The organism is Ruegeria sp. TM1040, from assembly GCF_000014065.1.
Lineage (GTDB): Bacteria > Pseudomonadota > Alphaproteobacteria > Rhodobacterales > Rhodobacteraceae > Epibacterium.
Genome location: NC_008043.1, coordinates 625,001 through 682,671 on the forward strand (window position 1 = coordinate 625,001; position 57,671 = coordinate 682,671).

The following is a 57,671-nucleotide window of genomic DNA, read 5'->3' on the forward strand; positions in this document are numbered from 1 at the left end:
AAGTAGGGCGGGACACGTGAAATCCTGTCTGAAGATCGGAGGACCACCTCCGAAGGCTAAGTACTCCTTACTGACCGATAGCGAACCAGTACCGTGAGGGAAAGGTGAAAAGCACCCCGACGAGGGGAGTGAAACAGTACCTGAAACCGAACGCCTACAATCAGTTGGAGGCTCCTTGCGAGCTGACAGCGTACCTTTTGTATAATGGGTCATCGACTTGGTCTTACGAGCAAGCTTAAGCCGTTAGGTGTAGGCGCAGCGAAAGCGAGTCTTAATAGGGCGCATGAGTTCGTGGGATCAGACCCGAAACCGAGTGATCTAGGCATGACCAGGATGAAGGTGCGGTAACACGCACTGGAGGTCCGAACCCACACCTGTTGAAAAAGGTCGGGATGAGTTGTGCCTAGGGGTGAAAGGCCAATCAAACTCGGAGATAGCTGGTTCTCTGCGAAATCTATTTAGGTAGAGCGTCATCCGAATACCCCGGGGGGTAGAGCACTGGATGGGTAATGGGGCCCCACAGGCTTACTGATCCTAACCAAACTCCGAATACCCGGGAGTACTAGATGGCAGACACACTGCGGATGCTAACGTCCGTAGTGGAGAGGGAAACAACCCTGACCTCCGGCTAAGGCCCCTAATTCATGGCTAAGTGGGAAAGCAGGTGGGATGTCCAAAACAACCAGGAGGTTGGCTTAGAAGCAGCCATCCTTTAAAGATAGCGTAACAGCTCACTGGTCTAAATAAGACGTCCTGCGGCGAAGATGTAACGGGGCTCAAGCCATGAGCCGAAGCCGAGGATGCACATAGTGCATGGTAGCAGAGCGTAGTGTGACATAGAACAGCTCCTCCTTAGACCCCTCGGGGTCATTGGAGGAACAGTTCTTTCGATGAAGCGGGCGCGTGAGCGATCCCGTGGAGAGATCACTAGCGAGAATGATGACATGAGTAGCGACAAAGAGTGTGAGAGACACTCTCGCCGAAAGTCCAAGGGTTCCTGCTTAAAGCTAATCTGAGCAGGGTAAGCCGGCCCCTAAGCCGAGGCCGAAAGGCGTAGGCGATGGGAACCAGGTTAATATTCCTGGGCCAGGAGGATGTGACGGATCATGAAGGTTGTTCGCCCTTATCGGATTGGGCGGGCCGCTGATTGGTCCCTGGAAATAGCCCTCCATCAGACCGTACCCTAAACCGACACAGGTGGACTGGTAGAGAATACCAAGGCGCTTGAGAGAACGATGTTGAAGGAACTCGGCAAAATACCTCCGTAAGTTCGCGAGAAGGAGGCCCGGGTCCTACGCAAGTGGAATCCGGGGGCACAAACCAGGGGGTGGCGACTGTTTATTAAAAACACAGGGCTCTGCGAAGTCGCAAGACGACGTATAGGGTCTGACGCCTGCCCGGTGCCTGAAGGTTAAAAGGAGGGGTGAGAGCTCCGAATTGAAGCCCAGGTAAACGGCGGCCGTAACTATAACGGTCCTAAGGTAGCGAAATTCCTTGTCGGGTAAGTTCCGACCTGCACGAATGGCGTAACGACTTCCCCGCTGTCTCCAACATCGACTCAGCGAAATTGAATTGCCTGTCAAGATGCAGGCTTCCCGCGGTTAGACGGAAAGACCCCGTGCACCTTTACTACAGCTTCGCACTGGCATCAGGATTGTGATGTGCAGGATAGGTGGTAGGCATCGAAGCAGGAACGCTAGTTCCTGTGGAGCCATCCTTGAGATACCACCCTTCGCACTCTTGATGTCTAACCGCGGTCCCTTACCGGGATCCGGGACCCTGCGTGGCGGGTAGTTTGACTGGGGCGGTCGCCTCCTAAAGCGTAACGGAGGCGCGCGAAGGTGGGCTCAGAGCGGTCGGAAATCGCTCGTTGAGTGCAATGGCAAAAGCCTGCCTGACTGCGAGACTGACAAGTCGAGCAGAGACGAAAGTCGGCCATAGTGATCCGGTGGTCCCGAGTGGAAGGGCCATCGCTCAACGGATAAAAGGTACGCCGGGGATAACAGGCTGATACTGCCCAAGAGTCCATATCGACGGCAGTGTTTGGCACCTCGATGTCGGCTCATCTCATCCTGGGGCTGGAGCAGGTCCCAAGGGTACGGCTGTTCGCCGTTTAAAGAGGTACGTGAGCTGGGTTTAGAACGTCGTGAGACAGTTCGGTCCCTATCTGCCGTGGGTGTAGGATACTTGAGAGGAGTTGCCCCTAGTACGAGAGGACCGGGGTGAACGATCCACTGGTGGACCTGTTATCGTGCCAACGGTAGTGCAGGGTAGCTATGATCGGAAAGGATAACCGCTGAAGGCATCTAAGCGGGAAGCCCCCCTCAAAACAAGGTATCCCTGAGGGCCGTGGAAGACCACCACGTCAATAGGCCGGAGATGTAAGCGCAGCAATGCGTTCAGTTGACCGGTACTAATCGCCCGATTGGCTTGATCTGATCCAGTAAAAGACAGCCAAAAACCAAAAAGCAAAAACAAAACTTGGACAACTCGTTGACCCTCATAAAGGGGTCAACACGTTGATGATGAAAATCATCAACACGTTGATAAAACTGAAATGAAGCAGAACATACATGTTCTGTGACATAACTCAGGTGTGGCCACGCGATTTGCCTCCGGCATATCGCTTCCGGCCACCGTCTGAACTCGCTTCGCGAGTGCAGCTTTGGGTTCTTATTCGGTTTGGTGGCCAAAGCACAAGCGAAACACCCGGTCCCTTCCCGAACCCGGAAGTTAAGCGCTGTTGCGCCGATGGTACTGCATCTTAAGGTGTGGGAGAGTAGGGCACCGCCAAACCTAATAAGAACCCAAATAAATCCTCTCTAAACAAAAAAACAAAACAAACAACGCGGGATGGAGCAGCCAGGTAGCTCGTCAGGCTCATAACCTGAAGGTCGTAGGTTCAAATCCTACTCCCGCAACCAAAATTATCATGCCAAAACATCAGATTAAACCTCGCCTCGGCGGGGCCGCTTGCGTTGCGCCAAACACGCTGGAAGCACTACGGAAGCAAACGAGGCGTGTTAGATCTGTGGCGTAACGGCAACGGCTCCGCATGTCCGGTGGACGCTCTGTGCAATGCATAACTGCGTTGAATATTGGTAGTGGAGCGCCTGTGTCCGTGGCCGGAAGGTCTCCCCATCTCCCATCGTCCTTCCAGAAATTTTCATAATATTTGCTGTGAGCCCTGACCCTAGGACCGCAAAGTTTTAGGTGCAGCTAGGAACCATAATAACTTCTCTAAGTGCTCTAGGAAAAGGTGCTCCCAATAATCTGTATTTGTAAATCTTGTGTACTGCTCTTTTGCTAGATCGTTCTTGAGGAAGTGATCGACTATGGTAGATCCGATTCCTGGAATCTTAAGACTATGAAGGTCTTCCAATTTTATTTTGGTATTTTTACATATCCACTCTAGCACGCTTCTATTCTTAATGTTCGTCCTCTCTTTATCTAAAAGCCTTTTTCCGTCAATGCCCTTTTTTATATCAAAGTAAAGCCAAAGGCAGTCTGCTGAACTTTTTGCGACTTCTTGGTCAACTAAATCATCTAGACAAGTTGGGCAGCTGAATGCATCAAGATATTTCACAGAACTAAGTGGTATATAATTTTCGAGTTCATGACCAACAGTTTCTATTGCGGTGCCAACATAAGGAGTCGCAGGGTCATATTGTTGCAAGTTCCTTTTAGAATGACGATTCAATACCTTTCTTGCGGTGGTGCCGAGCTTGTCACAGGGTGAAATCTTATCTGTGTCGACAACACATACCGTAATTCGCTTCTTAGCGATTTCCCCCTCGAAAGCAGTAACAGTTGTATTCCCACCGCCTAGAATAAATTCCACTGCCCAACCGGGAACCTTTGTTTTTGTTATGGATTTCTCAAAAATAAACTCATAAAGCTTGCTGTCAGAGTTAAGGTTTTCGACAATGAGCATTGTCTTGGAGGAGGCATACTCCCCCTGTAAAAATTCCTTGTGACCCATCATAAAGCAATTATCTACTATAGAGATAGGTTGATTGCCCAAGACTACTTTCAAAAAACAGGTGGCGTAAGAAGATATATTACCGCGCGTGGCGAAAGCTTCTTTGATATCTATTAAGTGACTGAGATTTCTGCCGGATAGCTTTGTGTTTTGTTTGCCCCACTCACAGATTCGTCGGTTCATCACGACGATATGCCGTCCCATTCGATCTGCATCTAGCAACCGAGAAAACAAGTCTTCAGCTTCATCGTCGGTGAGAGAGGAAAGTTCATCGTTCGACGCCTCAAGTGTTATAATCATTAATTTATCTCAAGAGTAATTGAAGAATCCAAAGGGCCAATTTTCCAACGCCCCGTTGCTGTCAAAGTTGGCCACAGACATTCTGGTAGGTGAATTTATGTCGTCTTCTGCAGCGAAGACAATAACTTGAACGTCATCACTGGATATGCTGCCCAGCTCGATTAGTTCTCCCAGTCTGTTGATGAGTGCCTCACTGTGCGTTTCAATTAGGATATTTACTATGTTAATATTGGTCTCAGACTGCCCAAGTTTAATACCCTTCACAAAAACGTCCGCTAGCTTCGCCTGATGTGCCGGGTGCAGGTGTAGCTCTGGTTGTTCGATAGCTATAGTTCTTATCGCTTGTCGCCGCCCATAAGGTATACCCCAGCGTTCCGTGGTTCGCCTACTTGACCACCAGACCGTCGCCAGAACAGGCAAGATCTGTGATACTCCATAACCAGTATCGGTAACGTTGACTGACTTTTCGCCTGCTTTTAGATGGATGCTAATGTGTCCCTCATGTGATTTGAGCTCAACGCCGTAACCAAAAATACTCTCGACCCAATCTGAAAAGCTCCTCTTTTGACCAGTCGATAGTGAATCAAGAAACATTGGGAAATTCGAGCCATTTGGAAGTATTTCGGAAACCTCCAGCTCTTGTTTCCGATAGAATCGTTCCCCTGCCGCTCTTGCTGGTCCTAAATAACTGACGCCAGAGAAAAAGTACTGTAAGTCATCATTTATCACATCTAGAACCTGAAGAGCACGGAAGGTGCGTTGAATCGTAAGGATGCTATCTTTGGATTTTCCAGATGTTCCCTTTTGAATATTTTCGTAGTATTTTCGAAACGAAGCTGTGTTGGCGGTTTCGGATAAGCGTTTCCATTTTTCTTCCAAATGGGGTGTTCCAGAAAGTATATTTGCGACTTCATTTCTAAAGGTGTCCGAGCTTGATATTCTAGGTATCTCGCGCCTTAGAAACCTCTCTAGCTCCTTTACTGCTATATCTTGATAAGAATGTCTTCTTCGTACGTTAGAGTTTGCGTCCTTGGTTTTTGAAATTAGGGATGGCGCGCTGAATAGGTCATTGGAGGAGTTTACAATTTCAAAATTTTGCAATATGTAAGGCAGCTCTTCTCCGTTAACAGTAAGTGATCCGCTGGTGCCCAACCTTCCCCGATATGAAATATCACAAATTAGGTCTTCGCTCGGGATCTCAAGGGATATTTTTTTTAGTGCGGTTTTTCCAGATTCTGCACCAACGTAGTATTTTACTATGGCTTCATCGATTTTAACTGTTTGTGTGCGATATCTCAGGAGATAATTGGTATGATGGCTGACTGTCGATCGATGACGTTTTTCTAAGTCTCTTACTTTAAATGAGAACACAGCATAGCCGTCTTTGGCCTCAGAAGATACGGCAGTTTGAAAATCTCCAAAGTCAACGAAGTCGCCGTACCATAGAATTGGTGCACTACTCCTTGTCTCTAACGACTGTCGAATCAGCGGAAGGGATCTTAAAAAAGTGCTTTTGCCAGCGCTATTTCTTCCGACCAGCACCGTTATGGGTCTGATTTCGATAGGTTCAACGCTTGAGAGTCTTCTAATGTTTTCAACAGAATATGATATTCTCAAAGGGGGAATCCTCCAGTTAGCCTACTGAATACACGCCGGATCAATCATCGTAACCAGATAACTTTATCTGAAGCTCAAGTGTCCAAAAATCTTCGAAAATTGGAGGCTAGATATGGCGGTAAAGCTTCTCAACGGAGGATAATCTAAAAGCTAACCGGTTGGAAGACCTATGCTCACGACGCTGTGTGCACTATTATGGGGATTGAATCTGATTATGAGCAGCGTGTCTGTGGGGTAGTCGCTTCGTGCTGCTACTTGTGGATGCAGCGTTGATGCAATTTTCTAGTTTCCATTGCTCCTATTTGAATCGATACCGCTCTGTCGCCTTCCTAATCCGTTCCGCCAGTGGTGTTGCGTGTTCTTCCGACATCCGTTCAATCGCTTCTATATGCGTATCTAGAAACTCCGCGAACTCATGCGGCTGAACCTCTGACGCTGCTGCACGGGACACCAGAAGGCCAAGGATTTGCCGGTCCAGCATGCGCATGTGTTCGGCCCGGTTGGTCTCGATCACCTCGCTTGGCAACACGCCAGAGCAATTCTCATATAGGTCATTCGCGATCACGCTCGCGACCTCGCGCCAAAGGTCATGTGTTGGCCAGCGGGCGCGGTTGCTGTCGGTGGTGGGGCAGGTGTAGCGGATCTTTTCGCAGAACTCGGCGTAGGCGTCTCCGACCATATCGCGTAGGTCTTGCCATGACCGCATTTCCCAGCGGTTGCGCAGTTGCTTGGATCCCATGCGCAGCTCAAAGCGCCAGACTTGGCTGGTCATCCGGTCTGTGAGGTCGAGGGGCGGACGGTTCAACTGGGCGCGGGCGTCGTTCCAGATGGTGAGCCAGCCCAGCTTGCCCTTTTGCATAACCTCTTGTCGCTTGTCGTAGATCACCAACTGCCGGTTGGCGACGGCTCCGGCGCGCAGGCCGGTGACGCGCGCACCGGTGGCATGGGTTTCTGTTTCATCAATACCGGTGTGTTCCTGAACACGTGTGCCGGGTGGCACCACCAGAGCCTCGCGGTCTGGTTCAAACCAAGGGGCCAGAAAGTCGATGGCATAATCCACACGGCTCACGCGCAAGAGATGATCGGCATAACGAATGCCGAAGGCGTCCATGCAGGTGCGAAAGTGTTTCTCTGCGGCGTCCAGCCCGCCAGTTGCTAGAAGGAAGGCGCGAAAGTCCACGGTAATGCCGGGATTGTTTGCAGGGCGGTTTTCCGGGTCGAGAAAGTACCACTCGGCCCCATACTCCCCAGTATGGGCAGAAAAGGCCGAACCGCCTGTACGGCGCACTGAGAGAGCCACAGAGCCAAATTCCATAACGGTCTCGGCATTGGTCTGGATTGCCTGCGCCTTGGCCTCAGCCAGTGCCGTGCGCAGCTCGGGCGGGATATCGGTCTCGACAGTGAATTTAAGCCCATCAAAGCCCGAATGCAGGATATCCGCTTCCATTTGTGCTGGCCTTCGCTTTCGTATTCGTGGAGGGGGGTGTTACAAGACCCCCCTCCCGCGCGGCCCATCTTGCCGCCGTGTCTGTCGAGATGTTGGGAAAAGGGGCGGGGGTCTTTGACCCCCTTACTGCCTCCGGCGGGGCAGCATATGTTTTGGGGCCGGGCATGGCCCGGCGCTGGATCACTTTGCAGATATTTGACGGCCAATCCAGATCTCGGCGCGTTCCGCGCATTTGGCTAGATTGAGAAGGTCAGAATGGTGGAAACTGCCGGTATTGCGCCACTCGCCGGTATCGGTCTTGTAGCTGCGCGACAGGTCAACGGAATAGAACCCGTCGTTCTGCCAGACGGTGGCCGTGATAAGGCCGATCTTGAATTTATGTGCTGGCTGATTTGCCATGGTGTTTTGTCCTGTATCTGAATGAAGAAAGGGCGCGAGACCGTTTCGCCCGCGCCCCCTGAGAGCCATCCGGCCCCAAAATCCCGCGCGGCGCTGCCAACCCCGACGCGGGCAAAACTCATACGGCGCTATAGCTGCTGGTGCTGCTGTGGCTACGCTGTTCAATCCACTCGGAGAGATCCCGGCGACGATAGCGAACGGAACGGCCAGACTTATAGAATTTCGGGCCGTAGCCGGTGACGCGCCATTTCTGGATCGTGCGGACACTCTGGCACAGATAGTCTGCTGCCTCGGTTTCGGTGATCAACCCATCCCAATAGTCCGTCGCAGGATGAGAAGGTGTTGAATTGGTCGTTGTGTGTATCGCGGTCATGTTCGCCCCTGTGTTGCTGTGGTCTCTGGGCACGAACTAACCGCCTATTCCTGCGATGCGCTACGAAATGCGTAGGAAGAATTCGGGCATAACTCTGCCCGTATTTCTACCTTTCCTGTGCGCGGTGCCGCGTAATGTGATCTTTCATAGCAAGCATCACCCGTGATGTTGGTGTTTGGTGGTACAGGCGTTCAAAAGCGATGGCGCAGAAGCGTGCAGCAGGACTGACAGGTTCGTTTTGGTCGGTAACAGAGCGCGAGAAAGGGAGGGTGGAAAACTCTTTCCATATCGCCGCGACATTGCTCATCCAAAGATCTAGCGCCGGGTTTAAGCGCCGACCGCTTTTTTGCGGGGATTGGCGCTCGATGCCACTCTTGGCGGCACGCTCTATACCTCGCAGTACATTGACGATGTCACCTTGTTCCAGAGTCCATGCGATGGTGTCAGTGTCTTGAAACTCATTTGATAAAACCAATGATGCTGTACTTGGCACGCCATCAATGTGCGCCGTTTCATCTTCAATGTTTTGCTGCTCAAATGTCAGGCTGGCCTCATAGCTCATGTCCTCAATTTGCTGCGCGAGTTGCGCGGCACGTTTCGCGATTGATGACAGCTCTCGGTTGGTTTCTTTCGTGCTGGGATGAGGGGCCGAATTTTCAGTCGTGCGTCGGTAAATTGCTGCGATGTCTTCAAGGGCCAACTTCATACTTGCCCGAGAGTCCTGCGGCGCGCCTGCGATATTGCAAAGAATCTTCATGTCACATTCGCTGTAGGTCTCGCGCTGGTATTGAGGCAGAAGGGCCAAATTATGCTCCATCAGATCTAATGTAATGTAAGGCGATTAATCCTATTGGCGCGCTCAAGGGCCTACGTAATGTAACGTAACGCACATCAGCCGGGTCAATGCCTACGTATACGTAACATAGCCCTACGTAACGTAGGGGGCCGGGCGCGGGCCAAGCTCCGTACGTATCGTTACGTGCCGTTACACGGCCCGCAACCTCGGACGCCCGATATCACCGACCATAGACCCCAAACGCGCGGCGTTTTCTTCTGCGGCTTGTCGGACTGGATCATCTGCCAGATGCGCATACCGCATTGTGGTTTGGATCTGGGTATGGCCCAGCAAGCGCCCGACCATCTGGATCGGCATTCCAGCAGAGACCGCATTCGATGCATAGGTATGGCGCAGGTCATGAATGCGTACGCCACAGAGGCCCGCCCGGTCTCGGATGCGCCGCCATGGGTGTTGCAGGTCAGTGGCATATTGGCCGGGGAGTTTCCCTTCGATCACGTAAGGATGGCCGGGGGTGCGCGGCAGGCGCGCCAGTACGTCCCGCGCCGGTTGGGGCAGGGGGATGCGCCGCGCCCCGGTCTTGCTGTCCGGTAGCTCCATTCCGTTTGCGGTGATGTAGCCCCATTTCAAAGTTTGGATTTCACCCAACCGACAGCCGGTCAGGATCAGCAGCCGGAATGCCGCGACCATATGCGGCGTTTCGCTGCCTTCGCGCTCCACTTCGGTCAGAACCTGCCCCAACCGTTGCAGCTCCGATTGGCTCAAGAAGCGTTCCCGCTTCACTTCGCGGTACTTCGGGACATGGCGGCAGGGATTAGAGCCATCCGGGCGCAGGCCCCAGATCTCGGCTAGATTGAACATCTTCGACAGAACGCCCAGCGTCCGATTGGCCTGATGCGGCTTGTCGCGGAATTTGTGGTGTAACTCGGCAATGTCCCGGCGCTCGACGTCTACGACCTTAAAGCTCCCCAGTGCGGGTACGATAAACAGATCGATGGCGCGTCGATATTCCTTTTGGGTGGAAGGCTTGCAGCGTTCTTTAGCGTGGGCCTCAAAGAAGCGCTCACAGAGCGCAGCCACGGTGGGGGCTTTGCGGTGCTGCGAGATCTCTTCGGCGGGGTTCTCGCCCTTGGCGACCTGCCCCATGATCTCCTTGGCCAGCTTACGAGCTTCATCAACTGTGATTTTGCCATGCCGCCCAACGGATACGCGCCGGGTTCTGCCCCCCTTGCGATACTGCGCCTGATAGGTCTTCGCACCAGAGGGCATGACCCGGACGCCGAAACCCGCGATTTGGCTGTCCCAGAGGAAGTAATCTTTGGCCTCTGGCATGAGGGCTTCGACGGTTCGTTTCGTCAGTTTTGGCAATTTGGTCTCCTCTCTGCTGCGCTTCCGTGGAAGCACTGTGGAAGCAAATGAACGCATGTCTTGGCGTAAGAGGTAGAAGCCGGTGAAGTTTGACGTCAATGAAAAATGAGCGAAACCAATAAGATAGAGTAGGTGGGCGCAAATCGGGGCAGACCGTGCAGAGTGCCCTAAGCGCTCTCATAACCTGAAGGTCGTAGGTTCAAATCCTACTCCCGCAACCAAATCAAATACATGATTACAACAAACTAAACCTCGCATCCGCGGGGAAAATCGCGTTCGAGAAAACGAAAAACAACGCACAAGGGTCACGAGAACTCGGAAACAAGTTGGTCCAGCATATCTCGTCCCAAGGGCTTCGACAGAAACTGACCTGCCCCCCGCGAAATCCCTCACTTTAATGTAGAGTCTGCGCCAACTTTGAAGGAGCAGACACATGAGAAAGAGCCGTTTCACCGAGGCGCAGATAATCGGGATGATCAAGGAACAGGAGGCGGGAATGCCGACGGCCGAGGCGTGCCGTAGGCACGGCCTGAGCACGGCGACGTTCTACAAATTGAAGGCCAAGTATGGCGGCATGGAGGTGTCCGAGGCTGCGAGGTCAAAGGCCCTTGAGGACGAGAATGCCAAGCTGAAGCGCCTGCTGGCGGACACCATGCTGGACAACGTCGTGTTGAAAGACCTGCTGGGAATAGAGGCCGCCAGCCCGCCATCGGTTCGAGGGCAAGGCCGACCCTGACGACATTGATCAAGCGGCGAGATGCGGCGCTTCGGGTTATGCGGGATCATGACATCTCGCAGCGCCGGGCCTGCAGGCTTGTCGGTGTCGATCCCAAAACAGTCCGGCGTGAACGCCCACCGGACTGTGTCGAGATCCGCAAGGAAATGCATGAGATTGCTGCCAAGTGGCGTCGGTTCGGCTATCGCCGGATCGGCGTTCTGTTGGAGCGCAAAGGCATGATCATGAACCACATCGGAGCCCGTAAAGCAAAAGGTCCGGGGGACCTTTTGTAGGGCGTAGCGCTGTATCGCACCTACCGCGAGGAAGGGTTGTCAGTGAAACGACGACGTGGCCGGAAGCGGGTACACGGACGCCGATGCCGGTTGCCGAGTGGCCCAACGCGCGCTGGTCCTTGGACTTCGTGTCTGACAGCTTCGGCGCCTCGCGGAAGTTCCGGATCTTGGCCGTGATCGATGATTGCACTCGGGAATGCTTGTGCCTCTTGGCGGACACCGGCCTGTCCGGCGCACGGGTTGCCCGTGAGCTTAGCGCCCTGATCCGGATCTACGGCAAGCCCGGTTGCGTTGTCAGCGACAATGGCACCGAGTTCATCAGTCGGGTTAGCCTGAAATGGACCGACGCGCACGAGGTGCCGTGGCACTACATCGATCCGGGTCAGCCCCAGCAGAATGCGTTCATCGAAAGCTTCAACGGCAGCTTGCGCGACGAGCTGTTAAACGAGGAGATCTTCGACAGCCTGGATGACGCGCGGCGCAAGCTGGCCCTGTGGCGCCACGACTAGAACACGGTCAGGCCACACTCGTCCTTGGGCAGCCAAACGCCGCAGCAAGCGCGCCGGACGCTTGAGAAATTTGAGGGCTCCGCGCCCGGCGTGATTGCGCCAAACGGGGAACCCGAATACCCAGGTCCAACCTGCAGACTCTCGTTATGAACGAGCGACCAGCGGGGGGCAGTTCACTACTATTGCGGCCTATCGCGAACACGCGGATGGATTAGCCTTGCTGATTTTTGAGCTTGCTCTTGGCACGGGGCAACGCGCATCAGACCTCACGAGAATGGAGTGGGGCCATATCGAAGTTGGGCGTATTTGGGTCACTCAAGGTAAAACGAATGTTCGGTTCTGGATCCCCTTCACAAAGCGGCTCTCTAGTGTTCTCGCTGGGGTCGATACCTCAAAGTCACGCTTCATCTTGACAGATGAGTCGGGCCATCAGCTGAATTATGATCAGTTACAAAAACAGGTTATTCGTGTGCGCAGAGCTGCTGGTCTGATGGACTACTCTCTCCACGGTCTCCGGGATAGTGCTGCGGGTGAGCTTGCAGAAGCGGGCTGCACTGACCATCAGATCGCGGCAATCACAGGTCACAAGAGCCTCTCGATGGTGCAGAAATATTCCAAGGGCGCGAGCCAAAAACGCCTCGCGATAGAGGCTCAAAACCTGCGAGAACAAATATGGGGCAAAACGTGAAAGTGGGAAATTTTGGGGAAACCGGCAAATTTCGGCGATTTCCTAAGTCTGTATGCAAGACCGTAACCCATTGATTTTGTGGCGGGGAGACAGGGATTCGAACCCTGGGAACGCTCTCACGTTCAACGGTTTTCAAGACCGCCGCATTCGACCACTCTGCCACCTCCCCGGTCCTGCAGATCGAATTGTTGTGGGGTTTAGGATGTGGGCGCGCTGGTGGCAAGGAGAAATGCTGCCCGCGCCGCAAATCATGCAGGCGCGACGCGCAATCCATCGCCCATCGTTCCGGATTGCGGAAACGTCAGGGTTTCCATACCAAAACACTGCGTTTATGCTCTGAGCAAAGACGTAGAAGACCGAAAAATCGGCACCCTTTGTGAGAAGCAATTTCACAAGAGGGCTGCGTCGAGGCGAATACAGGTGATGATGGACCATGAGCAGGCAGGACACGCGCATGAAAGACAAGGTTTCTGGCCCGGCGAGACTTCAGAGATTGGTTCCCAGTGGCGCGATCCTTGCGCTAACTGGCGCATTGGTTCTTGCGGGCTGCGAAGAGGGCGCCAATCTGCCGTTCCTTCAGCCCAAGGACAATGCTGAACAAGGCCTGCCCAGCAATTCCACTAAGCTTGTAGAGCGCGATGTCGAAGCCCCGGATGTCTTTCAGGTGACCGAAGCTGGCCTGTGGGACGGTCGCCCCTCAATCGGTGGGGTCTGGGTGGCGCATCCAGACGTGAAAGATCCCGAGCGGGTGATCATTCGCAACAATGCCAACGGCAAATTCGTCATTGGGGCCCTGTTCCGGCGCGAGCGGGCGATTCCGGGACCGCGCCTGCAGGTATCTTCGGATGCGGCGGCAGCCCTGTCCATGCTGGCGGGCGCGCCTGTGGAACTGAATGTCACGGCCCTGCGCCGCGAGGCCGTCGAGGACATCCCGCCTGAGGCTGAGATCCCTGAAATTGAGGGGCTTGAAGAGCAGCCACAGGTTGCAGAAACGGCGGCGGTGGAGACACAAGCGCTGGATCCAATTGCCGGTGGTGCAGCCGCTGCCATCGAGGCCGCGGCACCCGCACCCGAGCCTGCCCCTGCGGCGCCAACGCCATCTGCTCGATCTGCCTTGGCAAAGCCATACATTCAGATTGGTATTTTTAGCGTCGAGGCCAACGCCAAACGCACCGCCGACCAGATGCGCAATGCGGGGATCATCCCAACAGTCTATGAGCAGTCTTCCAACGGCAAGGCGTTCTGGCGCGTGGTGGTCGGGCCCGCTCAGTCCAAAGGAGAGCGGACTCAGCTCCTGAAGGCGGTCAAGGCCGCTGGTTTTGCCGACGCCTATGCCGTGACAAACTGATCTGGGCCGTCCGGCCCGGACCCGCACATCAGATAAGCGCTCCAAGGGAGGATCTCCCCCGTGACTATTCGCTGTATTTCGTTGACCTGCATCGGTGTTCTGGCTGGGCTGTGGATTGCGAGTTCCACAACCGCGGTTCAGGCCTTCGAGACCAAAGCCCGCGCCGCCTATGTGGTGGATCAGGGGACCAATACGGTTCTCCTGAGCAAGAATGCGGATGTGCCGATGCCGCCCGCATCCATGTCCAAGTTGATGACGCTCTATGTCGCTTTCGAGGCCGTCAGGGACGGGCGACTTACCATGGATGAGCGCCTTCCAGTGAGCGAGCACGCCATGAGCTACAAGGGCTCGACGATGTTCCTCGACACCACTGATCGGGTGCGCGTCGAGGATCTGCTGCGTGGCATAATCGTGCTCTCTGGCAATGATGCCTGCGCGGTGATTGCAGAGGCGCTCAGCCCCGATGGCACCGAGGCAGGATTCGCGCGCTACATGACACGCCGCGCGCGCGAGCTTGGCATGAACGACAGCACCTTTATGAACTCGAACGGATGGCCAGATGATGGCCACCGCATGTCGGTGCGCGATCTGGCCATTCTGGCAGAGCATCTTATCGAGGATTTCCCCGAATTCTATCCTATGTTCGCTGAGCAGGTGTTTGAATTCGACGGCCGTGCGCCGTCAAATACACGCAACCGAAACCCGCTGCTGCAACTGGACATCGGGGCGGATGGGCTCAAAACCGGCCACACCCAAGAGGCTGGATATGGTCTTGTTGGCTCTGCCAAACAGGGCGACCGGAGGGTGATCTTTGTGATCTCGGGGCTGAACAGTACGCCTGAGCGCGCCGAAGAGAGCGAGGCGATCGTGAATTGGTCCTTCCGCCAGTTCACCAAGAAAACCATCGCGCGCGAGGGGATCGCCGTCGAGCAGGCCGAAGTCTGGATGGGTGACAGCCCAACCGTCGGGCTGGTGCCCGCCGAGGATCTTGAGATCCTGCTGCCGGCGCTTTCCGATGATGCAGTGAAGGCCGAAGTTGTCTATACCGGCCCCGTTACCGCGCCGATTCAGGCCGGTCAGCAGTTGGCGGAACTGGTTGTTCATCCCGAAGACCTTCCCGAAATGCGTTTGCCTCTGGTGGCGCAAGCGGATGTAGGGACCGGGGGCTTTCCGGTGAAGGTCATGACTGCGGCCCGGGTTTTGGTGCAGCGCTTTCTGAACGGTCCTGAGGACGCAACGTGACCCAAAACCAAGGCTCCGGCCTCTTTCTGACCTTCGAAGGCATCGACGGGTCGGGTAAATCGTCTCAATGCCGCCTGCTGGCGGAGCATTTGCGCGGGCTGGGCCGCGAGGTCGTGCTGACGCGTGAACCGGGCGGATCAGAGGGCGCCGAGGAAATTCGCCGTCTCGTGCTGGAGGGCGACCCGGACCGCTGGTCGGCAGAGACGGAAATCCTATTGTTCACAGCGGCGCGGCGCGACCATCTGGAGCGGACGATCCTGCCTGCGCTTTCGGCAGGCAAGGTTGTCATCTGCGACCGGTTCGCGGATTCCACCCGCATGTATCAGGGGCTTTCGCGCGGGGACCTGCGTGCCACCGTGGACGAGCTTCATGCGCTGATGATCGGGCGGGAGCCAGATGTGACGATCCTCATTGATATGGATCCCGAAACCGGTCTTGCGCGGGCCAAGGGGCGTCAGGGCACCGAAGAGCGTTTTGAGGATTTTGGCCTCGCATTACAGGAAAAAATGCGGGCGGGGTTCTTGGCGCTCGCCGATGAATTTGCTGACCGTTTCCGCATTGTGGATGGCGCCCGTGATATGGATGCGGTTGCAGCGGATGTTGCGCGCATTGTCGAGGCGGAGCTGGAACAGCGCGTATGAGCGAAGTTGATGACCTTCCCCGTGCCGATCAGGCCGAAGGCGCCCCCCATCCGCGGGAAACGGCGCATCTCTTTGGACATGCGGAGGCCGAAGCGGAGTTCCTTAGCGCTTTCTCGTCAGAGCGTCTGCATCATGCCTGGCTGATTATGGGTCCGCGCGGAGTGGGCAAGGCGACCTTGGCCTGGCGCATCGCACGCTTCCTGCTGGCAACGCCTCCGGTGGAGGATGACGGTCTCTTTGGGGCACCTCCGCCGCCACAGAGCCTTGATGTTGCTCCCGATCATCCAGTGAGCCATCGCATTCTGGCCCTGGCAGAGCCAGGATTGGCGGCAATTACCCGCAGCTACAACGATAAGGGCCGTTTGCGCGATCAGATCGTGGTCGATGACATTCGTGTTCTGAACCGGTTCTTTGGCCTGTCTTCTGCAGAGGGCGGTCGCCGTGTCGTGATTGTCGACAGCGCTGACGAAATGAACGTTAACGCGGCCAATGCATTGCTCAAGATGCTTGAGGAGCCGCCCGCCCGCACCACGCTCTTGTTGATTTCGCATCAGCCTTCGCGCTTGCTGCCTACGATCCGGTCACGGTGCCGGACGTTGCGTCTTGGGCCCTTGGCGCCAGATGACATGCAGACTGCGCTTGAACAGGCTGGAGCCGCACTTCCCGATGATCCGACCTATCTTGCGGCGCTTGCGGCCGGGTCGGTGGGGGCTGCAATGAGGCTGCTGTCACTGGACGGAATGAAGCTCTATGGTGAGCTACTTGCGATCGTTGACAGCCTGCCGCGCCTTGATCGCCAGAGGGCTATGGCGCTCGCGGAAAAAGCAGCCGCGCGTGGTGGCGCAGAACGGTTTGAGCTCATGCTGACCCTTCTGGATGTGCTGCTCGTTCGGTTGGCCCGAACCGGGGCCACGGGGCTTGCGCCAACACCGGAAGCGGCCCCAAACGAAGGTGCGATCCTGACCCGGTTGTCGCCAAACCCGCAGCGGGCGCGCGCCTGGGCCGATCTTGCAGCGACAGTGACAGAGCGCACACGCCACGGTCAGGCCGTGAACCTTGACCCTGCGGCGCTCGTCCTAGATACGGTGTTCAAGATGCAGGACACCGCGTCGCGCTGAGGTTTTTGCCTGCGCGATCAGCGCTAGGACCGCGACAGCAGGAACGCGACAGAGGCAACCATGACGACCCCGCAGATTACAGATAGCCATTGCCACCTCGATTTCCCTGATTTCGAGGGAGAACTCCCCGAGGTTCTGGCGCGCGCGGCGGAGGCAGGCGTCACCCGTATGGTGACTATCTGTACCAAGCTCAAAAACGAAGCCGCCGTGCGTGCGCTCGCTGAGAAGTATGAACCAGTATTCTACGCCGCCGGAACTCATCCCATGAGCGCCGCGGACGAACCTCTGGTCTCGGTCGAGGAATTGGTAGCCCTCGCGCAGCATCCAAAATTCGTTGGCATCGGCGAGACGGGCTTGGATTACCACTACACGGCCGACAGCGCCGAGATCCAGAAACGCAGCCTCTCGATTCACATCGAGGCGGCGCAGGAAACCGGATTGCCGCTTATTATCCACGCCCGGGCCGCGGATGACGATATGGCGCGAATCCTTCGCGAGGCCTATGCCGTAAAGGAATACTCCTGCGTTATGCATTGCTTCTCGTCCTCCGCATCACTTGGACGTGCAGCGCTGGATCTTGGGTTTTATCTCTCGATGTCCGGGATCGCGGCTTTCCCCAAGAGCCAAGAGCTGCGCGATATTTTTGCCGAAGCACCCATTGATCGCGTTTTGGTGGAAACCGACAGCCCCTATCTCGCACCGCCGCCCTATCGCGGCAAACGCAATGAACCGGCCTATACAGCGCATACGGCCAAGGTCGGAGCCGAGGTCTTTGGTCTCGAATACGCCGAGTTCGCGGCCCGTACACAGGAAAACTTTGACCGGCTGTTCTGGAAGGCCGCGCAATATGAGGCCGCTGCCTGATGCCAACCCTGCGCTGCACGATCCTTGGTTGCGGGTCCTCCGGCGGTGTGCCGCGTCTTGGCGGCCATTGGGGCGATTGCGACCCCAAGAACCCCAAGAACACCCGCCGCCGCTGCTCCATGCTGGTGGAGCAAGACGGTCCGGATGGCACCACAACAGTGTTGATCGACACCAGTCCCGACATGCGCAGTCAGTTGTTGGATGCAGGAGTCGGGCGGCTGGATGCGGTGGTTTACACGCATCCCCATGCGGACCACGTCCATGGGATCGACGATTTGCGCATGGTTGTCTTCAACATGCGCGAACGTATCCCCGTCTATGCTGATGCGCCGACCAAAGCCGATCTCCTGGATCGTTTTGGCTATGCGTTTATCCAGCCTGAAGGGTCGAGCTACCCACCCATTCTGGAGATGCGTGATATCGAGGGCGCCTTTACGATTTCGGGCGCTGGTGGCAGCATCCCGTTCCTGCCGTTTCTGGTCGAACACGGCGCAATCGATGCGCTTGGGTTCCGGATCGGGGACCTCGCCTATCTGCCGGATGTCGCCAAGATTCCCGAGCCGGTGGTGCCGGTGCTCGAAGGACTGGAATGCTGGATCATCGACGCATTGCGACGTACGCCGCATCCAACGCATTTCTCATATCAGGATGCTTTGTCGTGGATTGATCGCATGCAGCCTGCGCGCGCAGTTCTGACGAATATGCATATTGATCTGGATTATGACACGGTCGAGGCCGAAACCCCCGATCACATCACGCCCGCCTTTGATGGCATGGTGATCCATAGCGATTATTAAACGACAGACTTTTTCGAAAACCGGGACGACACGCAGATGATTTTCAATCTTATCAATGTCGTCCTGCCTGTCTTTGTGGTCGTCGGCATCGGGTATGGGCTCACTCTTCGCGGGGTGTTTCAGCAGGTCCAGATCGACGGTTTAATGAAATTCGCCCAAGGGGTCGCGATCCCCTTTCTGCTATTTCGCGCCATGGCGGGGATCGACCTCCAATCCGGCTTTGATCCGCGCTTGCTGATCAGTTTTTACACTGGCGCGGCGATTTGTTTCTTCGCCGGGTTTATGGGTGCGCGTGTGTTTTTCAAGCGCGATTGGGAAGACTGCGTCGCCATTGGCTTTTGTTGCCTGTTTTCAAACTCTGTTCTTTTGGGGCTGCCGATCACAGAACGCGCCTTCGGTCCCGATGCTCTGGTAGGGAATTACGCGATTATCGCGTTTCACTCGCCGTTCTGCTATGCGCTTGGCATCACCGCGATGGAGATTATCCGCAATCGCGGGCAAGGGGGACTGCGTACGGCCACATCCGTGTTCCGGTCAATTTTCAAGAACAACCTGATCCTCGCCATACTGGCGGGGTTTGCGGTAAATCTCTCGGGATTGAGCGTGCCCGAACCCGTCGATGATGCGCTGGCACTGGTGGCCAAGGCGGGTCTGCCCACGGCGCTTTTTGCGCTTGGTGGGATCATGGTGCAGTACCGACCCGAAGGGGATCTGCGCACCATTGCGATGGTCTGCTGTATTGCGTTGCTTTTGCATCCGGCCATCGTCTACGCGCTCGGATCTGCATTGGATGTGCGCCAGGATCTCTTCCGCTCGGGCGTCCTGAATGCGGCCATGGCGCCGGGCGTCAATGGCTATATCTTTGCCAATATGTACGGGCGGGCCAAACGTGTTGCGGCGTCTTCGGTCTTGATTGCGACCGCCTCAAGCGTTGTGACCGTGCTCCTTTGGCTGACGTTGCTCAGCTGATCAGAGAGGACGCGGCGCGCGATGTTTGCAGGACTTTTATGAAGTTTTTTTCGCCCCCTTGCACCCCCTGCCAGATGCGGTAAGAGACGGGCTGAAATTTCACTAAGTCTCAAGGATCCTCCCATGTTTGCTGGACAAAAACTCCCCCAGGTGACCTTCCGTACCCGTGTTCGCGACGACAGCATCGAGGGCCCAAACCCGTTCCGCTGGCAGGACATGACCACTGCAGATTACTTCGCGGGCAAGCGCGTGATCCTGTTCTCGCTGCCGGGCGCGTTCACCCCGACTTGCTCGACCTACCAGCTGCCCGGTTTTGAGAACGGGTTTGAGGATTTCAAGGCTGAAGGCATCGACGAAATCTACTGCATGTCCGTCAACGACAGCTTTGTGATGAACAAATGGGCCGAAGCGCAGGGCATCAAGAACGTCAAAGTGATCCCCGACGGCTCTGGCGAATTCACCCGTAAAGTGGGCATGCTGGTCGCCAAGGACAACCTCGGCTTTGGCATGCGTTCCTGGCGCTATGCAGCCATCATCAACGATGGGGTTGTAGAAGCGTGGTTCGAAGAGCCGGGCCGCGATGACAACCACGCAGAAGATCCGTATGGCGAATCCGCGCCCGAGAACCTGCTGAAGCACCTCAAGGAAAAAGTCTCCGAAGCGGCCTGATCCGCATTCGTCGATGAGATGCAGAGCCCCGCAAGCTGTCTTGCGGGGCTTTTTTGTGATGTAGCGTCAGGCGAGTGGTCCGCCCTGTTCGCCAAGGTCCCAGAAGACTCCGGCCATCACTCTCAACGCGTCGTGGTATACAGATTTCAATACGTGTTCGTTTGGCGCATGCTGCGAACAGCCTCTGTAGGAATGAGGCACCCAAATTGTCGGCACCTCCAGGATGTCGGTGAAGCTGTCATTTGGCAAAGAGCCTGCAAGGTTTGGAAGCACATGCAGCGCACCAGAAGTCCTGCGGATCGACTCTCCAACGAACTGCGCCCAAGGGTGATCGGGGTCCAGACGGGTTGCGGCAAAAAAGCCTCGTTCGTGGCAGCGGATTTCGACGCTCTCGAAGCCATGCGCGTCCAAATGGCGCCGCAATGCGGGCACCACGTCCTCCGGGTCGGTGCCGACAACGTATCGCAACTGACACGTCGCGCGCGCCCAACCCGAGATCGCATTGACAGGCGCTTCTGGCACACCCGAAACCATCGCCAGAACCGTAAAGCTGTTCCAGCCAAAGACGCGCTCTGCCGGGGTCAGGTCTTCTTCGCCCCAGTCGGGGTTCACCGCTGGCCCCTGTCCTCCCGCGACAGGGAGGTCTCGAAGCGCCATGCGCACATTCTCGGTAAGACTATCCGGGCGCCATTCGGGCACTTTGATCTGGCCGCGCACATCGGTGATACAGGCCAGCGCATGTGCGAGGATCATGGCCGGGTCCGACAAAAGCCCGCCCCAATTGCCCGAATGATGCGCACCCTCATGCGTTTCAACCACAAGATCAAATGTCGTGCCCCCGCGCGAACCCATGAACATGGTTGGCACGTCGGGCTGCAGCCGGGGGCCATCAGAGGCGATGAGAACATCTGCTGTGAGCCGGTCCTTGTAGGCTCTGAACACGTCGGGCAGGCCGACTGAACCAACTTCTTCGCTCATTTCAATGACAATGCGCGTGTTGAAGCCGAGGTGGCCGCGTTCTGCAAGAACGGCTTCGAGCGCTGCGATGTTGATCAGGTGTTGACCCTTGTTGTCGGCGGTGCCGCGACCATAGAGGCGATCGCCTTCTTCGACGAGCACCCAGGGCTCTAGCCCCTCGCGCCAGCGTCCTTCTTGTCCCAGCACTGCGTCACCGTGCCCGTAGGTCAGTATGGTGGGGAGTGCCTCGCCTTCGCGCCGCTCACCAATCAGCAGGGGACCGCCGGTCGGGTCGGGATTGTCGATGATCTCGCAATCAAATCCGAGCGCACGCAGCCGCGGCAGCATTGCCTCTTCGAGATAGCGCCGACATTCCATGCGCGCCTCGGGCGCGGTGTTCTGGCTTTCGCTTCGATAGGTGACAAGATGCGCCAGATCGGACTGGAAATCTCCTGCCTCAAAATAGCGGCTGGCGCGGGAAAGAGCGGATTCGCGGCTCATGTTTGACCCTCGGTGATTGCATCGCCCCACGGCGACATGACTTCAGTGCAGCCGCTGTTCTTGCCGTCCTTGCGCATGACACCGGCAGGGCAGGCAAACGCATAGGGAGACACGGTGCGACGCGTTGGAACGGTCGGTTTTTCTGCGTTGAGCGCGCCCAGCACCTCCGGTGGGAGGGTCTCATCAGCGATGATCTGCTCGCCTCCGGACATGTCGATGCGGGGCGTGTGAAAGGCCGCTTCTATATCCATTTCGCCATCGACCACGAAAGACGCCAACTGAGAGACGGCGGAGACGATCTTGCGCCCTCCGGATGCGCCAAAAGCAAAGCGCGTGTCGACCGTCTCGCCCAGGATTGGGCAGACGTTCATCAGGCAGGCCTTGCCCGGCGCAAGCGAGTTTGGACGCCCCTGTTCGGGATCAAACCACATGATGCCGTTGTTCATCAGAAAGCCGGTTGCAGGCGACACCACGCGGCTGCCAAAGATCGACAAGAGTGTCTGGGTATGGCTGACCATATTGCCGTCGCGATCCACCACCGAAAAATGCGTGGTGCAGCCCGGGGCCTCCGGCACTTCGCCATCATCGCCCATCTTTCCAAGACGTTCCGCATAAGCGCGATCGAGGGCGCGGGCGTAGGCGACATAGGCCGACGCGGGTGTTGAGAGATCCGCCGACTCAAGCTGCTCGAGGACACGCGCGAACGTGGGGCCTGCCGTTAGCCCAGGCATCACATGAAACTGTGCGTTGCGATAGCTCACGGGGCGTGCATTCCCCATCCAGGCCCGATACCCCGCGAGGTCATCTGCCGAGAGGCAGCCGCCTTTGTCTTGGACATCGCGGGCCATCGCCTGCGCAAGATCACCTTCGTAAAACGCGCGCGGGCCGTGTTGCGCGATATGCGCAAGCGAGTCAGCCATCCGGCTTTGATCGAGGCGATTGTCGGGAACGGCAGTCCAGCCAGAGCCTTTGGGCCAGACCCCATCGTCCAGAAACAGCGCTGCCGCATCCGGGTCGCGCGCCAGATTACGTGCGGTCGAGGCAATCATCAGCGCCGCGTACCAATCCACCAGCATGCCCTCTTTGGCATGAGCGATGGCCGGCGCCAGGAGCTCTGCCCAGGACATCCTTCCCCAACGGGCGTGTGCCTGACCGATGCCATCCACGGTGCCCGGGACAGCGATCGCGGTGGCGCCTTCGACGTTGCGGTCGTCGACCACGCGTTCCCAAGGAAAGAGGTCGCCGGCCTTGCCGTCACCCGAAAGCGGATAGTTCGCAAGATCCAGCCCCTTGGGCGAGCGCATGCCAAAGTTGATCGCAACGGCCTCACCGGTGTCTGCGCGCCAGTGAACCGCTGCGCCGCCGCCCGCCGGACCACTCATCCATGGCTCCAATACGCCTACAACAAAAGAGGTCGCCACTGCTGCATCCACCGCATCGCCCCCTGCACGCAGAACGGCTGCGCCTGCTTCGGCGGCTTGTCGATGTTGAGAGGCGACCACACCGCCTGCGGTTTCAATGACGTATTTCCGGGTAATTTGCGTTTGTGAGAGAGCGCTCATGCTGCATCCTTTCGCGGCATCGGGCTGTCGGGATCTTCATAGTGGCATTCCACACGCCCTTGCGCAGTCGCGATTGTGCGGGGAGCCTGCGTTTTGCAATGCGCCGTTGCCAACGGACACCGTGGATGAAAGGCGCACCCCGAAGGAGGGGCGATCGGGTTTGGATAGGCGGTGCCAAGCGCTGTTTCCGGCACACCCAGTCCCGGCTCTGGGGTGAGGACCGAGCTCAGGAGCGCGCGGGTATAGGGGTGTTTGGGCGTCTCGAATAGTTCGGCCACCGGGGCTTCTTCGACAATACGCCCGAGATACATCACCGCCACCCGCGTCGCCAGGTGTTCAACAACCGCGAGATCGTGGCTGATGAACAGATAGGTGAGGCCAAACTCGCGCCTGAGGTCGCCGAGCAGGTTCAGGATCTGGCTTTGCACGGAAACATCCAGCGCGGAGGTGGGTTCATCGCAGATGACGATTTCCGGCTTCATCACCAAGGCACGGGCAATGGCAACGCGCTGACGCTGGCCACCAGACATTTGGCTTGGGTATGTGTTCATGACCCGTTGCGGCAGGCCGACCACATCCAGCATCTCTTTCACAGCCTTGCGCTGGCTGGTGCTGTCGCCAATCTTGTGTACGCGCAGGGGCAAAGAGATCAGATCATAGATGGATTTGCGCGGATTGAGTGAGGAGTAGGGGTCCTGAAATATGGGCTGAAGCCGACCCGCGAGGGCGCGACGATCCAGCGCGTCCATTGGCGCGCCGTCCACAAGTACCTGACCCGAGGTGGGTTTTTCCAGTCCAAGCAAAAGCTTGGCGAGGGTGGATTTGCCGCACCCCGACTCTCCCACGAGGCCCAGGACCTCTCCCTTGCCCAGTGAGAGTGAGACGTTATTCACCGCTGTGAGCGGCTTTCGTGCGCCGAACAGACCCTGTTTGACGCTGTAGGTTTTAGTCACCCCATTCAGGGTCAGAACATCACTCATACCGCCTCTCCTTCATGGGATAGAGCCCCGTCTGGGTGAATGCATTTGAACTCATGGCTTGCTTCGCCTCGAAGGGGAATGTCGGCGCGGCACTCTGGACGCGCATGCAGGCAGCGGGTGCGGAAGGCGCAGCCGCTCACCTCGCCAATGAGGGACGGCACGATGCCCGGAATGGTCCCCAGAGCGGCCCCGCGCTCGGTCTTGCCGGGTTGCGGGATGCAGCGCAAAAGTCCGCGTGTGTAGGGATGGCTTGGAGTCGCAAACACGTCCGCTGCAGGGCCGGTCTCCACAAGCTCTCCCGCATACATCACGGCCACTTTGTCGGCGACGCGCGCCACCACGCCGAGATCATGGGTGATCAAGATCATGGCCATGTTCATTTCCCGCGTGAGGTCGACCAAGAGACGTAGGATCTGCGCCTGAATGGTCACATCCAGCGCGGTCGTCGGCTCATCCGCGATCAGCAGGTCCGGCTCGCACATCAGGGCCAAGGCAATCATCACCCGCTGACGCAAACCACCGGACAACTGGTGCGGATATTGCGACAGGCGGCTCTCGGCTGCGGTGATGCCGACCTTTTCAAGCAGCTCAATGGCCCGCGCGCGAGCGGCAGACTTGCTGACCTTGCGATGCAGCAGCAGCGTTTCGGTCAACTGATCGCCGATGGTGTAGGCTGGGTTGAGCGATGTCATCGGCTCTTGGAAGATCATCGCCATGCGGTTGCCGCGCAGATCGCGCATCACCCGGCGGTTCGCCGTCAGAAGGTCGATGTTTTCAAACCGCATCTCATCGGCGCGGCGTTTGATTGACTTGCCCAACAGCCCCATGACAGCCAGCGAGGTCAGTGACTTTCCGGAGCCGCTTTCGCCCACGATAGAGAGGGTCTCGCCGCGCATTAGGTCAAAATCGATGCCGCGCACGGCGTGCAGCGTGCCGCTGCCGGTGGGAATGTCGAGGGTCAGGTTCTTTACGGAAAGAAGCGTATCGCTCATGGGTCAGCTCCGTCCTTCGGGGGCGGTGACGTCGCGCAGACCATCGCCCATGAGATTGATTGCCAGCACAAGCAGGAACAAAACGGCGCCGGGAATGAGAACCAGCCAAGGCTCAAACAACATCATGTTTTTGCCTTCGCTCACCATCAGACCCCACGAAGGGGTCGGCGGTTGCACGCCTAGACCAAGGAAGCTCAGTGCCGCTTCGAGCAGGATCGCATGGGCCATCTCCAGCGTGATCACCACGATCAGGTTGTTGAAGATATTTGGCATGATCTCGGTCAAGAGGATGCGCGGGGTCGAGGCTCCGATCACCTGAGCGGCGGCCACGTAGTCGCGACGGCTGACCTGCAAGGTCGACGCCCGCATCACCACGGCAAATCGGTCCCACAACAATAGGCCGAGCACGCAGACCACGACCGTCAAAGACCCGCCAAGGATTGCCACGACAGCCAGCGCCACCAGGACCACGGGCATCGCCAGGCGCACGTTTATGAGGAAGGTCACAACCGCGTCGACCTTGCCGCCGAAATACCCGGCTGCAACCCCCATGGCGGTGCCGATCACGCCAGAAATCAGCGCAGCGACTGCGCCGATCAGAAGCGAAACCCGCGCGCCGTAGATCAGGCGTGACAGGTAATCCCGCCCGAGATGGTCGGTGCCGAGGGGATGCTCCCATGTGCCGCCCAGAAAAACAGGGGGTACCATGCGGTTCATCAGGCTTTGCTCATAGGGATTATGTGGCGCCAGAACCGGGGCGAGGAGGGCGATCACGACCAAGAGGCCAACCACACAGAGGCCAAAGATTAGCCCCTTGTGACCAAGCGCGCGCGTCTTCAGCATCTGGCGCGGCGTCGGCCCTTGGATTTCTTGATAGAGAGGATCAGTTGCGTCGGTCACGTCAGGAACTCCGCATTCTTGGGTCCAGCCAGGCGTTCAGCACGTCGGCAAGGAAGGTGAAAATGATGTAGAACATAGAGAAGACGAGGATCAGAGCCTGCACCGTTGGCAGGTCGTTACGGGCAATGCTTTCCCATGCGAGGAAGCCTGCGCCATGCAGGGCAAAGACGGATTCCACAACGATGGAACCACCCAGCATAAAGCCCATCTGCACCGCAGCGAGGCTGACCACCGGAATGATTGCATTGCGCAACGCGTGTTTGAACAGGACCCGTCCCTCACCTGCGCCTTTGGCACGGGCGGTACGGATGTAGTCCGAGTTCAACACATCCAGCATACCCGCCCGCGTGAGGCGCATGATGGCTGGCATGGCGTAATAGCCGAGCACGATGGTTGGCATGATAAAGTGACGCCAAGTGGCCGCACCGGAAGGCGGCAAGAGGCCAAGTTGGATGGCAAACACCACGATGAGGATCAGGCCGAACCAGAAAGAGGGCATCGCCTGCCCTGCCACGGAAAGGAACAGAGCCACGCGGTCAATAATCGAGTTCGGGCGGATTGCGGCCGCCACACCCAGGGGCACTGCAGTCAGAAGCGCGAAGCTGATCCCGCAGACACCAAGCAGCATAGTGACCTGAAGCCGTTCAGCAATCAGACCGGCAACCGGCAATTTGAAATAATAGCTTTCACCAAAATCACCACGGATCGCTGCAAAGAGCCATTCGCCGTATTGCACCAACATGGGACGGTCAAAGCCATAGAGCCGACGTAGGGCTTCGACGTCTTCGCCACTTGCCGTCTCACCGGCTAGAGCCGCGGCAGGGTCACCGGATAGAAACAGCAGTGAAAAACTGATGAAGCTGACTGTGAAGGCGACCAGCAAAGCCAGCCCCAGTCTCTTCAGGATGAAAGGAAGCATGGGATACCTCGCGCGTCAGGCCGGTGGCCCGCGCATCTGGGGTTGTGTCGTAGAGGAGAGGAGGACGCCGAGCGAAAAGATCTCCGCTCGGCCCGCAAGATCAGTTCCAGGACATGTCCACAAAACGCAGAACTTCGTCTGCGGTGGGCGTGTAGCTCACGTCGCTGGTGAAGACATAGTTCGTGTTGTAGCTGAACATGGGTGCCCAGTAGGCCTCGCCTGTGATCTTCTGGATCGCCTTGGTGTAATACTCGATCCGCTCGTCGGGATCGGTGGAGCTGTCGGCCACATTTAGCCAATCGAGCACTTCATCGTCGCGGGTGCTGTCGAGCGAGCCGTGTTTGAAGAACTGGCTAACCATCGCAGACGCGTCATTGATCGAATAGCTGCCCCAGGTTTGGAACGACAGCGGCACTTCGCCCTTCATGTTCAGGTCGCGCAGCGCTGAATACTGTAGCATCTTGAAATCGGTATCGATGCCCACGGCATTCAGGTAAGAGACGATGGCCTCTGCATACTGGCGGTCGCGATAGGCATAGAATTCTGTCGAGAACCCGTCGGGATAACCTGCCTCTGCCAGCAGCTCCTTCGCCTTTTCGGGATTGTACTCATACGTGGTCACATCCTGCACACAGCCAAACTGGCTTGGAAAACAGGGGGTGTAGACAACTTGGCTGGAGCCCTTGAGCAGGGCATCGACCAGTTCCTGACGGTTGATCGCATAGTTCACGGCCTCGCGCACCTTGGCGTTGGTAAACGGGTTGTCCTCACCTGATCGACCGGCCGAGTCCATTTGCAGGTAGCCCACACGCATCGTGGATTCATTGGCGACGGTGAACTGGCCCAGTTGCGCAAGTTTTTCGGCCTGATCCGCGGGCACCTGCCAGATCAGATCCAGAGAGCCGGAAAAGAGCTCTGCCATCTGAGTATTGACGTCTGGAATGGTGCGGATGTCGATTTTTGCGATCTCCGGCTGACCCTTGGGGCTGTCGTGATAGGTCTCGTTGGCCTCAAGCACAAAATGCTGGCCCGGAACCACTTCTGTCACCTTGTAAGGCCCGGTGCCGATGGGCTTCAGTCCCATGCCAGAGGGGCCTGCCTCGGCGTAATACTCATTGGGATACATCGAAACTGGGCCGGAGAGGAACTCGATCGCAGCGGGAAATTTGTCCTTGAGGTGGATCCGGACGGTGTAGTCGTCGATCTTTTCTGCGGACTTCATCCAGTTCACATTGCGCTGGGTTTTGACGCCATTTTCCTCGTTGGCGACATAGTTCACGGTGTAGACGACGTCATCGGCGTTGAAGGGCTCGCCATTGTGAAAAGTAACGCCCTCACGCAGCTTGAATTCCAGCGTGGTGTCGTCGATCCATTCCCAGCTGGTTGCAAGGTTGCCGATGTATTCGTTGGTGTTGGGATCGCGGTAGATCAGGCCATCCCAGACCGCGCGCTGCATCACCACGCCTTCGCGCGATGAATTGAAATAGCTGTCGACGTTCTCGAGCTCTTTGGTGAAGGCGACGTTCAAGGTGCCTGCAGCTTTCTCTGCAAGCGCGGGCATCGCGGTGGTCGAAGCAAGCGTCAGGGCAATCAAAGCCGAACGGGGGAGAGAAAGATCAAACATGGTATTCCCTGTCTAAATAATGGAATGATTGATGTATCATTATTTGATACTTATGATTGTTATTTAACTATCATACTCAGAGGCGGCTGGTTTTAGTCAAGCCTTAGTTCCTAGCGCCCTGCACGTTCCAACTTTGAAGCGGAGTAATACGATGGAAAAAAAGCCAAATTCGCTCTTCGTTGGAACCTTGGCCAAGGGGCTGCGGTTGTTGCGGGCCTTTGACGAATCACATGTCTCGCTGTCATTGGCAGAGCTGGTCGCGCGCACGGGATTGGAAAAAAGCGCGGTGCAGCGCTTGGCGTATACGTTGCATCACGAGGGCATGCTTGAGCGCGATCCGGGCACCCGGCGCTATCGACCGAGCCATGCGTGGCTTGAGTTGGCCTATGCTTACTACTGGTCGGATCCGCTGATCTCGCGGGCACTGCCCAAGTTGATCGAGTTCAGCCGTGCCTATGGCGAGATTGTGAACCTCGCGCAAATCTCCGGCGATCACATCATCTATTCCTTGCGCCTACCCAATCAGCGCACGCAATTTGCGGCAAGTATCGTAGGGCGACGCCTGCCTGCACTCGGCACAGCATCGGGTCGCGTCATGCTGTCTACTTGGTCCGACGCGGAGGTCGAGCATGCTCTTGAAACCTGGCCGGTCCATTCCGCGACGCCCAAAACGATCATAGATCGTGACGTGATTGCGCAGGACATCGCGCGGGCGCGGCAAGAGGGCTTCGCCATCACAAAGGCGCAGATGATGCTGAATGAAATCAGCCTCGCCGTGCCTGTGATTTCAATTGACGGGCGGGCCGATGCGGCACTGCAGGTGTCGGTTTCCAGCCTGACCTTCGACGAAGCGCGTCTCAAAGAAGAAATATTGCCTGCCCTGCTGGACACTGCCAGCGGCATTCCCGGCTAACCGGGGCCAAACGCGCAGTTTTGCTTTAATTGCTGAAGCCTACCGCCCCGAGCGCGCGGTGAGCAGGCAAGCCTGCGCGCCCGCGTGATATTGAGCGATTGCCTTTGACTTATCGCACATTTGTATAATAAGGGGTTCAGGTAAGAGATTCCGCTGGACCACATACCGCGCGAGGGCCGTATCATGAAAACCACATCCATCACCCATCGCTTGGCAGATCTCGGCGGTGCAAAGTGGGATTTGCATACGGCGGCACGCGACCGTTCGGACCGTGGCGAAGACATCGTTGAGATGACAATTGGCGAACCGGATGTGGCCTTGCCTGAACCGCTTGCGCGTGCTGCGACACGCGCCATAGAGGCTGGGCGGACGCAATACTCCAACGGGCGCGGTGAAAACGGACTGAGAGATGCGCTGGCTGAGAGCTATAGCGCGCGGCGTGGACGGTGTTTCGAGCGCGACAATGTTCTGTGCTTTCCGGGGACACAAACAGCGCTCTATGCGGTGATGCAGGGTGTTGCCGAGACGGGTGACGAGGTGCTGGTGGGCGACCCGCTCTATGCCACTTACGAGGGCGTGATCCGCGCCACTGGGGCGGACATGGTGCCAGTTCCGCTCAAGGCAGAACATGGATTTCGGATGCAGGCCGATGACATTGCGCAGCGTATCACCGAACGCACCCGCGCGATTTTGCTCAATACGCCGCACAATCCGACAGGTGCGATTCTGCGCCCAGCTGAGCTCGAGGCGATTGCGGAGATTGCCCTGAAACACGACCTATGGCTGATTTCCGACGAGGTCTATGAAGACCTCGTGTTTGACGGCAACAGCTTTACCTCGCCATTGACGCTCGAGCAGATTGCAGATCGCACGATTGCTGTGTCTTCGATTTCCAAGTCCCATGCCGCACCCGGTATGCGCAGTGGATGGGCAATCGGCCCAAGAAGCTTCATGGACGCGCTTTTGCCGGTGTCCGAGACCATGCTTTTTGGCAATCAACCCTTCATCGCGGATGTCACCGAAGAGGCCGTGCGCGCAGGTTCAACCGTGGCAGAAGGCATGCGCCAGCGGTTTGCAAAACGGGCGCAGTATCTCGCGGACCGGTTGGAGGCGGAGACCGTCTTGCGCGTGCATCGCCCCGAAGCGGGGATGTTTGCGCTGGTTGACGTGAGTCCGCTCGGTATGGATTGCGATGCCTTTGCTTGGGCATTGCTTGAAAACGCTGGCGTTGCCGTGATGCCTGGATCGTCTTTTGGCGCGCATCTGCAGAACTGGGTCAGGCTCGCTCTGACGGTCGAGGATGCAGCAATGACCAAAGCAGTGGACCGGATTTCAGAGTTTGCCCGCTCGGTCGCTGTTGCGGCGCAGTAGGGCGATCTACACAAACTGGCGAGTGTCGGTTGAAACCTCTCCTTGGCGCGTTTTATGAAGTGTCACTCCGGGTCTTATGGACTCGCGATTTGCAGGAGAGCCCAAAATGGCAGATGGCCAGCCGAACCAAGAACAGATCTGCGTAATTGGTCTCGGCTATGTCGGGTTGCCGCTCGCCGTGGAGTTTGGACGCAGCCGCCCTGTGATCGGCTTTGACATCGACCAGAGCCGAATAGATGAGCTGCGCCTCGGCGATGATCGCACGCGTGAAATCGACAGGGATACACTGCAGAGTGCGCAACATTTGGCGCTGACCTCCGACATCTCCGAGATTGCGGCGGCATCGATCTATATCGTGACCGTTCCAACCCCGATTGATGCGACTCGTCGCCCGGATCTGCGTCCTTTGTTGTCGGCGACGCGCACCGTTGCGCAGGTGTTGAAGCCCGGCGATACCGTCATCTATGAGTCTACGGTCTATCCCGGCGCGACCGAAGAGGACTGCGTACCTTTGCTCGAGGAGATCTCGGGGCTGGTGTTCAATGCGGATTTTGGGGTTGGCTACAGCCCCGAGCGGATCAATCCCGGCGACAAGACGAGACGCCTGCCCGATATTGTCAAAGTCACGTCCGGCTCCTCTCCGGAAACCGCGGCCAAAGTCGACAGGCTCTATGCCAGCATCGTACGCGCGGGTACGTACCCGGCGCCGAGCATTCGCGTTGCCGAGGCCGCCAAGGTGATTGAGAACAGCCAGCGCGACATCAATATCGCCCTGATCAATGAACTTGCGAAGATCTTCAACCGGATGGAAATCGACACTGAGGCGGTTTTGAAGGCTGCCGGCACCAAGTGGAACTTTCTGAACTTCCGTCCGGGGCTCGTCGGGGGACATTGCATAGGCGTGGATCCCTATTACCTGACGCACAAGGCACAAGAAGTCGGCTACCATCCGGAAATTCTGCTCTCGGGGCGCAGGCTCAATGATGGGATGGGGGCCTATGTGGCCCAGCAGATGATCAAGGCCATGCTGCGGCGGCGCGTGCAGGTGGTCGACTCGCGTATCCTTGTGATGGGTTTGACCTTCAAGGAAAATTGCCCCGATTTGCGCAACACCCGCGTCGTTGATGTGATTGAGGCCCTGCGCGACTTTGGCGTGACGGTGGATGTCTTTGACCCCCACGCAGATCCCGAAGAGGCCTACGCGGAATACGGGCTCAGGCTTATCCAGCACCCGGAAACTGAATGTTATGACGGGACGATCCTTGCGGTGGCCCACCAGGAGTTCAAGGACATGGGCGCTGAGGTGCTGCGCTCCTTTGGCAAGGCAGATGCCCTTCTTTATGACCTCAAATATGTGTTGCCCGCCGAGGACGCGGATCTGCGCCTTTAAGCGTCACCGGGAGACTTCAATGACCATTTGCGTAATCCACACCGGCGGCACCATTGGCATGGCCCCCTCGCCAGAGGGGTTTGCCCCCAAAACAGGAATCGTGGAGGCGGAGCTGGACCGTTTGCAGCGCATCGGCGCAATAGAGGCTGATTTCAGGGTTGTGACGGCATCCCCTTTGATCGACAGCGCCAACGCTACCTCGGCGGATTGGAACTGGATCATGGCGCAGATCGCAGCGCATGATGATGATTGCGCGGGGTTTGTGGTGACACATGGCACCGACACACTCGCCTTTACAGCCGCTGCTTTGTCCTTTGGTCTCAAAGGGTTGCGCAAGCCGGTTGTGATCACCGGAGCGATGCTGCCACTTTCCGAGGAGGGCAGCGACGGCAGCGACAACCTCCGAGACGCGTTTCGCGCGGTCGAACAGGCTGCGCCCGGCGTCTGGGTCCAATTTGCAGGGAAGTTGCTGCATGGCGCGCGGGTGCGAAAATCGCATTCGGTGGCCTTTGACGCATTCAACGCATCACCAACGGATGCCGCCCCCCTCCGGGCGGCCGAAACTCTCGGCATTTTTGAATACGGCGATGCCACCGCGCTGATTGCGGCGGTGGCTCCGGGAATGAATGCCTCCTTGATTTCTTATGCGGTAGAACAGGCCGCGGGGATTGTACTGCGCTGTTACGGCTCTGGCACCGTGCCCGAGGGCCTGGGGCTGCGCAAAGCCATGTTGCAAGCACGAGACACCGGCGTTCCGGTCCTCGCCGTGAGCCAATGTGCCGAGGGCGGCATTTCCCTTGGTACTTATGCGGCGGGTGCAATGCTTGCGCAGACCGGAGCTATCGACGGGCGCGACATGACCGTCGAGGCGGCCTATGCCAAGCTGCTGCATGCGCTGTCGCAAAGCGCAGATCTGGCGACTCGGCGCGAGATCCTTGAAACCCGCCTATGTGGAGAATGGGCCTTGTAGATCTGGTCTTATCCGGTCTCTTCTTCCACTTTGCGCCGTTGCATCCCCTCTAGGAGCCACGTATCCCGCCCGCGTGTTTTAATGTGAGTGGAGAAAAGCGATGCAAGCGCTTGAACAATTCTTCGGTGTGATCGGAGACCTGACCTGGGGATGGTCCCTGGTCCCGATACTGGTCATTTTCGGCAGTTTCATCACCGTCGCCACCGGGTTTGTCCAGATTGAGTTCTTTGGCCGAATGTTCCGCGTCTTGACCCGCGGTCGTACCGATACCGGTCAGATTTCCGCGCGCGAGGCGCTCTTGGTTTCTGTTGGGGGGCGCGTGGGCGGTGGCAATATCGCAGGTGTTGCGGTCGCCATTACACTGGGTGGCCCTGGGGCAGTGTTCTGGATGTGGGCGATTGCGCTGGTCGGGATGGCCACGAGCCTGGTGGAATGTTCTCTTGCGCAACTCTTCAAGCGCGCAGACCCCCTCACGGGACAATATCGCGGCGGGCCTGCGCGAGCCATCCTGCACGGTTTGGGCGAAAACTATCGCTGGCTTGCTGTGATCTATGCGATTTGCCTGATTGCGGCCTTCGCGCTTGGGTTCAACGCGTTTCAGGGCAACACGGTGGCTGGTGCGGCAGAGGCCTCCCTCGGGATCGATCGCCTGTGGACGGGTATTTTCCTGGCAATTGTCACCGGTTTCATCGTTTTTGGTGGTATTCGACGTATCGCCAAAGCGTCCGAGGTTGTGGTCCCGGTCATGGCGGTTGGGTATCTTCTGATGGCGCTGATCGTGATCCTCACCAACATCGGCGAGATCCCTCAGGTTCTACGCAGCATTCTTGCCAATGCCTTTGGCTTTGAAGAGGCGGTCAGCGGGGGCATGGGCGCTGCACTGGCACAGGGACTGCGCCGCGGGCTCTTTTCAAACGAGGCGGGTCTCGGCTCTGCTCCCAATGTGGCCGCAACAGCTGAGGTGAACCACCCGATCAGCCAGGGGATCACGCAGGCGTTTTCTGTGTTCATTGACACGATCATCATCTGCAGCTGTACCGCTTTTGTCATCCTGCTGAGCGATGTTTACGTCCCGGGAGCCACCGATATTGACGGCGTCGCCCTGACCCAGAGCGCAATGGTGTCGCATCTGGGCGCGTGGTCGCAGTATTTCATGACCTTTGCGATCCTGCTCTTTGCGTTCTCCTCGGTGATCTACAACTACTACCTCGGAGAGAATGCAATCTCCATCCTCACCAAGACCCCTCATGCGATGACGCTGCTGAAGCTGGTGGTCGTGGGGATCGTCTTTCTGGGTGCCGTGGCTCCAAACGCAACCTCGGTCTTCTTCTTCTCGGATCCGTTGATGGGTGTGTTGGCGCTGGTGAACCTCTTGGCTCTGATGATGCTTTTTCCCATTGCGCTGCGGGTTTTGCAGGACTTTCGAAAGCAGCTGAAAGCGGGGGTCGAGCGGCCTGTGCTGCGTATGGAAGACTTCCCGGATCTCGATCTGGATCCAAACGCCTGGCCCAATCGGGGCCAATCCTGAGCCATTAAATCCAACAGGTCGCCCAATTGGGCGGCCTGTTCTTTATCGTGAGGGCGTACGCGGCAGGCGCTTTGCGCTCCAATAGACGCCGCTGTCCTGGCGTAGGGTCTCATACCGCGAAATTCGGGCCTGTGCATCTGCGCCGCCGGCATGGATCAGGTGCGATAGCAGGCTCTCAAGAAGGACCATCGCCCCCGACAGGCAGCCAAAATGATGTGGAGATTGCGCCGAGAAGGTGAGCTGATGGTCCGCCCGCACCCCCGGTGCAATGGTGTCACTATCCGAGAGCAGGATCACGGTTGCTCCGGCTTCCCGTGCCATGCGGATCGCGCGGATCGTGCTTGTGGAATACGGCGCAAACGTCATCGCAAAGAGGCAGTCCTGCGGCCCAATATCGAGAAGATCGTCTGCGGCATCGCCCATGTGGCGAGGCACTAGCTCGAGCGTCGGCAGGGCCATGCGTCCAACATAGTGAAAGTAATAAGCCAAGGCATGTGTCGACCGGCTTGCGGTGACAAAACAGTGCCGCGCAGAAGTCATCGCGTCGACGATCGCTGTCGTTCGCTCTGGGGTCATCAACCGCAAGGAACGGGCGGTGATATTGAGCGCATTACGTGCCGCGCGCGCCTGAAGAGCCGATGTCTGATCACCCGCAGCCAGCTGGTCGAGCCACTCTGAGCCAAGGTCTGCCTCCCGATCCGTGACCAATGCGGCACGAAACGGCGCACGAAAATCCTCAAAGCCTTCGTAGTCGAACACCTCTGCCAGCCGAGTGAGCGTATTTGGGCTGACTCCCGCCTTGTCTGCGCTCACGCGAATTGGGTCGAGCCCAAAGTCCCCGGGGGAATCGATCACATATTTCGCCGCGGTCTTCAGCTTGGGTGGCAAAGTCTCGATGCGGGACTTGATGGTACTGAGCAGTCGGTTGGCTTGCTGTGGGTCAATCGGTTTGGTCATGGTTGCTACAGATCATATGTTCTGAGGTGAGGATACCCAAAACATATGATCTGCAGAGGCCGATCAGGCCCTCAACGCCTCGCTGCTATCGGATTCAGGTTCGATTTCACCGCGATCCGTGACCGTGATGACATCGCCATGAGAGAGCGCCTCGAGGCCCTGTGCGCCAACGAGCATCAGGATCTGCTTTTCACGGGCAACGATTGCCATGTGACTGAGCCAGCCACCGACAACACTGATCACCGCGCCGGCCTGCTGAACTTGTGGCAGCCACGCGGGGTTTACCATGCGACAGACGATGATGTCGCCGGGCTCGAACCCTTCAAAGGCCTCGGGCCCATAGGCGGTTTCATCGGCAATCCTGTACACGCGACCAGTGGCGCGACCGGAACCTGCAACGCAAATACCGCCAAGCGTGCCCTCGTCGAGCGTCTTGACGCCCCCGGATGAGAGCTGCTCACAGTCCCGCAAACTCAGTTGAACCGCGTTTGGTGCAAGATCCCGGCAGAGCGTATCATGATGTTTGCGCTGTTCTGCTTGCGCTCTGAGCATGTCTACCTGCGTCCAATCGGCCGTGAGGATTTCGTCCAGCGTCAGATAGAAGATCAGTGACCCCAGACCGGTGTCCTCCCCCAATGCACAGAGCGCGCGCCGCAGCTCACTCAGGACGCGCAGGGATTCATGCTTGGCCCGTTCCTTGAGGTCCTGGAAGGCGATTGCGATTTCTAGGGTTTGCCTCAGCGTTTCTGGCACGCCAGAGGGCAGTTCAGCGGGTTCCAACCCGTGATGAGAGGGATCAAGCAACGTAAACAAAAGCCCGGGCGCCTCGTAATAGCGCGGTGTCGACAATTCGTAGTCAAACATCGCCCGGTGTCCCATCAATTCAAGCGCGCGGGCCTGTGCTTCCTCTTCGGTGCCTGTGCATTGCGCCAGGAGGCTGGCTGGCGAATACTTCAATTCAGCCTGCATCAAATGGCTGCGCAGGGCAGGATCGCCTTGTGCAGCGGCATTGGCCTCTTGCATGGCAAACGCGGCGAGCAAGTTGATCTTCTCCGCCTCGACATAGATCTCCGTGACAAAGTAGTCGCGCAGGACCGATATTGTTTTCAACAGCTTGTGCCGAGGGAGGGCCTCAAAACGCAGCGCCTGCCAGTCCTCGATGCGATCCAGAAGAGCCGGAAGCACCTCGCGTTCGAACCCTTCAAGTGTCGGTGTCAGTTGCTTGCGCATGCGGTTCGCTCGATTCCCGCGCAGATCCATCGAGAGCTCTTTTTTCAACGCAGTGTCGACATAGGTTTTACCAAAGAGGCGCACCAAATGCGCATCCTCGCCCTCGGGAAGGTTGTAGGGCAAGCCCAATGCCCGGCTGGCGAGATCAAGACTGCCCCCGGGGGCCCAAAGGTTGCTCATCAAGGAAAAAGACAGGGGCGTTGGGCGCGGAAGAACCTCGCTCATTTCGTCCTGCTCAAGGATGATCGCATCGGAATCCTCAGTGTGTGATCGCGCGGCAAAGAGCCTGCGCCACTCTTCGGCCGCGGCCTGTTCAGAGGCACTGCCGATCGCCACGGTTGTGATGTCTCGAGATTGTAGGATGTAGAACTGACCCTCGGACCAAGCCCATTCGATGTCCTGCGGCCTCTCAAATAGCGCCTCGATGGCGCGTCCCATCTGCAAAAGGTTTGCCGGGTCAAACGGCGGGGCGTATGTGTCTTGCGCCGCTAGACCGCTCACTCGGCCAAAGCGCGCTGTGCCAGGAGTCTTGCGACCGGAAACCAGATCTTCGCCGCATCCCTCGACCCACTCCAAGAGCATCATTCCGGGGGCCTGCATATCCTGGGTGAACAGAACCCCTGCAAAGGTGGCGTTGACCATTTCCTGCACGAGAATGTTGGCATGGCCCGCCTCGGCGCTGCCATAGCTGTCCGCGCGCTCCGAGGCAAAGGAAGCCAGAACGGAGCGGATCGCTGCGCAAAGCGTCTCCTTATTGACGTCCAAAACAGAGTCAAAAACCCCCGCAAAGCTCTGGTCCGCGCCGTCTTCATTGCTGGCAGACGAACGGACCGCGCAGGGCCTTGGGCCGACATTGCGCCAGATAGACGCGGCCATTTGCTGTTGCTTGGGGTCATCCGCATCTTTGAACTGGTTAAGGAAGCGGTCGGTCAGGACAACGGCTTTGGGCACCGGGAATCCCGCCCGCGACATCTGCGACAAGCGCAGCGCCTTGTTGCCCGCCGTCGAGAGGGCCTCAGTCTGAGCAAGCGCATGGACACCATCGGGTAGTCGCTTGCGCAACTGTATTTTTCGGGCAAACGCGCCAGAGACATAGAGATACTGCACCAACAGCCCTGTAAGGCTCATGGCGAGATAGAGGTTTCCAGCTGCTGACAGCCCCATCGTCAACAGAAACAGGGCCGGGAGGCCGAGGACCAGCCATAGGAATGCCGCGCGACGAGATTTCGCAATTGCAAGCACGAGATACGCGCCCGCAAGCCCGCAGGTCAGCACTGGCGCGATCCACATGGGATCGGGAGCGCCCAGATCCGCGATCCACAAGAAACCGCCCGCAACCTCTGCTGCGGCCCGCTCGGCGGCTTGCAACCCCAGCATCATCAACGGCAGGAACAACAAGGCCGCCATATTGCGCATGGGGGTTAATCCATGTTGTGCATAAAACGCGCGGATCGCGCGCGCCTTGCGCATCGGGTCATGGGCGAGTCGCGTTTTTAGCGCCTCCAGATCCGCCTTGTGGCGACGCAGGGTGATCTGATCGCTCTCGGATTTGAGTGCGATGGGCAGCACGAGAACTCGCGAGATCGCCGCCAGTGCCAACAGGCTCAGCAGCAGATGAGACTTGGCGTGCCCCCACAGCAGAGCAGCACTGAGGCCGGCGATGGCCTTGTCCCAAAGACCACTTTCCTGTTCGGCCAGCCACTCCACCACATGCGGTTTGGGCGGCGGCGCAATGAAGTACTCCCAGGGAACAGTATATCGGCCCTCAAATGGGATCCCCGCCTGTGTCAGTTCCAGACCCAGCACCTGACCCATGAAACAACTGCGCCGATCATAACAGGCCGCAACCGTCGGAACCTTGCGCAGGCGGGAAATCCGTCGCGCGAGTTCCTCACTCGTGAGCGCCCGCAGTGGGATATTGATTGCACCGGGCAGGTGCCCAGTTTCAAAATCGCCGGGATAACGGGTGTCGACAATCTGGACGTGCTCGCCCGCCATGTAGGATTTGAATGTCTCGGTATTTATCAGGCGAGACTTGTTCGGGTATTCGGGGATTGCGCGCAGATCAGAGAGGCTCTGAACGCGACTGTCGGAGAAATCGCGCCCCTCGACGATCCATTTTTCGATACCGCCAGTGATGAAGCGACAGTCGATGCCGAGCTTCGCGAGCTCCGTGCAGGTCTCAGAGCTTCTATTGCCATTGTGACAAAACAGGACAACTGTATCGCCCGGCGCCAAGGGTGGATTTTCGCGAAAGTCCGGGAAGCGGATGTGGTCCGCGCCGGGCAAAGTGCCCATGGCGTTCTCTGCGGTCTCGCGAATATCAAAGAATTTGACGTCCCCATTGGACAGCAGCGCGGAAGCCTCCTCGGTGGTGATGCCCTGCGCGTGGGTTTCTTGCGCGCTATAGCTGGTCTCTTTCAGCTCTTCGTCCTTGATCTCGGTGCCCGCAAACTGAGCGGGCCGGGTCAAGGTGGCTTGCAGGCGCAGCTGCTCTTCTGTCTTGTGGCTTTGCCACTGCCAGTGATTTGCAAAACCCAAAGCTACAATCAGCAAAATCAGCGCCGTCATCGTTTTGACGGGAAATTTTCTGCCACCTGAACGGGTTTTCAGACCCAAACGTGACGCGATAATCGCGCCAAAGCCTGAAATCGTTGCGACAACCACAGCGAGAATCTGTGACAAGGACGAGACCGAGCCAAGAACCAATTCTGGGGAGGGAATCGCATATGCTGCGGTCGGGGCTACAGACAAAAACGCCGCAATTGATGCAAAACAAATACAAATTTTAACCGTCTGGGCGATACAAGGCGGTAAGAATGGTGTACTCACGGGTAGTCCTTCTGAACGGAAAGGGAACCTGATGGAGGTTTTAGGATGCGTCATAGAAACGTCGCATTCCTTTCCAGAGGGTTAATTTTTTCGCGGAACGAGTGATTATTGGTTAATTTTCAATAAGTTTTCGGCTTATCTATGGCATAGAGTTGGTTGGAAACAGACGCTCAGAGGGTGACACTTGCCCAAACGCGTTGAGATTGGAGAGGTTCATGCCGAAGGCATACGCGTCTGTTAGAAGCACAGCGGCTCATTCGCCTTCTGGGTGTGGCGCTGTGAAACGACTCGCCACCGCGCTGGTTGCATGCGTGCTACTGCTCGTTGCAGCGCATCCCGCTCGTGCAGAGATTGAGTTGGTTTTTGGCACTTATGCTGCAGACAAGCCGTCTGCGACGGTGCGCAAATATCGTCCGTTTTTGACTTTCCTTGAAAACCAGATGGAAATTCTTCTCGAAGAAGATGTCACGATCGGTTTGAAAATTTCAAAAGACTACGAGACCAGCATCGACGATCTGGCGATCGGGCGAGTCGACTTTGCACGGTTTGGACCAGCCTCCTATGTGCATGCAACGGATCGCAACCCGGGCATATCGATCATTGCCATGGAGTCCAAGAAAGGCAGCAAGCGCTTTAGAGGGGTGATCGCCGTTCACAAGGACAGCGGCATCGAACGTGTCGAAGATCTGGCCGGGCTGTCGTTTGCCTTTGGTGATGAGTTGTCGACGATCGGACGGTATCTCTCGCAGTCGTATCTGTTGGATGCGGGGATCACGGCTGATCAGCTGCATGGCTATGAATATTTGGGGCGCCACGATCTTGTGGGTGAGGCGGTTGGAGCCGGAAAATTCAGTGCGGGTGCCTTGAAAGAGAGCACCTTTAAAGAACTCGTTGCCAAAGGTGTGCCCATCCGCGCTCTGGCGTCTTTTGACAACGTCACAAAGCCCTGGCTTGCACGCGCGGGGCTCGACGAACGGGTACTGGAGGCGATGAAGTCTGTGATGTTGTCTTCGCAGAATGAATAGATGATGAAACGAGTCGCCAAGAACGGTTTTCTCGCGGGCAGCGATGAGGACTATGATTTTGTGAGGCGCGCAATGATACGGAGCCAAGGGTTTTGAAAGCGCCACTGCGCAAACTCTTACAAAGCAAAGGGATTCTATCTCAGATCGTCGTGTCGATGTCGCTCGCGGCGCTTTTGGTCGTTGTTGCGGTCGGCGGTGTGGCCCGGCGCTACGAGGTGGAGCGTGTCAGCGAACAGCTGAGTGAACAGGCCAATCTGACAGTTTCGCTGCTGAGCGGGCTCATGCTTGAAGCGATCATTGTCGAGGATGTCCCGGTTCTGGAAACCGGTCTGGTCGAGGCGATCACACGCTACCCCAAAATCCTGTCGATCAATATCGAGAATAGCGAGGGGGAGGTCATCGCGGAGGCCTCCAATAGCGCAGCCGATGAGGCTGAGGGCTATGTGATGTATCGACGCCCCGTCGAGTTCGAGGGTTTTGTCTTTGGCACCATGGTCGTGCAATGGTCGACGGCCGAGGGTCGCGAAATCGTGCTCGACAAGGTGCGCCAAACCATCACCTGGACCGTGTTGGCGGTGATCGCGATGTCGCTCTTGATGCTGTATCTCGTGTATCGGTTGGCTTTGAACCCCTTGCAGATCGTGCACGCACGCATGTCTAATGCAGTTGCGGGTGCCAAGACCGGCCATTTCTCGCTTCCTTGGTATTCAAGCCGGGAGTTTCAGGCATTGAATGTTTCGGTCGGCGTGTTGGAAGACAGTTTTGCCGAGCGCGACGAGCGGGAAAAAGCCCTAGAACACGCCCGTGAGCAGGCCGAGATCGCCAGCCGCGCGAAATCTGAATTCCTCGCCAATATGAGTCATGAAATTCGCACTCCGATGAACGGTGTGATCGGGATGGCAGAAGTGCTGCGCGAGACCGAACTGACACCGGATCAGGAGCTCTATACCGAGACAATCGTAAAGTCCGGCAATGCGCTGCTGAGCATCATCAACGATATTCTCAGCTTTTCAAAAATCGAAGCGGGCAAGCTCGAACTGACACAGGCCACCTTCAATCTGCGGACGGTGATCGAGGATGTCATCATGCTGCTGGCGCCCAAGGCGGCGGAAAAATGGGTTCAGCTGACCCTGCGCTATGACCCTGATCTAGCAGAGTTTTACGACGGTGACGCAGGGCGTATCCGCCAGATCGTGACCAATGTTGTTGGCAATGCAGTCAAGTTCACATCGCGTGGTTCGGTACACATTGATGTGACCGGCGTCGCACGCGGACAGCTGATGGATCTGCGCATTTCTGTTGTTGATACGGGCATCGGTATCCCTGCCGAAAAACTGGACCGGATCTTCCATGCCTTTGAGCAGGTCGATGGCGCCGCGACGCGGAATTTTGAGGGGACTGGGCTGGGGCTGGCGATCTCGACGCGACTTCTTCAGATGATGAAGGGGCGCATCCATGTGACGTCCAGCGAAGGCAAAGGGTCTGTCTTTACCATCGACATTTCACTGCCAACCAGCGACCGCGCGCCCGTCGCGTTTCTGCCTGAGCAGCCCGTCTCGGGACTTCATGCATTGATCGTGGACGATCTCGAACTCAATCGCCGGATTCTCGGGGAGCGGTTGCGCTCTTGGGGTTTGCGGGTCACCGAGGCGGCCTCTGCGATGGAGGCCATGCTGCATCTGGATGAAATGCGGGATGCGACGGATACCTGCGACCTCATCTTTCTCGACTATAACATGCCCGATTGCGATGGGTACGAATTGGCGCTGCGCATCCGGGGGCTGCCCAATACCGCGAGTGTGCCGATCATCGTGATTTCCTCCGTCGACCCGGCTCTGTCGCAATCGATGCTGGCAGACATCGAGGTGTGTCATCAGGTGTTGAAGCCCGTGCGGGCAGATGACCTGCGCGGCGTGATCAGTCAGGCGCTCGGTGCAGGTTCCGCAGTGGAAGAGCGCGCGCCTTCGGGTTCAGAAGATGCGAAGATTATGCAGCGTATCAAGGTGCTGATGGCAGAAGACAATCGCACCAATCAGGTCGTCGTTACGCGCATGCTCAAGAGTGAAAGCGTGGACATCATCATTGCGTCCAACGGTCAGGAAGCCATTGAGATGTATCTAAGAGAGCGCCCCGATGTCATCCTCATGGACATGATGATGCCGGTTATGGACGGGCTCGACGCAACAAAGGCCATTCGCAAGATCGAAAACGAAACCGGCGTGCGCCAAGTGCCGATCATTGCGCTGACGGCGAATGCCTTGCAGAGCCACGAAGAAGCCTGTCTTGAGGTTGGCATGGATGACTTTCTCAGTAAGCCGATCCGAAAGCAGGCGCTTCTGGACGCGCTTCACCAATGGACCGAGGATCGCGACTCGGCGGAGCCTCAGAACAAGCTCGAAGCCTAGAGCGCGCAGCCTCGCAAGACGCTGCGCCGCTCATCCTTGGCGGCGCAAGCTTCTTCCGATCAGGGCCACAATGCTGGCGGCAGCAAAGAGCGCGGTTCCGGTGCTGACGATGGTGGGGCCTGTAGGTGTGTCCGCGCCAAAAGAAACGTAGATGCCTCCCACGACAGAGGCGCAGCCGATGCAGATCGCCAAAACCGCCATCCGCTCCGGCGTGGAGGAAAAGGCCCGGGCTGTTGCGGCTGGTATCAGCAACATCGCCGCAATCAACAAGACACCGACCACCTTGATCGCGACGGCCACGACAAGGGCAAGCGCAAGCGTGAGCACAAGTTGCTCGCGCCTCGGGTTGACGCCAGAGGCCTGCGCAAGTTCGGGGTTCAGGGTCGCGATCAACAGCGAGGACCAGCGCCACCACATGAGCCCGAGCACCATGGCGGCACCCGACCAGATCACCGCGAGGTCCCCGCGGGATACGGCCAGAATATCGCCAAAAAGATAGGCCATGAGGTCGACGCGCACTCCTTGCAAGAAGGACACAGCAACCAACCCCAGTGCCAGAGCGCTGTGGGCCATCACTCCCAGGAGCGTATCCATTGCATATCCACGCCCACTTAGCGTTGAAATGGTGCTGGCCATCAGCAGCGCTGTTACAAGCACGCCACTGAAAATCGACACATCGAATGTCAGCGCCAGCGCAACGCCGAGGATCGATGCATGTGCGGTGGCGTCGCCAAAGTAGGCCATCCGGCGCCACACGACAAAACAGCCAAGAGGGGCGGCGGCAAAGGCCACTCCAATCCCGGCAAGCGCTGCGCGAATTATGAAGTCGTCCAGAAAGATCATGCGTGCTCATGCTCGTCTTTTGCATGGTCATGATCGCAATCATGGCTGTGATCATGCTCGTGCCGATAAAGGGCCAGTGCCCCATGCGTGCCGCTGCCAAACAGGGCCTGATATTCCGGTGCGCTAGCCACCTGGGCAGGTGCGCCTTCGCAACAGACGTGCCCATTGAGGCAGATCACCCGATCCGAGGCCGCCATTACCACATGAAGCTCATGGCTCACCATTAACACTGCGCAGCCGATCTGGCTGCGCACAGAGGCAATCTTCTGATAGAAGGCTGCGGATCCGGGTTGGTCGAGACCCTGCGTTGCTTCGTCCAGGATCAGAAGGTCCGGCTTGGACAACAATGCGCGTGCCAGCAGCACCCGCTGCATCTGCCCGCCCGACAGCCCGGTCATCTGCCGTTTGCGCAAACCCGGCACCCCCGCCTCGGCCAGGGCATTCTCCGTCTCGGTCTTGCTGATGCGAACCGGAAGGCTCAAGAACCGCTCAACCGTGAGCGGGAGTGTGGGGTCGATGTGGAGCTTTTGTGGCACATAACCGATCCGCAGATCCTGCGCGCGTTCGACCGTCCCGGAACTGAGGGGGAGGGCGCCAATGATGGATCGCAACAGCGTTGATTTGCCGGATCCGTTTGGCCCAAGGATCGTGACGATCTCGCCGCGGTCAATGTGAAAATCGACGTTTTCCAGTGCCGGCGTTCCACTGTGGCGGATGGTCGCGTTCCGGAGCGAGACAAGGCGCATATGGGCTATTCCTGGCATTTGGGGCAAAGGCCCTCGGCCTCTACCACGGCGCGCTCGATGGTAAACCCGGCGGCGCGTGCCGCATCTCCAAGCTGCCCCTGCATCGGTTCGCGCTGCGCTTCGGCGACGCTGTCGCAGGATCTGCAGATCATGAAAACAGGCGTATGGGTCTCGCCCGGGTGGACACAGGCGATAAAGGCATTCAGGCGCTCAATCTTATGCACGAATCCGTGCTTCACGAGGAAATCAAGCGCGCGATAGGCGACAGGAGGCTGGGAGCCGAGTCCTTCGTCGCGCAAGTAGTCCAGAATTTCATAGGCGCCGAGGGCGCGATGCTGCTGGAGGAGAATTTCCAACACGCGTCTGCGCACGGGCGTGAGCTGCAAGCGGTTGTCTTTGCAGAAGGTTTCAATGGACTCCAGCCCACCCGAGATACAGCGGGTATGGTCGTGGGAGGTAAAGCCGACACTGTCCATGGGGCCTCCTTCAGGCGTGAATTTGGGATTGATATGTTACAACATGCGGTTTATCAAGTCGCAATAACGTTATGATATAACACCAGCTGGAGGCCCGTCGTGCCCAGAACAGTTTTGTCCGCGCTCTTTCTCAGCCTATCTGTTGTTCCTGCCCTTGCAGAGACCCCGCGTGTCGTGACCGACATTGCACCCGTGCAGGGTCTGGTCGCTCGGGTCATGGATGGCGTCGGCGCGCCAGATGTTCTGGTTCCGCCCGGAGCGTCCCCCCATGGGCATAGCCTGAAGCCATCGGATGCCCGCGCGTTGACTTCTGCGGATGCGGTGTTCTGGATCGGTGACGAATTATCGCCGTGGCTGCTCGGCTCGCTCAAAGAGCTCGCAGGGGATGCGCATGTGGTGTCCCTACTCGCGGCACCGCAGACGATGCGGCTTGAGTTCCGCGAGGGGGTGGTTTTTGGTGGGGCTGACCACGATGACCATGGCCACGATGATCACGACCACGATGCCCACGAAGATCATGCTCACGACGGTCACGGGCACGAAGAGCACGATCATGATGACCACAAGGGCCATGATGATCACGGTGCACACGACCATGACGACCATGCACATGATCAAGACGCGCATGGTCACGATGAGGATGCGCATGACGCCCACGATCACGACTCGCATGAGACCGCTCACGATGACCATGGTCATGGTCATGACGATCACGCTCACGACGGGGTTGATCCGCATGCCTGGCTGGCACCTGAAAACGGCAAGCAGTGGCTGGCCTTGGTTGCCGATGAGCTGTCCGAGATCGATCCGGCGAATGCGGACACCTATCAGAACAACGCGCGTGCGGGCCAAGCCGAAATCGACGCAATTGTTGCTGCCACAAAGGCAGATCTCGGCGAAGCCCATGGGCAGTTCGTGGTATTCCACGATGCATATCAGTACTTTGAGCAAAGCTTCGGGCTTCGTGCTCTCGGTGCAATTGCTCTTGGAGATGCTTCCGACCCGAGCGTCGCGCGGATCGCAGAAATGCGCGATGCGGTTGCTGGTCAAGAGGTCTCCTGTGTGTTCTCTGAGCCGCAATTCAATGCAGGTCTTGTAGACACCGTCGCTGATGGGCTCGACATTAAGGCCGTTGTGATCGACCCGCTGGGGACCGAAATCGCAACTGGGCCGTCGTTCTATACAGATCTGCTGTCCGAGATTTCTGCAGGCTTCAAAACGTGCCTGACGCACTGAGATGTGCATTGATCGACTTGGGTGATACGGGCTTGCGCCGAGGGCGTCGCGATTGCGCGATTTCCGAAGAGAATAAAGTCAAAGAGGGGTCGCGGTTTCGCGGCCCCTTTTTCTGTCGCAGCTGCCACTTTCTGAGGAAGCCTGCATGTCGCATTTTTCGCGTCTATTGGCTTTAATGTGAGGCAAGCTCATAATCATTAGCCAAAAGATGAATTTGCTAGCAGCTTACTTGGTCTTTATGAGTATCCGAAACTCTGCGAGCGGATAGATGCAAAACTTTAACCTTCCCAAATCAAAAGCCTTCGAAGCCCTAAGCAAAACAGCCCAAGAGCGTATCTTGATCCTCGATGGAGCGATGGGGACACAGATACAAAAGCTGGGCCTCGACGAAGAAGCCTTTCGCGGCCACGGGGGACATTCCTGTGCGTTTCACTCCAACCATCCGCAGCAGGGTAACAATGATCTCTTGATATTGACCCAACCCGAGGCGGTTGAGCAGATCCACTATGACTTTGCGATGGCTGGGGCCGACATCGTCGAAACCAATACGTTTTCCTCCACCACGATCGCTCAGGCCGATTACGCACTTGAGGATGCGGTGCATGATCTCAACGCCGAGGGCGCGCGGGTGGCGCGCCGTGCGATGGATCGTGCAACGGCCGAAGATGGCAAACAACGCTGGGTGGCCGGCGCGGTCGGGCCCACCAACCGGACGGCGTCGATCAGTCCTGATGTGAATGATCCGGGCTACCGGGCGGTCACCTTTGATGATTTGCGGGTGGCCTATGGTCAGCAGATTCGAGGTTTGATCGCCGGTGGCGCTGATCTGATCCTGATTGAGACAATCTTTGACACGCTCAACGCCAAAGCGGCGGTATTCGCCTGTTTTGAGGCCTTTGCAGAACATGGTGAGCGCTTGCCGATCATGATTTCCGGAACCATCACAGATGCTTCTGGTCGCACGCTCTCAGGGCAGACTCCGACGGCGTTCTGGCACTCTGTTCGCCATGCGCGCCCCTTCACCGTTGGGCTTAATTGTGCCCTTGGCGCGGATGCCATGCGCCCGCACCTGACCGAGTTGGCCGGTGTCGCCGATACTCTGGTCTGTGCCTATCCAAACGCGGGACTGCCAAATGCCTTTGGTCAATACGACGAAGAGCCAGAAGACACTGCCGCAAAGGTAGAGATCTTTGCCAAGGAGGGGCTGGTAAACGTGGTTGGCGGCTGTTGCGGCACTACGCCGGAGCACATCCGCGCTATTGCGGAACAAGTCGCACCCTACGCTCCACGTCGCATCCGGGAGGCTGCAAATGTCTGAACCACTGCTGCGTCTCTCCGGCCTCGAGCCCTTTGTGCTTACCAAGGACATTCCCTTTGTGAACGTAGGGGAGCGGACCAATGTCACCGGATCTGCCAGGTTTCGGAAGCTGATCACCAATCGCGACTATGCCACCGCACTGGACGTTGCCCGCGACCAGGTCGAAAACGGCGCCCAGATTATCGACATCAACATGGATGAGGGTCTTATCGACTCCAAGCAGGCGATGATCGACTTTCTGAACCTCGTGGCCGCTGAACCCGACATCGCGCGGGTGCCGATCATGATCGACAGCTCGAAATGGGAGGTGATCGAAGCAGGTCTGCAATGTGTGCAGGGCAAACCGATCGTGAACTCCATCTCGCTCAAGGAAGGCGAGGAGAGTTTCCTGCATCAGGCAAGCCTCTGCCTTGCGTATGGCGCGGCCGTGGTGGTGATGGCCTTTGACGAGCAGGGGCAGGCCGACAGTTTCGAGCGCAAGATCGAGATCTGCGCGCGCGCCTACAAGATCCTCACCGAGCAGGTGGGTTTCCCACCCGAAGACATCATCTTTGATCCCAATGTGTTTGCGGTGGCAACCGGGATTGAGGAACATGACAATTATGGCGTCGATTTTATCGAGGCGACGCGGTGGATCAGGGAAAATCTGCCGCACTGTCATGTCTCGGGCGGGGTGTCGAACCTGTCGTTCAGTTTCCGCGGGAACGAGCCAGTACGCGAAGCGATGCATGCGGTGTTCCTTTATCACGCCATCAAGGTTGGCATGGATATGGGGATCGTCAACGCAGGCCAACTGGCGGTCTATGATCAGATCGACCCGGAACTGCGGGAGGCCTGCGAAGATGTTGTTCTGAACCGCACCCCCAAAGCCGGCGGCTCCGCGACCGAGAACCTTCTGGATATTGCAGAGCGCTTTAAGGGTGGCACACGGGAAGAGAAGAAACGTGACCTGACATGGCGCCAATGGCCGGTCGAAAAGCGGCTTGAACATGCTCTGGTCAACGGGATCACGGAATTCGTCGAGGAAGACACTGAAGAGGCCCGCCAAGCGGCTGAGCGCCCTCTTCATGTAATCGAAGGCCCGCTTATGGACGGGATGAACGTGGTGGGCGATCTCTTTGGGGCGGGTAAGATGTTTCTGCCGCAAGTGGTCAAATCCGCCCGCGTCATGAAACAGGCCGTGGCCGTACTTCTTCCGTATATGGAAGAAGAAAAACGTCAAAACGGTGGTGGTGGCAAGGACACCGCGGGCACTGTCCTGATGGCAACGGTCAAAGGTGACGTACACGACATCGGCAAGAATATCGTTGGTGTGGTTTTGGCCTGTAACAACTTCGAGATCATCGATCTTGGGGTGATGGTGCCGCCACAAAAGATCCTCGAGGAAGCGCGGGTGCATAATGTCGATGTGATTGGCCTTTCTGGTCTCATTACGCCCTCGCTCGACGAGATGGTGCATCTTGCCTCTGAACTGGAGCGTGAGGGCTTTGACATTCCGCTACTGATCGGGGGGGCGACCACTTCCAAGGTGCATACGGCGGTGAAAATCGCCCCTCAATATGAGCGCAACCAGGCGATCTATGTCACCGATGCAAGCCGTGCTGTCGGGGTGGTCTCTTCACTTCTGAACGACACCCAGCGGGACAGCTATGTCGCTGATATCCAGAGGGAATATAAAGAAGTTGCCGAGCGCCACGAACGTGCCGAGCGCGCCAAAACCCGTTTGCCACTGACGGCGGCGCGGGAAAATGCGATGCAGATCGACTGGAGCGGCTATCAGGTCAAAGCGCCCGAATTCACTGGCGCCCGAGTGGTCGACGACTGGGATCTCGCGGAAATCGCGCAGTATATAGACTGGACGCCCTTCTTTCAGACATGGGAGTTGAAAGGCGTTTACCCCCGGATTCTGGAGCATGAAAAATACGGCGAGGCTGCGCGCGCGTTGTTCAAGGATGCGCGGGCGATGCTCGACCGGATCATCACGGAACAGTGGTTCAAACCGCGCGCAGTAGTGGGGTTTTGGCCTGCAAATCGTAAAGGCGATGATATTCGCCTCTTTAAGGATGACACACGGGAAGAGGAGCTGGCCACGTTCTTCACGCTGCGCCAGCAGACCTCCAAGCGCAAGAGCAGCCCAAATCTCGCATTGGCGGATTTCGTTGCTCCCGAAGGCGTGGCTGACTGGGTTGGAGGGTTTGTCGTGACCACAGGCCCAGAAGAGGTCGAGATCGCCGAACGCTTTGAAAAGGCTGGCGATGATTATAGCGCGATCATGGTGAAGGCGCTTGCGGATCGCTACGCCGAGGCCATGGCCGAGATGCTGCATGAGCGGGTGCGCCGGGACTATTGGGGCTATGCTCCGACAGAGGCTTTTGCCCCTGAGGAGCTGATCGGAGAGCCCTATCGTGGCATTCGTCCCGCCCCAGGCTACCCGGCGCAGCCCGATCATACCGAAAAGCTCACCCTCTTCGAACTCCTCGATGCAGAAGTGGCCACGGGTGTGACCTTGACCGAAAGCATGGCGATGTGGCCAGGATCCTCGGTTTCCGGCATCTATATCGGTCATCCGGAGGCCTATTATTTCGGCGTCGCCAAGGTCGAACAGGATCAGGTCGCGGATTACGCCAAGCGCAAAGGGCTCTCTCAAGATGAGGCAGAGCGCTGGCTGATGCCGATCTTGAATTATCACCCGGGTGGTCGCACGGGAGATCAAGACGAAATCGCAGCGCAGTAACGTCGCGACCCGTCTTAGGGGGCAATCCGTCGCAGGATTGCCCTTGTAACGGTGGTTGTCTTCTCTGGACATGGTTGCGATGTTTTAGGTGTTATGAGACCTCCATATAGCTATCGCGACGACTCCAACGTGCCGCTATTTAGCGACAACACGCCGATTGCCGTGATGGATGGGGAGTGTGCGCTCTGTAGCTGGGGTGCCCGCATGATTCACCGTCTAGATCGAAGTGGGCGCGTGCGTATCTGTCCTGTCCAGTCTCCCTTGGGGCGCGCCCTTTTGAAACATTATGGGTTATGTGCAGAAGATCCGACCAGCTGGCTCTATCTCGATGCGGGGCAGGCCTATATGGATTTTGAAGGCATGATCCATGCCGGTCGCAGTTTTGGTGGTTGGGGGCATCTGGTTGTTGCGCTTCGCCTTTTGCCTCGCCCCGTTCGCAATTGGCTCTATCGACGTTTGGCGCGCAACCGCTACATGCTCTTTGGCAAGGGTGACATCTGTGCCTTGCCTGACCCGGAGTTTCGCAAGAGGTTGATTGAGTGAGGGTTTTGATAGTCGGTGGCACTGGCGTTTTTGGCGCGCGCCTGGCCGAGCTTTTAGTTCGAGACGGACATGATCTGACCCTTGCGGCGCGCAATTTTAGGCGCGCGCAGCGGCTGGCCTCCAAGCTGGGATGCGCTGCGCTGCGCCTTGATCGGCAGGGCGACCTGACCGGCATTGCAGGCTTTGATGTGGTGGTAGATGCTGCGGGGCCGTTTTCCACCGAAGGCAAAGACCCCTACCGACTGGCCCGTGCCGCGTTGAAGGCAGGGCAACACTATCTCGATCTATCTGACAACGCGGCTTTTTGCGCGGGCATTCGCAGTTTGGACGCAGAGGCGCGTGCGGCCGGGCGCGCGGCGATTTCAGGTCTATCGACAGTGCCCGCACTTTCTAGTGCGGCTGTCAGAGCATTGTCTGCGGGTGCGCGACCAGAGGTCATCGAAAGCGCGATTTTGCCGGGCAATCGCAGCCCGCGTGGCCTTGCGGTCATGCGCTCTATTTTGATGCAGGCCGGTCGTCCCATGCGGGTCTGGCGCGGCGGTGCATGGGAGACGGTGTCGGGTTGGTCGCAGCCAAAGAGCTATGATTTGCCCCAAGGCTTGCAACGCCAAGCGTGGCAGATCGAGGTGCCGGATCAAAGGCTCTTTCCCGATCATTTTGGGGCGGACAGTGTGGCGTTCCGGGCCGGGCTCGAACTTGCGGTCATGCGCTATGGCTTGGCCGCATTTGCGTATCTGCGCAGATTGGTTCCTGTGCCTATCAACGGTTTTGTTCTGGGGATCTTTAAACTGGGAGCCGATCTTCTGGCTCCGTTCGGGAGTGGGCGCGGCGGCATGTCTGTCATGGTTATCACCAATGGCGAGCGGCGTTTTTGGCGTATGCTCGCCGAGGGGGGAGATGGGCCTTATGTTCCCGCGAGTGCGATACGCGCTTTGCTGCGTCGCGGTGAGTTTCCGGTTGGGGCGCAACCCGCGCTGGAGGTGATTTCGCTCGCTGAGGCGGAGGGCGCAATGGGCGATCTCTCAGTCACGACCGAAGTGGTCTCGGAGCCTGTGCAAGCCATCTTTCCGCGGGTTTTGGGCGCGTCATTTGACGACCTGCCCGAAGTCGTGCGCGCAACTCATCAGACCTCGGACCTGAGCCGCTGGCAGGGGCAGGCGAGTGTGCGTCGGGGTCGCAGCCTCTGGAGTCGTTTTCTTGGTTGGGTGTTTGGATTTCCGGCCCAGGCGGCGCATATCGATGTTGAGGTCGTAAAAACAGTCAGCGGCGACAGTGAGCATTGGCAACGCCGGTTTGGGGGTCGGCTGTTTCATTCCGTTCTGACCAGAACACCTGCGGGAATGACGGAGCGGTTTGGGCCGTTCACGTTTCTTCTCGGGCTTAGGGTTTCAGAGGGCGCGCTGCATTTCCCTGTCCGCTCGGCTCGATTGGGCCCTCTGCCGTTGCCCCGTTGGCTCTTGCCCGTGTCGATTGCGCGAGAGCATGAGCGGGATGGAGGCTTCTGTTTCGATGTGAAGCTTCTGACGCCGCTTACTGGAGATCTGCTGGTGCACTATCAGGGCCAGCTCGCCCCCGCCTAGCGTGCGAAAACCTGACCAAAAGGCCAGCCGCGGAACGCGCGGCTAGCCAGCTTTGTCTCAGATCAGAAGAACCCGAGTTTGTTGGGGTTGTAGCTCACCAGCATGTTCTTGGTCTGCTGATAATGGTCGAGCATCATCTTGTGGGTTTCGCGCCCAATCCCGGATTGTTTATACCCGCCAAAGGCCGCGTGCGCCGGATATGCGTGGTAGTTGTTCACCCAGACGCGGCCTGCCTCGATATTGCGCCCAAAGCGATACGCGCGGGTTCCGTCACGGGTCCAGACGCCGGCGCCGAGGCCATACATGGTGTCATTTGCAATCGCGAGGGCCTCTTCTTCGTCTTTGAAGGTGGTCACCGACACGACAGGGCCAAAGATTTCCTCTTGGAACACGCGCATCTTGTTGTGGCCCTTTAGGATGGTTGGCTGAACATAGAACCCGTTGGCAATGTCCCCGTTGAACCGGGCGGCATCGCCACCGACAAGTACCTCAGCGCCTTCTTCGACGCCGATGGTCAGGTAGGACATGATTTTTTCCTGTTGTTCCTGGCTCGCCTGCGCCCCGACCATGGTTTCAATGTCGCGCGGATCGCCTTGCTTGATCGCTTTGACGCGCGCGATGCAGCGTTCGATGAATTCTTCGTAGATGTCTTCCTGGATCAGCGCTCGCGAGGGGCAGGTGCAGACCTCGCCCTGGTTGAAGGCAAATAGAACAAAGCCCTCGACCGCCTTGTCGAGAAACGCGTCATCCTGCGCCATCACATCCGAAAAGAAGATATTTGGCGATTTTCCCCCAAGTTCGAGCGTGACCGGGATCAGGTTCTTGGTCGCTGCCTTCATGATGATCCGCCCGGTCTCGGTCGAGCCGGTAAAGGCGATCTTGGCGATCCGATCGGACTCGGCAAGCGGGCCGCCCACCTCTGGCCCCATGCCATTCACGATGTTCAGAACTCCCGCAGGCAAAAGATCCGCGATCACTTCGATCAGCACATGGATCGCCGCCGGGGTCTGCTCGGCGGGCTTCAGTACGATGCAGTTGCCGGCCGCCAGCGCGGGGGCCAGCTTCCAGGCGGCCATCAGAACCGAGAAGTTCCACGGGATGATCTGCCCCACTACGCCCAACGGCTCGTGGAAGTGGTAGGCGACCGTGTCGTGATCGATTTCGGACATGCTGCCCTCTTGGGCACGCAGAACACCCGCGAAATAGCGAAAGTGATCGACAGACAGGGGGATATCGGCTGCCATGGTCTCTCGGATCGGTTTGCCATTGTCCCATGTTTCCGCCGTGGCGATCAGCTCGAGGTTTTCCTCGATGCGGTCCGCGATTTTCAACAAGGTATTCGCGCGTTCCGCAGGAGAGGTCTTGCCCCAGCTGTCCTTGGCCGCGTGAGCGGCATCGAGCGCAAGCTCCACGTCCTCGGCGCTGGAGCGGGCGACCTCACAGACCTTGGCGCCAGTGATCGGGGTAATGTTGTCGAAATACTGCCCTTTGACCGGGGCGACGAATTTACCGCCAATGAAATTGTCATAGCGCGCCTTGAAGGGCGACGTATATTCGCCCGCAACCTGCGTCATTTCATTCATGAATAGTCCTCCTCTTGGCGCCCGGTCCTCCACCGGGCGTTCCAAGGAAGGCTGACGAAGCTATGGTTTCGCGTCATCTCCCCAAGTGCGGAGTTCCGGCGCATCTGTCTCAGCTCTGAGACAGGTTTGGGGAGGAGTGAGTAGATTTCATTCGCCACGCATGCCGAGACGTTTCATCCGGCGATAGAGCGTGGCCCGGCCAATGCCAAGCAGGCGTGCCGCCTCTGATACATTTCCGTTGGTGCGAGACAGGGCGCGGTTCACCGCTGCCCGTTCCGCCCCGTCGAACCCATTCGAATCGTCGTCGGACCCAAGCAGATCTGACGCAGGACGAGGACTTATGGGGCCGGTTTGGGACAGATTGAAGACCTTTCGTGCGGCCCGTGTGGCGCCTCGCACAATGTCATCTCCGTCCACCGCCAAGAGTATAGCCGCCTCCGCAGTGCCCGCTTCTGCGGTGATGATACGCGCTTCCGGAAAAGCGGCACGAAACACATCGGCTTCGATCTGACGTGCCGTCTGAGCGACACTGGCGGCAATCAGCTGGTTGAAAGACGCGGTCTGATCCGCCCGCGCCGAAGAGACATCCAACGCGCCAATCAGGCGTCCATCAGCCCCAAAAATTGGCGCGTCCATGCAGCTCATGGCAGTGTTGCGAGCGTGGAAATGTTCTTCGCGGTGGATGATCACCTGTCGCGCCTCAGCAATGCATGTGCCGATCCCGTTCGTGCCTTCGGAGGCCTCGGACCAATCCGCGCCCGGCGCCAGACCCCATGCGTTGAAAGTGTCGGTATCGCCATCGCTTGCGCGCAGGTCGAGCACAACCCCATCGCAATCGGTGAGCAGAACACCACAACCAGATCCGCCAACCAGCTGAAACAGGGCATCGATCTTGGGCAGCGCGATGCGGCGCATGCAATCGGCCTGTTCCATCCGCTCGGCAAGGGAGCGGGCGCAGATGCGCTGCACGTCCCGGCGCTGTCCCGGATCAAGCCCGTGATGGTTGAGCGACCGGCGCCATGAAGCTGCCAGGCGCGAGCGCGCGGCCGCGCCCGGATGGGTCGCGGTTTTTAGTACATGTTCGATGTGCCGCGTCAGAGAACTCATGTTTCGCCACCCTCAACATCCGACGATAGCGAGGCGTGCGGGTTCTGGGAAGACTGCGTTTTTTGCAGGTCGGCATGCGCCTTGGCGGTCGAGGGGCGTTTTTCAGGCCGCAGACAGCGCGAAGTGGTCTGACCTTTATGCAGCAAGGCTTGAACCCGGAGGCATTCTTTGCCATTGCCTTTGGCAAACCTGATGACTTTGCCAAAGGGCGCTGACCGATGAAATTCACACTCTCCTGGCTCAAGGAACACCTCGACACTGATGCAAGCGTCGAAGAGATCACCGAGACCCTGACTGACCTTGGGCTGGAGGTCGAGGAGGTCGTGAACCCGGCTGACAAACTGGGCGCCTTCACCCTGGCCAAGGTGGTCGGTGCGGAGCAACACCCGGATGCCGACAGACTGCGCGTTTGTCGCGTAATGACCGACGAGGGCGAAAAGCAGATCGTCTGTGGTGCGCCCAATGCACGCGAGGGCATAACCGTGGTGCTCTGCAAACCCGGCGACTACGTTCCTGGTCTGGATTTCACGCTTTCAGTGGGCAAGATCCGTGGTGTCGAGAGCCACGGCATGATGGCTTCGTGGAAAGAACTGACGCTCGGCGAAGACCATGACGGTATCGTTGAGCTCCCTTCGGGCGAGGTCGGCGACAAGCTGGTGGACTGGCTTGCAGCGAATGATCCAGCGAAGGTCGATCCGATGATCGAGATCGCGATCACCCCGAACCGCCCTGACGCGCTTGGCGTTTATGGAATCGCCCGTGACCTTGCGGCACGCGGTCTCGGGACGCTGAAGGCCAGTGACTACAAACCGGTGGAAGGTCAGTTCGAGAGCCCCATCAAGGTTACGATTGACGAGGACACCTTGGACGGCTGCCCGCTGTTCACCGGTCGTGTGATCCGCGGTGTCAAAAACGGCCCCTCACCAAAATGGCTTCAGGATCGTTTGACCGCGATTGGCCTGCGTCCAATTTCTGCTCTGGTGGATATCACCAACTTTTTCACCTTTGATCAGAACCGTCCTCTGCATGTGTTCGATGCTGCCAAAGTATCCGGGAACCTGCGTGTTCATCGCGCGACAGGCGGTGAAGAGCTGCTGGCGCTGGATGAAAAGACCTACAAGATGCAGGCAGGCCAGATGGTCATCTCCGATGACAATGGTCCCGAGAGCATTGCGGGCATCATGGGCGGTGAAGAGACTGGCTGCACCGATGAGACGGTTGATGTTTTCCTCGAAAGCGCGTTCTGGGATCATGTGCAAATCGCGACCACCGGGCGCGCGCTCAAGATCAACTCCGACGCGCGCTACCGCTTTGAGCGCGGGGTTGATCCCGAGTACACTTTCGAGGGCCTTGAGCGCGCAACCCAGATGATCCTGGATCTTTGCGGTGGGGAGGCTTCTGATGTGGTTTCCGCAGGGGATGTGCCGGATCACGCGCGGTCCTATCGCTTGAACGCAGAGCGGGTGCAATCGCTGGTGGGAATGGACATTCCCGAGAGCGAGCAGCGCCAGACGCTGACACGCCTTGGTTTCCGTCTCGAGGGCAATATGGCCCATGTGCCGAGCTGGCGTCCGGATGTACAGGGAGAGGCCGATCTGGTCGAGGAAGTGGCGCGGATTGCGTCGCTCACCAAGCTGGAAGGTAAACCCTTGCCGCGCCTGACCGCTGGCATCCCCGCGCCCGTGATGACACCGCAGCAGCGGCGCCTGCAGATGGCGCGTCGCACGGCGGCGTCGCTGGGCTATAATGAAGTGGTGAGCTATACCTTCATCGACAAGGCCGCCGCGGGGCTGTTCGGCGGTGGAACAGATGAGACGATGCTGGCCAACCCGATTTCCTCGGAGATGTCGCATCTGCGCCCCGACCTCTTGCCGGGTTTGTTGCAGGCGGCGGCGCGCAACCAGGCGCGTGGTTTTGCGGATGTCTCCCTGTTCGAGGTGGGACCTGCCTTTACCGGCGGGGAGCCGGGCGAGGAACGCATCCAGATTTCGGGTCTTCTGGTGAACCGCAACGGCCCCAAGGACGTGCACGGCGCCTCGCGCAACTGGGATGTTTTCGATGCCAAGGCCGATGCCGAGGCTATCCTCGCAGCCATCGGAGCGCCCGCCAAGGTTCAGATCCTGCGCGGCGGGGATGCCTGGTGGCACCCCGGTCGTCACGGCCGGATCTGTCTTGGTCCGAAAAAGACGCTGGGTGTCTTTGGCGAACTGCATCCCAAAACCCTGAGCGAGCTTGGGATCAAGGGGACGGCCGTCGCCTTTACGATCTATCCTGATGAGATCCCCTTGCCGCGCAAATCTGGTGCAAGCCG

General features: G+C 57.8%; 42 protein-coding genes, 2 tRNA genes, 2 rRNA genes and 2 pseudogenes (2 of these 48 running past the window's edge). 26 read left to right on the forward strand and 22 right to left on the reverse strand.

The genetic code is table 11. The features are described from left to right. The 3 genes from TM1040_RS03345 to TM1040_RS03355 all read left to right on the forward strand — a co-directional run. Positions 1-2,438, forward strand: a 23S ribosomal RNA gene (locus TM1040_RS03345); it begins 395 nt to the left of the window's first position. 243 nt (positions 2,439-2,681) lie between these two features. Then, positions 2,682-2,796, forward strand: a 5S ribosomal RNA gene (gene rrf, locus TM1040_RS03350). Positions 2,797-2,847: 51 nt separating this feature from the next. Beyond that, a tRNA-Met gene (locus tag TM1040_RS03355) sits at positions 2,848-2,924 on the forward strand. A gap of 269 nt (positions 2,925-3,193) precedes the next feature. On the opposite strand, the gene TM1040_RS03360 is transcribed toward TM1040_RS03355, so the two are convergent. The 7 genes from TM1040_RS03360 to TM1040_RS03390 form a co-directional block, all read right to left on the reverse strand. Next, positions 3,194-4,282, reverse strand: coding sequence for a hypothetical protein (locus tag TM1040_RS03360; protein ID WP_011537187.1), 1,089 nt, complete (start codon positions 4,280-4,282; stop codon positions 3,194-3,196). A gap of 9 nt (positions 4,283-4,291) precedes the next feature. Further along, on the reverse strand, positions 4,292-5,899 hold the full coding sequence (locus tag TM1040_RS19950; protein WP_166485503.1) for an AAA family ATPase: 1,608 nt from the start codon (positions 5,897-5,899) through the stop codon (positions 4,292-4,294). Between the two features lie 298 nt (positions 5,900-6,197). Continuing rightward, complete coding sequence (locus TM1040_RS03370) at positions 6,198-7,346, reverse strand: hypothetical protein (RefSeq protein ID WP_011537189.1); 1,149 nt, start codon at positions 7,344-7,346, stop codon at positions 6,198-6,200. Positions 7,347-7,526: 180 nt separating this feature from the next. Continuing rightward, positions 7,527-7,745: a hypothetical protein gene (locus TM1040_RS03375; protein ID WP_011537190.1), complete on the reverse strand. Its 219-nt coding sequence runs from the start codon at positions 7,743-7,745 to the stop codon at positions 7,527-7,529. A 118-nt stretch (positions 7,746-7,863) separates the two neighbouring features. After that, positions 7,864-8,118 carry a helix-turn-helix transcriptional regulator gene (locus TM1040_RS03380; RefSeq protein ID WP_227511966.1) on the reverse strand — a complete coding sequence of 85 codons (255 nt, stop codon included), beginning with the start codon at positions 8,116-8,118 and terminating at the stop codon, positions 7,864-7,866. A 106-nt stretch (positions 8,119-8,224) separates the two neighbouring features. Then, a complete protein-coding gene (locus tag TM1040_RS03385; RefSeq protein WP_166485504.1) occupies positions 8,225-8,923 on the reverse strand; it encodes a hypothetical protein in 699 nt (232 codons plus the stop codon). Positions 8,924-9,103: 180 nt separating this feature from the next. Continuing rightward, positions 9,104-10,282: a site-specific integrase gene (locus tag TM1040_RS03390; protein ID WP_044026487.1), complete on the reverse strand. Its 1,179-nt coding sequence runs from the start codon at positions 10,280-10,282 to the stop codon at positions 9,104-9,106. Positions 10,283-10,715: 433 nt separating this feature from the next. On the opposite strand from TM1040_RS03390, the pseudogene TM1040_RS03400 reads away from it, so the two are divergent. After that, a pseudogene (locus tag TM1040_RS03400) lies at positions 10,716-11,952 on the forward strand (IS3 family transposase). 67 nt (positions 11,953-12,019) lie between these two features. After that, on the forward strand, positions 12,020-12,490 hold the full coding sequence (locus tag TM1040_RS03405) for a tyrosine-type recombinase/integrase (RefSeq protein WP_254658808.1): 471 nt from the start codon (positions 12,020-12,022) through the stop codon (positions 12,488-12,490). Positions 12,491-12,569: 79 nt separating this feature from the next. Here TM1040_RS03405 and TM1040_RS03410 read toward each other — a convergent pair. Next, a tRNA-Ser gene (locus TM1040_RS03410) sits at positions 12,570-12,659 on the reverse strand. Between the two features lie 285 nt (positions 12,660-12,944). Here TM1040_RS03410 and TM1040_RS03415 point away from each other — a divergent pair. From TM1040_RS03415 to TM1040_RS03450, 8 genes are all read left to right on the forward strand, one after another. Next, positions 12,945-13,838 (forward strand): SPOR domain-containing protein, encoded by an 894-nt coding sequence (locus TM1040_RS03415; protein WP_044026490.1) that lies wholly within the window; start codon positions 12,945-12,947, stop codon positions 13,836-13,838. 60 nt (positions 13,839-13,898) lie between these two features. After that, positions 13,899-15,080, forward strand: a complete 1,182-nt coding sequence (locus TM1040_RS03420; RefSeq protein WP_011537196.1) for a D-alanyl-D-alanine carboxypeptidase family protein — start codon at positions 13,899-13,901, stop codon at positions 15,078-15,080. Beyond that, entirely contained in the window at positions 15,077-15,721 is a 645-nt protein-coding gene (gene tmk / locus TM1040_RS03425; RefSeq protein ID WP_011537197.1) for a dTMP kinase, read from the forward strand. Before TM1040_RS03420 ends, tmk begins: the two co-directional genes overlap by 4 nt. Beyond that, positions 15,718-16,839 (forward strand): DNA polymerase III subunit delta', encoded by a 1,122-nt coding sequence (locus tag TM1040_RS03430; protein WP_011537198.1) that lies wholly within the window; start codon positions 15,718-15,720, stop codon positions 16,837-16,839. The genes tmk and TM1040_RS03430 overlap by 4 nt, the downstream gene beginning before the upstream one ends. Positions 16,840-16,899: 60 nt before the next feature. Continuing rightward, on the forward strand, positions 16,900-17,703 hold the full coding sequence (locus TM1040_RS03435; protein WP_011537199.1) for a TatD family hydrolase: 804 nt from the start codon (positions 16,900-16,902) through the stop codon (positions 17,701-17,703). Continuing rightward, positions 17,703-18,500: an MBL fold metallo-hydrolase gene (locus TM1040_RS03440; protein ID WP_011537200.1), complete on the forward strand. Its 798-nt coding sequence runs from the start codon at positions 17,703-17,705 to the stop codon at positions 18,498-18,500. Before TM1040_RS03435 ends, TM1040_RS03440 begins: the two co-directional genes overlap by 1 nt. Positions 18,501-18,536: 36 nt before the next feature. Further along, complete coding sequence (locus tag TM1040_RS03445) at positions 18,537-19,469, forward strand: AEC family transporter (RefSeq protein WP_011537201.1); 933 nt, start codon at positions 18,537-18,539, stop codon at positions 19,467-19,469. 123 nt (positions 19,470-19,592) lie between these two features. Beyond that, positions 19,593-20,138: a peroxiredoxin gene (locus TM1040_RS03450; protein ID WP_011537202.1), complete on the forward strand. Its 546-nt coding sequence runs from the start codon at positions 19,593-19,595 to the stop codon at positions 20,136-20,138. Positions 20,139-20,204: 66 nt separating this feature from the next. Here the strand turns inward: TM1040_RS03450 and TM1040_RS03455 are convergent, their stop codons facing one another. From TM1040_RS03455 to TM1040_RS03485, 7 genes are all read right to left on the reverse strand, one after another. Continuing rightward, positions 20,205-21,596: a M20 family metallopeptidase gene (locus TM1040_RS03455; RefSeq protein WP_011537203.1), complete on the reverse strand. Its 1,392-nt coding sequence runs from the start codon at positions 21,594-21,596 to the stop codon at positions 20,205-20,207. Then, complete coding sequence (locus TM1040_RS03460) at positions 21,593-23,158, reverse strand: gamma-glutamyltransferase family protein (RefSeq protein WP_011537204.1); 1,566 nt, start codon at positions 23,156-23,158, stop codon at positions 21,593-21,595. Before TM1040_RS03460 ends, TM1040_RS03455 begins: the two co-directional genes overlap by 4 nt. Further along, positions 23,155-24,138, reverse strand: coding sequence for an ABC transporter ATP-binding protein (locus TM1040_RS03465; RefSeq protein WP_011537205.1), 984 nt, complete (start codon positions 24,136-24,138; stop codon positions 23,155-23,157). Before TM1040_RS03465 ends, TM1040_RS03460 begins: the two co-directional genes overlap by 4 nt. After that, positions 24,135-25,130: an ABC transporter ATP-binding protein gene (locus tag TM1040_RS03470; RefSeq protein WP_011537206.1), complete on the reverse strand. Its 996-nt coding sequence runs from the start codon at positions 25,128-25,130 to the stop codon at positions 24,135-24,137. Before TM1040_RS03470 ends, TM1040_RS03465 begins: the two co-directional genes overlap by 4 nt. 3 nt (positions 25,131-25,133) lie before the next feature. Then, on the reverse strand, positions 25,134-26,030 hold the full coding sequence (locus TM1040_RS03475; protein WP_011537207.1) for an ABC transporter permease: 897 nt from the start codon (positions 26,028-26,030) through the stop codon (positions 25,134-25,136). A gap of 1 nt (position 26,031) precedes the next feature. Next, on the reverse strand, positions 26,032-26,949 hold the full coding sequence (locus TM1040_RS03480; RefSeq protein ID WP_011537208.1) for an ABC transporter permease: 918 nt from the start codon (positions 26,947-26,949) through the stop codon (positions 26,032-26,034). 100 nt (positions 26,950-27,049) lie between these two features. Beyond that, entirely contained in the window at positions 27,050-28,573 is a 1,524-nt protein-coding gene (locus tag TM1040_RS03485; protein ID WP_011537209.1) for an ABC transporter substrate-binding protein, read from the reverse strand. Between the two features lie 151 nt (positions 28,574-28,724). On the opposite strand from TM1040_RS03485, the gene TM1040_RS03490 reads away from it, so the two are divergent. The 5 genes from TM1040_RS03490 to TM1040_RS03510 all read left to right on the forward strand — a co-directional run bounded on the left by TM1040_RS03490 (position 28,725) and on the right by TM1040_RS03510 (position 34,745). Beyond that, the gene (locus TM1040_RS03490) at positions 28,725-29,486 is read left to right on the forward strand and encodes an IclR family transcriptional regulator (protein ID WP_011537210.1); all 762 of its coding nucleotides are present in this window, start codon (positions 28,725-28,727) and stop codon (positions 29,484-29,486) included. Positions 29,487-29,669: 183 nt separating this feature from the next. Beyond that, positions 29,670-30,857 (forward strand): pyridoxal phosphate-dependent aminotransferase, encoded by a 1,188-nt coding sequence (locus TM1040_RS03495; protein WP_011537211.1) that lies wholly within the window; start codon positions 29,670-29,672, stop codon positions 30,855-30,857. 106 nt (positions 30,858-30,963) lie between these two features. Continuing rightward, complete coding sequence (gene tviB, locus TM1040_RS03500; RefSeq protein WP_011537212.1) at positions 30,964-32,247, forward strand: Vi polysaccharide biosynthesis UDP-N-acetylglucosamine C-6 dehydrogenase TviB; 1,284 nt, start codon at positions 30,964-30,966, stop codon at positions 32,245-32,247. A gap of 19 nt (positions 32,248-32,266) precedes the next feature. Next, positions 32,267-33,217: an asparaginase gene (locus TM1040_RS03505; protein WP_011537213.1), complete on the forward strand. Its 951-nt coding sequence runs from the start codon at positions 32,267-32,269 to the stop codon at positions 33,215-33,217. Positions 33,218-33,317: 100 nt separating this feature from the next. Next, on the forward strand, positions 33,318-34,745 hold the full coding sequence (locus TM1040_RS03510; RefSeq protein WP_011537214.1) for an alanine/glycine:cation symporter family protein: 1,428 nt from the start codon (positions 33,318-33,320) through the stop codon (positions 34,743-34,745). A gap of 42 nt (positions 34,746-34,787) precedes the next feature. Here TM1040_RS03510 and TM1040_RS03515 read toward each other — a convergent pair whose 3' ends face one another. Together TM1040_RS03515 and TM1040_RS03520 are read right to left on the reverse strand one after the other, a co-directional pair. Next, a complete protein-coding gene (locus tag TM1040_RS03515; protein ID WP_011537215.1) occupies positions 34,788-35,702 on the reverse strand; it encodes a MurR/RpiR family transcriptional regulator in 915 nt (304 codons plus the stop codon). 63 nt (positions 35,703-35,765) lie between these two features. After that, on the reverse strand, positions 35,766-39,617 hold the full coding sequence (locus TM1040_RS03520) for a PEP/pyruvate-binding domain-containing protein (protein ID WP_044026578.1): 3,852 nt from the start codon (positions 39,615-39,617) through the stop codon (positions 35,766-35,768). A gap of 425 nt (positions 39,618-40,042) precedes the next feature. On the opposite strand from TM1040_RS03520, the pseudogene TM1040_RS03525 reads away from it, so the two are divergent. After that, a pseudogene (locus TM1040_RS03525) lies at positions 40,043-40,885 on the forward strand (PhnD/SsuA/transferrin family substrate-binding protein). Then, positions 40,882-43,194, forward strand: coding sequence for a response regulator (locus tag TM1040_RS03530; RefSeq protein ID WP_011537218.1), 2,313 nt, complete (start codon positions 40,882-40,884; stop codon positions 43,192-43,194). Before TM1040_RS03525 ends, TM1040_RS03530 begins: the two are co-directional and overlap by 4 nt. 30 nt (positions 43,195-43,224) lie before the next feature. Here TM1040_RS03530 and TM1040_RS03535 read toward each other — a convergent pair whose 3' ends face one another. From TM1040_RS03535 to TM1040_RS03545, 3 genes are read right to left on the reverse strand one after another with little or no spacing between them, the layout of a single operon-like run. After that, positions 43,225-44,037, reverse strand: coding sequence for a metal ABC transporter permease (locus TM1040_RS03535; RefSeq protein WP_011537219.1), 813 nt, complete (start codon positions 44,035-44,037; stop codon positions 43,225-43,227). Continuing rightward, positions 44,034-44,783, reverse strand: a complete 750-nt coding sequence (locus TM1040_RS03540; RefSeq protein ID WP_011537220.1) for a metal ABC transporter ATP-binding protein — start codon at positions 44,781-44,783, stop codon at positions 44,034-44,036. Before TM1040_RS03540 ends, TM1040_RS03535 begins: the two co-directional genes overlap by 4 nt. 5 nt (positions 44,784-44,788) lie before the next feature. Beyond that, on the reverse strand, positions 44,789-45,259 hold the full coding sequence (locus tag TM1040_RS03545; protein WP_011537221.1) for a transcriptional repressor: 471 nt from the start codon (positions 45,257-45,259) through the stop codon (positions 44,789-44,791). A gap of 99 nt (positions 45,260-45,358) precedes the next feature. Between TM1040_RS03545 and TM1040_RS03550 the strand changes: the two genes are divergently transcribed. The 5 genes from TM1040_RS03550 (at position 45,359) to TM1040_RS03570 (ending at position 52,670) form a co-directional block, all read left to right on the forward strand. Continuing rightward, complete coding sequence (locus TM1040_RS03550; protein WP_011537222.1) at positions 45,359-46,495, forward strand: zinc ABC transporter substrate-binding protein; 1,137 nt, start codon at positions 45,359-45,361, stop codon at positions 46,493-46,495. Between the two features lie 268 nt (positions 46,496-46,763). Continuing rightward, positions 46,764-47,813: a homocysteine S-methyltransferase family protein gene (locus TM1040_RS03555; protein ID WP_011537223.1), complete on the forward strand. Its 1,050-nt coding sequence runs from the start codon at positions 46,764-46,766 to the stop codon at positions 47,811-47,813. Continuing rightward, positions 47,806-50,547: a methionine synthase gene (metH, locus tag TM1040_RS03560; RefSeq protein ID WP_011537224.1), complete on the forward strand. Its 2,742-nt coding sequence runs from the start codon at positions 47,806-47,808 to the stop codon at positions 50,545-50,547. Before TM1040_RS03555 ends, metH begins: the two co-directional genes overlap by 8 nt. A 93-nt stretch (positions 50,548-50,640) precedes the next feature. Beyond that, positions 50,641-51,090 (forward strand): thiol-disulfide oxidoreductase DCC family protein, encoded by a 450-nt coding sequence (locus TM1040_RS03565; RefSeq protein WP_011537225.1) that lies wholly within the window; start codon positions 50,641-50,643, stop codon positions 51,088-51,090. Beyond that, on the forward strand, positions 51,087-52,670 hold the full coding sequence (locus TM1040_RS03570; RefSeq protein WP_011537226.1) for an SDR family oxidoreductase: 1,584 nt from the start codon (positions 51,087-51,089) through the stop codon (positions 52,668-52,670). Before TM1040_RS03565 ends, TM1040_RS03570 begins: the two co-directional genes overlap by 4 nt. Positions 52,671-52,732: 62 nt before the next feature. Here TM1040_RS03570 and adh read toward each other — a convergent pair whose 3' ends face one another. Both adh and TM1040_RS03580 read right to left on the reverse strand, forming a co-directional pair. Continuing rightward, positions 52,733-54,253: an aldehyde dehydrogenase gene (adh, locus tag TM1040_RS03575; protein WP_011537227.1), complete on the reverse strand. Its 1,521-nt coding sequence runs from the start codon at positions 54,251-54,253 to the stop codon at positions 52,733-52,735. 147 nt (positions 54,254-54,400) lie between these two features. Then, positions 54,401-55,360, reverse strand: a complete 960-nt coding sequence (locus TM1040_RS03580; RefSeq protein ID WP_011537228.1) for a helix-turn-helix domain-containing protein — start codon at positions 55,358-55,360, stop codon at positions 54,401-54,403. A 218-nt stretch (positions 55,361-55,578) separates the two neighbouring features. Here TM1040_RS03580 and pheT point away from each other — a divergent pair, with 218 nt between their 5' ends. Beyond that, positions 55,579-57,671: the 5' portion of a phenylalanine--tRNA ligase subunit beta gene (gene pheT / locus TM1040_RS03585; RefSeq protein WP_011537229.1), read on the forward strand. The gene runs 304 nt beyond the window's last position; the window shows 2,093 of its 2,397 coding nt (coding positions 1-2,093); it begins with the start codon at positions 55,579-55,581; its stop codon lies off the right edge, out of view.

Coding starts and splice junctions, on each gene's coding strand:
- TM1040_RS03360 (WP_011537187.1), bottom strand. CDS start 4,282: ATGATTATAACACTTGAGGCGTCGAACGATGAACTTTCCTCTCTCACC.
- TM1040_RS03370 (WP_011537189.1), bottom strand. CDS start 7,346: ATGGAAGCGGATATCCTGCATTCGGGCTTTGATGGGCTTAAATTCACT.
- TM1040_RS03375 (WP_011537190.1), bottom strand. CDS start 7,745: ATGGCAAATCAGCCAGCACATAAATTCAAGATCGGCCTTATCACGGCC.
- TM1040_RS03380 (WP_227511966.1), bottom strand. CDS start 8,118: ATGACCGCGATACACACAACGACCAATTCAACACCTTCTCATCCTGCG.
- TM1040_RS03415 (WP_044026490.1), top strand. CDS start 12,945: ATGAAAGACAAGGTTTCTGGCCCGGCGAGACTTCAGAGATTGGTTCCC.
- TM1040_RS03430 (WP_011537198.1), top strand. CDS start 15,718: ATGAGCGAAGTTGATGACCTTCCCCGTGCCGATCAGGCCGAAGGCGCC.
- TM1040_RS03435 (WP_011537199.1), top strand. CDS start 16,900: ATGACGACCCCGCAGATTACAGATAGCCATTGCCACCTCGATTTCCCT.
- TM1040_RS03440 (WP_011537200.1), top strand. CDS start 17,703: ATGCCAACCCTGCGCTGCACGATCCTTGGTTGCGGGTCCTCCGGCGGT.
- TM1040_RS03445 (WP_011537201.1), top strand. CDS start 18,537: ATGATTTTCAATCTTATCAATGTCGTCCTGCCTGTCTTTGTGGTCGTC.
- TM1040_RS03450 (WP_011537202.1), top strand. CDS start 19,593: ATGTTTGCTGGACAAAAACTCCCCCAGGTGACCTTCCGTACCCGTGTT.
- TM1040_RS03455 (WP_011537203.1), bottom strand. CDS start 21,596: ATGAGCCGCGAATCCGCTCTTTCCCGCGCCAGCCGCTATTTTGAGGCA.
- TM1040_RS03460 (WP_011537204.1), bottom strand. CDS start 23,158: ATGAGCGCTCTCTCACAAACGCAAATTACCCGGAAATACGTCATTGAA.
- TM1040_RS03465 (WP_011537205.1), bottom strand. CDS start 24,138: ATGAGTGATGTTCTGACCCTGAATGGGGTGACTAAAACCTACAGCGTC.
- TM1040_RS03470 (WP_011537206.1), bottom strand. CDS start 25,130: ATGAGCGATACGCTTCTTTCCGTAAAGAACCTGACCCTCGACATTCCC.
- TM1040_RS03480 (WP_011537208.1), bottom strand. CDS start 26,949: ATGCTTCCTTTCATCCTGAAGAGACTGGGGCTGGCTTTGCTGGTCGCC.
- TM1040_RS03485 (WP_011537209.1), bottom strand. CDS start 28,573: ATGTTTGATCTTTCTCTCCCCCGTTCGGCTTTGATTGCCCTGACGCTT.
- TM1040_RS03490 (WP_011537210.1), top strand. CDS start 28,725: ATGGAAAAAAAGCCAAATTCGCTCTTCGTTGGAACCTTGGCCAAGGGG.
- TM1040_RS03495 (WP_011537211.1), top strand. CDS start 29,670: ATGAAAACCACATCCATCACCCATCGCTTGGCAGATCTCGGCGGTGCA.
- tviB (WP_011537212.1), top strand. CDS start 30,964: ATGGCAGATGGCCAGCCGAACCAAGAACAGATCTGCGTAATTGGTCTC.
- TM1040_RS03505 (WP_011537213.1), top strand. CDS start 32,267: ATGACCATTTGCGTAATCCACACCGGCGGCACCATTGGCATGGCCCCC.
- TM1040_RS03510 (WP_011537214.1), top strand. CDS start 33,318: ATGCAAGCGCTTGAACAATTCTTCGGTGTGATCGGAGACCTGACCTGG.
- TM1040_RS03515 (WP_011537215.1), bottom strand. CDS start 35,702: ATGACCAAACCGATTGACCCACAGCAAGCCAACCGACTGCTCAGTACC.
- TM1040_RS03535 (WP_011537219.1), bottom strand. CDS start 44,037: ATGATCTTTCTGGACGACTTCATAATTCGCGCAGCGCTTGCCGGGATT.
- TM1040_RS03540 (WP_011537220.1), bottom strand. CDS start 44,783: ATGCGCCTTGTCTCGCTCCGGAACGCGACCATCCGCCACAGTGGAACG.
- TM1040_RS03545 (WP_011537221.1), bottom strand. CDS start 45,259: ATGGACAGTGTCGGCTTTACCTCCCACGACCATACCCGCTGTATCTCG.
- TM1040_RS03555 (WP_011537223.1), top strand. CDS start 46,764: ATGCAAAACTTTAACCTTCCCAAATCAAAAGCCTTCGAAGCCCTAAGC.
- metH (WP_011537224.1), top strand. CDS start 47,806: ATGTCTGAACCACTGCTGCGTCTCTCCGGCCTCGAGCCCTTTGTGCTT.
- TM1040_RS03565 (WP_011537225.1), top strand. CDS start 50,641: ATGAGACCTCCATATAGCTATCGCGACGACTCCAACGTGCCGCTATTT.
- adh (WP_011537227.1), bottom strand. CDS start 54,253: ATGAATGAAATGACGCAGGTTGCGGGCGAATATACGTCGCCCTTCAAG.
- TM1040_RS03580 (WP_011537228.1), bottom strand. CDS start 55,360: ATGAGTTCTCTGACGCGGCACATCGAACATGTACTAAAAACCGCGACC.